Annotated in this window: 42 protein-coding genes; 23 read left to right on the forward strand and 19 right to left on the reverse strand. The window is 73.5% G+C overall.

The annotated features are described in order from the left end of the window. A partial coding sequence (locus tag CRM73_RS07060) for an integrase core domain-containing protein (RefSeq protein WP_229587242.1) occupies window positions 1–339 on the forward strand: 339 nt, incomplete at its 5' end. A gap of 9 nt (window positions 340–348) precedes the next feature. Here CRM73_RS07060 and CRM73_RS07065 read toward each other — a convergent pair. The 7 genes from CRM73_RS07065 to CRM73_RS07095 form a co-directional block, all read right to left on the reverse strand. Further along, window positions 349–1,488 carry an FAD-binding oxidoreductase gene (locus tag CRM73_RS07065; protein WP_109244257.1) on the reverse strand — a complete coding sequence of 380 codons (1,140 nt, stop codon included), beginning with the start codon at window positions 1,486–1,488 and terminating at the stop codon, window positions 349–351. 55 nt (window positions 1,489–1,543) lie between these two features. Continuing rightward, the gene (locus CRM73_RS07070) at window positions 1,544–1,750 is read right to left on the reverse strand and encodes a hypothetical protein (protein ID WP_035925322.1); all 207 of its coding nucleotides are present in this window, start codon (window positions 1,748–1,750) and stop codon (window positions 1,544–1,546) included. Window positions 1,751–1,795: 45 nt separating this feature from the next. Continuing rightward, on the reverse strand, window positions 1,796–2,710 hold the full coding sequence (locus CRM73_RS07075; RefSeq protein ID WP_109244258.1) for a DMT family transporter: 915 nt from the start codon (window positions 2,708–2,710) through the stop codon (window positions 1,796–1,798). A 34-nt stretch (window positions 2,711–2,744) separates the two neighbouring features. Continuing rightward, a complete protein-coding gene (locus CRM73_RS07080; protein WP_109244259.1) occupies window positions 2,745–3,617 on the reverse strand; it encodes an N-acetylglucosamine kinase in 873 nt (290 codons plus the stop codon). Between the two features lie 103 nt (window positions 3,618–3,720). Next, complete coding sequence (locus CRM73_RS07085) at window positions 3,721–3,942, reverse strand: hypothetical protein (protein ID WP_035925329.1); 222 nt, start codon at window positions 3,940–3,942, stop codon at window positions 3,721–3,723. Window positions 3,943–4,213: 271 nt separating this feature from the next. Then, window positions 4,214–4,972 carry a dienelactone hydrolase family protein gene (locus CRM73_RS07090; protein ID WP_109244260.1) on the reverse strand — a complete coding sequence of 253 codons (759 nt, stop codon included), beginning with the start codon at window positions 4,970–4,972 and terminating at the stop codon, window positions 4,214–4,216. Between the two features lie 6 nt (window positions 4,973–4,978). After that, window positions 4,979–6,421, reverse strand: a complete 1,443-nt coding sequence (locus tag CRM73_RS07095; RefSeq protein ID WP_109244261.1) for a sodium/glutamate symporter — start codon at window positions 6,419–6,421, stop codon at window positions 4,979–4,981. 139 nt (window positions 6,422–6,560) lie between these two features. Here CRM73_RS07095 and CRM73_RS07100 point away from each other — a divergent pair, with 139 nt between their 5' ends. From CRM73_RS07100 to CRM73_RS07115, 4 genes are all read left to right on the forward strand, one after another. Beyond that, on the forward strand, window positions 6,561–7,595 hold the full coding sequence (locus tag CRM73_RS07100; protein ID WP_109244262.1) for a DUF368 domain-containing protein: 1,035 nt from the start codon (window positions 6,561–6,563) through the stop codon (window positions 7,593–7,595). A gap of 78 nt (window positions 7,596–7,673) precedes the next feature. Beyond that, complete coding sequence (locus CRM73_RS07105) at window positions 7,674–9,155, forward strand: DUF1538 domain-containing protein (protein ID WP_109244263.1); 1,482 nt, start codon at window positions 7,674–7,676, stop codon at window positions 9,153–9,155. Next, window positions 9,152–9,505, forward strand: coding sequence for a transcriptional regulator (locus tag CRM73_RS07110; RefSeq protein WP_109221845.1), 354 nt, complete (start codon window positions 9,152–9,154; stop codon window positions 9,503–9,505). Before CRM73_RS07105 ends, CRM73_RS07110 begins: the two co-directional genes overlap by 4 nt. Before the next feature lie 73 nt (window positions 9,506–9,578). Further along, window positions 9,579–9,968 (forward strand): CBS domain-containing protein, encoded by a 390-nt coding sequence (locus CRM73_RS07115; RefSeq protein WP_109221844.1) that lies wholly within the window; start codon window positions 9,579–9,581, stop codon window positions 9,966–9,968. 28 nt (window positions 9,969–9,996) lie between these two features. Here the strand turns inward: CRM73_RS07115 and CRM73_RS07120 are convergent, their stop codons facing one another. The 6 genes from CRM73_RS07120 to CRM73_RS07145 all read right to left on the reverse strand — a co-directional run bounded on the left by CRM73_RS07120 (window position 9,997) and on the right by CRM73_RS07145 (window position 15,686). After that, window positions 9,997–11,664 carry an NERD domain-containing protein gene (locus tag CRM73_RS07120; protein ID WP_109244264.1) on the reverse strand — a complete coding sequence of 556 codons (1,668 nt, stop codon included), beginning with the start codon at window positions 11,662–11,664 and terminating at the stop codon, window positions 9,997–9,999. A gap of 294 nt (window positions 11,665–11,958) precedes the next feature. Beyond that, a complete protein-coding gene (locus CRM73_RS07125) occupies window positions 11,959–12,147 on the reverse strand; it encodes a CsbD family protein (protein ID WP_035925348.1) in 189 nt (62 codons plus the stop codon). A 115-nt stretch (window positions 12,148–12,262) separates the two neighbouring features. Next, window positions 12,263–12,766, reverse strand: a complete 504-nt coding sequence (locus CRM73_RS07130; protein WP_229587243.1) for a hypothetical protein — start codon at window positions 12,764–12,766, stop codon at window positions 12,263–12,265. 32 nt (window positions 12,767–12,798) lie between these two features. Then, a complete protein-coding gene (locus CRM73_RS07135; RefSeq protein WP_095649908.1) occupies window positions 12,799–13,851 on the reverse strand; it encodes a zinc-dependent alcohol dehydrogenase family protein in 1,053 nt (350 codons plus the stop codon). A gap of 83 nt (window positions 13,852–13,934) precedes the next feature. Further along, window positions 13,935–14,894, reverse strand: a complete 960-nt coding sequence (locus CRM73_RS07140) for a hypothetical protein (RefSeq protein WP_017834004.1) — start codon at window positions 14,892–14,894, stop codon at window positions 13,935–13,937. A 177-nt stretch (window positions 14,895–15,071) separates the two neighbouring features. After that, window positions 15,072–15,686: a PadR family transcriptional regulator gene (locus CRM73_RS07145; RefSeq protein WP_017834003.1), complete on the reverse strand. Its 615-nt coding sequence runs from the start codon at window positions 15,684–15,686 to the stop codon at window positions 15,072–15,074. 174 nt (window positions 15,687–15,860) lie between these two features. Here CRM73_RS07145 and CRM73_RS07150 point away from each other — a divergent pair, with 174 nt between their 5' ends. The 3 genes from CRM73_RS07150 to CRM73_RS07160 are packed head-to-tail and all read left to right on the forward strand — an operon-like array spanning window position 15,861 to window position 19,407. Further along, on the forward strand, window positions 15,861–16,976 hold the full coding sequence (locus tag CRM73_RS07150; RefSeq protein WP_017834002.1) for an aromatic ring-hydroxylating dioxygenase subunit alpha: 1,116 nt from the start codon (window positions 15,861–15,863) through the stop codon (window positions 16,974–16,976). Window positions 16,977–16,985: 9 nt separating this feature from the next. Then, window positions 16,986–17,990, forward strand: a complete 1,005-nt coding sequence (locus CRM73_RS07155) for a PDR/VanB family oxidoreductase (protein WP_229587244.1) — start codon at window positions 16,986–16,988, stop codon at window positions 17,988–17,990. A gap of 10 nt (window positions 17,991–18,000) precedes the next feature. Beyond that, window positions 18,001–19,407, forward strand: a complete 1,407-nt coding sequence (locus CRM73_RS07160; protein WP_217987512.1) for an MFS transporter — start codon at window positions 18,001–18,003, stop codon at window positions 19,405–19,407. Here CRM73_RS07160 and CRM73_RS07165 read toward each other — a convergent pair. Next, on the reverse strand, window positions 19,376–19,873 hold the full coding sequence (locus CRM73_RS07165) for a DUF427 domain-containing protein (protein WP_095649904.1): 498 nt from the start codon (window positions 19,871–19,873) through the stop codon (window positions 19,376–19,378). The two genes, CRM73_RS07160 and CRM73_RS07165, sit on opposite strands and share 32 nt — an antisense overlap. Window positions 19,874–20,014: 141 nt before the next feature. Here CRM73_RS07165 and CRM73_RS07170 point away from each other — a divergent pair, with 141 nt between their 5' ends. The 3 genes from CRM73_RS07170 (at window position 20,015) to CRM73_RS07180 (ending at window position 22,928) form a co-directional block, all read left to right on the forward strand. After that, on the forward strand, window positions 20,015–21,070 hold the full coding sequence (locus CRM73_RS07170) for a YeeE/YedE family protein (protein WP_017833998.1): 1,056 nt from the start codon (window positions 20,015–20,017) through the stop codon (window positions 21,068–21,070). A 33-nt stretch (window positions 21,071–21,103) separates the two neighbouring features. Further along, the gene (locus CRM73_RS07175; protein WP_017833997.1) at window positions 21,104–21,331 is read left to right on the forward strand and encodes a sulfurtransferase TusA family protein; all 228 of its coding nucleotides are present in this window, start codon (window positions 21,104–21,106) and stop codon (window positions 21,329–21,331) included. Window positions 21,332–21,494: 163 nt separating this feature from the next. Further along, complete coding sequence (locus CRM73_RS07180) at window positions 21,495–22,928, forward strand: aminobutyraldehyde dehydrogenase (RefSeq protein ID WP_109244269.1); 1,434 nt, start codon at window positions 21,495–21,497, stop codon at window positions 22,926–22,928. Window positions 22,929–22,945: 17 nt separating this feature from the next. Here the strand turns inward: CRM73_RS07180 and CRM73_RS07185 are convergent, their stop codons facing one another. Further along, window positions 22,946–23,710 carry a TetR/AcrR family transcriptional regulator gene (locus tag CRM73_RS07185; protein ID WP_229587247.1) on the reverse strand — a complete coding sequence of 255 codons (765 nt, stop codon included), beginning with the start codon at window positions 23,708–23,710 and terminating at the stop codon, window positions 22,946–22,948. Window positions 23,711–23,820: 110 nt separating this feature from the next. Here CRM73_RS07185 and CRM73_RS07190 point away from each other — a divergent pair, with 110 nt between their 5' ends. The 3 genes from CRM73_RS07190 to CRM73_RS07200 are packed head-to-tail and all read left to right on the forward strand — an operon-like array spanning window position 23,821 to window position 27,646. Next, window positions 23,821–25,257 (forward strand): NAD(P)/FAD-dependent oxidoreductase, encoded by a 1,437-nt coding sequence (locus CRM73_RS07190; RefSeq protein WP_172604394.1) that lies wholly within the window; start codon window positions 23,821–23,823, stop codon window positions 25,255–25,257. Further along, window positions 25,254–26,123, forward strand: coding sequence for a universal stress protein (locus CRM73_RS07195; protein ID WP_109244272.1), 870 nt, complete (start codon window positions 25,254–25,256; stop codon window positions 26,121–26,123). The genes CRM73_RS07190 and CRM73_RS07195 overlap by 4 nt, the downstream gene beginning before the upstream one ends. Before the next feature lie 2 nt (window positions 26,124–26,125). Continuing rightward, entirely contained in the window at window positions 26,126–27,646 is a 1,521-nt protein-coding gene (locus CRM73_RS07200; RefSeq protein ID WP_035925380.1) for an APC family permease, read from the forward strand. Window positions 27,647–27,656: 10 nt separating this feature from the next. Here the strand turns inward: CRM73_RS07200 and CRM73_RS07205 are convergent, their stop codons facing one another. Continuing rightward, entirely contained in the window at window positions 27,657–29,636 is a 1,980-nt protein-coding gene (locus CRM73_RS07205; protein ID WP_109243039.1) for a M13 family metallopeptidase, read from the reverse strand. A 148-nt stretch (window positions 29,637–29,784) separates the two neighbouring features. Then, window positions 29,785–30,615, reverse strand: coding sequence for an ABC transporter substrate-binding protein (locus CRM73_RS07210; RefSeq protein WP_109243038.1), 831 nt, complete (start codon window positions 30,613–30,615; stop codon window positions 29,785–29,787). Between the two features lie 291 nt (window positions 30,616–30,906). Between CRM73_RS07210 and CRM73_RS07215 the strand changes: the two genes are divergently transcribed. From CRM73_RS07215 to CRM73_RS07240, 6 genes are all read left to right on the forward strand, one after another. After that, on the forward strand, window positions 30,907–31,284 hold the full coding sequence (locus tag CRM73_RS07215; RefSeq protein WP_109243037.1) for an RNA-binding S4 domain-containing protein: 378 nt from the start codon (window positions 30,907–30,909) through the stop codon (window positions 31,282–31,284). Window positions 31,285–31,411: 127 nt separating this feature from the next. Continuing rightward, complete coding sequence (locus CRM73_RS07220; RefSeq protein ID WP_109243036.1) at window positions 31,412–32,869, forward strand: benzaldehyde dehydrogenase; 1,458 nt, start codon at window positions 31,412–31,414, stop codon at window positions 32,867–32,869. 75 nt (window positions 32,870–32,944) lie between these two features. Then, entirely contained in the window at window positions 32,945–34,360 is a 1,416-nt protein-coding gene (locus CRM73_RS07225) for an MATE family efflux transporter (RefSeq protein ID WP_229587249.1), read from the forward strand. Beyond that, complete coding sequence (locus tag CRM73_RS07230) at window positions 34,350–35,342, forward strand: universal stress protein (protein ID WP_031282733.1); 993 nt, start codon at window positions 34,350–34,352, stop codon at window positions 35,340–35,342. The genes CRM73_RS07225 and CRM73_RS07230 overlap by 11 nt, the downstream gene beginning before the upstream one ends. A 39-nt stretch (window positions 35,343–35,381) precedes the next feature. Continuing rightward, on the forward strand, window positions 35,382–36,275 hold the full coding sequence (locus tag CRM73_RS07235) for a universal stress protein (RefSeq protein WP_109243035.1): 894 nt from the start codon (window positions 35,382–35,384) through the stop codon (window positions 36,273–36,275). 135 nt (window positions 36,276–36,410) lie between these two features. Then, entirely contained in the window at window positions 36,411–37,295 is an 885-nt protein-coding gene (locus CRM73_RS07240; protein ID WP_181372546.1) for a YgcG family protein, read from the forward strand. Window positions 37,296–37,320: 25 nt separating this feature from the next. On the opposite strand, the gene pdxT is transcribed toward CRM73_RS07240, so the two are convergent. Beyond that, window positions 37,321–37,923: a pyridoxal 5'-phosphate synthase glutaminase subunit PdxT gene (gene pdxT / locus CRM73_RS07245; protein ID WP_017832948.1), complete on the reverse strand. Its 603-nt coding sequence runs from the start codon at window positions 37,921–37,923 to the stop codon at window positions 37,321–37,323. Beyond that, window positions 37,920–38,885: a pyridoxal 5'-phosphate synthase lyase subunit PdxS gene (gene pdxS, locus CRM73_RS07250; protein ID WP_017832949.1), complete on the reverse strand. Its 966-nt coding sequence runs from the start codon at window positions 38,883–38,885 to the stop codon at window positions 37,920–37,922. The genes pdxT and pdxS overlap by 4 nt, the downstream gene beginning before the upstream one ends. A 94-nt stretch (window positions 38,886–38,979) precedes the next feature. Between pdxS and CRM73_RS07255 the strand changes: the two genes are divergently transcribed. The 3 genes from CRM73_RS07255 to CRM73_RS07265 all read left to right on the forward strand — a co-directional run. Beyond that, window positions 38,980–39,999 carry a GntR family transcriptional regulator gene (locus tag CRM73_RS07255; protein WP_229587251.1) on the forward strand — a complete coding sequence of 340 codons (1,020 nt, stop codon included), beginning with the start codon at window positions 38,980–38,982 and terminating at the stop codon, window positions 39,997–39,999. A gap of 32 nt (window positions 40,000–40,031) precedes the next feature. Continuing rightward, window positions 40,032–41,156, forward strand: coding sequence for an adenosine deaminase (locus tag CRM73_RS07260; protein WP_017832193.1), 1,125 nt, complete (start codon window positions 40,032–40,034; stop codon window positions 41,154–41,156). Then, window positions 41,153–41,865 (forward strand): MazG family protein (locus CRM73_RS07265; protein WP_229587252.1); only part of this gene is annotated, 713 nt, incomplete at its 3' end. The genes CRM73_RS07260 and CRM73_RS07265, both read left to right, overlap by 4 nt.

The following is a 41,865-nucleotide window of genomic DNA, read 5'->3' on the forward strand; positions in this document are numbered from 1 at the left end:
AGGGCGTGGTTCGCCGACCAGGGCGTCACCGTGGAGCGGGTGCTCTCGGACAACGGGTCCTGCTACCGCTCCCATGCCTGGGCCCAGGCCTGCGCCGAGCTGAGCATCAAGACCAAACGCACCCGCCCCTACCGGCCCCAGACCAACGGCAAGATCGAACGCTTCCACCGCACCCTGGCCGACGGCTGGGCCTACGCCCGGTTCTACCCCTCCACGGCAGAGCGCGACGATGCCCTACCGGGCTGGCTGCACTTCTACAATCATCATCGAGCCCACTCCGCACTTGGAGGCCAGCCACCGGTCACCCGCCTGACCAACCTCCCTGGACATCACAGCTAACGGACCCGCTCAGCCGGCCGAGCGGCCCAGCCGCTCCCCGTGGTGGAGGTGGCCGGGGACCGTGCCGGTCAGCACGGTCCCGGCGAGCGCCTCGCCGAGCGCGGGGGCCTGCTTGAACAGGTTGTGCCCGGCGAGGGCGGTGAGCCCGTCCTCGGACCAGATCCCCACGCCGTCGTCGCCCCAGGGCAGCCGGGTGACCCAGCAGTGCACGTGGTCCACCGGGCGCGGGTCCAGGCCGGGCAGGGCGCGCCGCACGTAGGAGACGGTCCGGTCGGCCAGGGCGGCGAGCGCCGCGGGGTCGGCGAGGCCGCCATCCGGGTGGGCGGGCGTGTCGGCGCTGAGGCCCACCGAGAAGTGGCGGCCGTCCGGATACGGCGCGGCGTACACGCCGGTCTCGCCGAAGGCCCCGCTGCCGTCCTGGAGGGTCGGCAGGCCTCGGGCGGTACCGGAGGGTGCTCCGTCCGGGACCGAACCGTGAAGGGCCGGTCCGTCCGGGGCCAGGGCGAACGTGAGGCGGACGTGGGCGCCCACCTCCACGGGCAGGTCGAGCCCGGCGCCGCGGGCCAGCGGGGCGGTGCCCCGGCCGGCGCACAGCACCACGTGGTCGTAGGTCTCGCAGGTGGTCCCGGTGCGCACCTCCACCGCTCCCGTGCCCGTGCGCCGGGCCGCGAGCACGTGCTCGCGCAGCATCGACTCCTCGAGCCGGCGCGACAGCGCCGCGACGGCGGCGAGGGTGCGGATGGCGCCGCCGCGGACGTCGAGCATCGCCGGGCCGGTCCAGTCGGCCAGCAGCGGCAGCCGCTCGTGCAGCTCCTCGGGCGACAGGCGCCGCACGGGGACGTCCTCGAACGGCTCCAGGGTGCGGAGCTTGTCCTCGACGCCGTCCCCGATCGCCACGGCGCCGTCGGGGGAGACCAGCTCGACGCCGAACTCCTGCTCCCACTCCCGCCACAGGGCCCGGCTGCGGGCGACCAGCGCCACCAGCCGGGGGTCCTCGTGGGCGTGCCGGAAGATCCGGCCCTGCCCGGCGGACTGCCCGCCGCCGGGCGGCCCGGACTCGTACAGGGTCACGTCGGTGCCGCGCGCCCGCAGGGCGTGGGCAGCGGCCAGGCCGACGATGCCCGCGCCGACCACGGCCGTGCGGGTCACCGGAGGACTCCGGGGACGCTCGTCACGCCGGCCGGGCGCGCGGCCGTCCGGGCGCTCAGCTGTCCTGCCCGGGGTCGGTGCTCTCGCCGAGGATGTCGTCGAAGGCCTCCCGCACGGCCTGCCGGGTGGCCAGGCGCACGCTCGCCGCGCCCTGCTTGTCCGCGGTGTCGGCGTTCTCGATGTTGCTGCGCTCCTCGCGCTCCTGCTCCAGGGCGTGGTCCCGGGCGGAGCGGATGCGGTCCATGATCTCGTTGGCTTCCATGGTCTCCATCCCATCACGGCCGTCCGACATTGAACAGGGGGCTGATCAGTTCCTGCGGGCCGCCGGGTCCGCCGCGGCGTCCGCGGCGAGCTCGGGGGAGCTCCCGCCGACCATGACCACGGCGCTCGCGGTCACGACCAGGCCCATGCCCACGAGCTGCAGGCCCGTGAGCGCCTGCCCGAGCACCAGCAGCCCGGCGAGGGCCGCGACCGCGGGCTCCAGGCTCAGCAGGATCCCGAAGACCTTGGGCGGGATGGCCCGCAGCGCGAGCAGCTCGAGGGAGTAGGGGACCACGGAGGAGAGCATCGCGATCCCCACCCCCGCGCCCAGCACGCCCCACGTCAGGGCGGGGACGTGCGCCGTGAGGACACCCACCGGGGTGACCAGGACCGCCGCCACGACCAGGGCCACGGCGAGACCGTCCAGCTGGTCGAAGTGCCGGCCCGCGGACCGGCTGCCCAGGATGTAGGCGGCCCAGCCCGCCCCGGCCAGCGCCGCCCAGGCGATGCCGGCGAGGTCGAGCTCCGCCCACGGCACGGTGAGGGCCTGGGAGATGAGCACGATCCCGCCCAGGGCCGCCGCCACGGCGAGGACGTCCCGGCCGCGGCGGGAGAGCACGGCGGACAGGGCGAGGGGGCCCAGGAACTCGATGGTCACGGCCACGCCCAGCGGGAGGGTGGCCAGGGACTGGTAGAACGCGAAGTTCATGCCCGCCAGGGCCGCCCCGAAGAACAGGCCGGACCGCCACGCCTCCCGGCTCCGGCCGCGCAGCCGCGGCCGGATGACGGCCAGCATGATCGCGGCGCTGATGAGCAGCCGCATGGTCACCGTGGCGGACGCCCCGATCAGGGGCACCAGGACGGCGGCGAGGGCCCCTCCGAACTGGACGGAGACGACGGCGGCCAGCACGTAGAGGGTCGGGCGCAGCCGGGGGCCGCGGGCGGGAGCGAGGGTGGTCACCCGTTCAGGGTAGGGCTCCCCGGCGGCTCTGCCGTCACCGGCGCTCGCCGAGACGCAGGGCGCCGTGCACGGGATCGCGCTCGAGCACCCGCAGCTCCCCGAGACCGCGGGCCGCGGCGGCCTGCTGCAGCCGGTCCCGCAGCAGCGGCTGGTGCCGTGCCAGGCCACCGCCCACCACCACCGGGCCGGTCAGCTCCAGCCGCCGGGACACGGTGGCGGCGAGATCGGCCAGCGCCCCGGCCGCGCGGTCCACCAGCTGCAGGGCGTCGTCGTCGTGCGCCGCGGCCTCGAAGGCGACCCGGGAGAGCCCGGCCCAGAACCCGCGGTCCGCGCCGCTGTGGAAGCGTTCGATGAGCTGACCGGGCTCGGGAAGCCCGCAGTGCGCCAGCACCGCCCGGTCCAGGGCGTCGGGTCGCAGCCCGTCGTCGAGCCGGGCGAGGGCGCGGCGCACGAGCTCCCGGCCGAGCCAGTAGCCGCTGCCCTCGTCGCCCAGCAGGTGCCCCCAGCCGCCGGCCCGGGCCTCCCGGCTGTCCGGGGTGGCGCCCCAGGCGGCGGAGCCGGTGCCGGCGATGACCGCGATGCCGGTGCTGCACCCGCCGGCGGCCAGGACCAGCCGGGTGTCGTGCACGACGACGATCCGCGCCGCCCCCGTGTGCGGGGCGATGAGCGCGCGCAGCGCCTCGGCGTCCGCGGGCGTGTCGACGCCGCCCGCCCCCGCCACGACCACGTCCGCGGCGGAGGCGCCCAGCTCACCGAGGACGCCGGCGAGGGCGCGGGAGGCCTGGGCGGGGCTGACGTTCTGCACGTTGGCGCTGCCGCCGACGGCCTCCTGTACCGGGCGGCCGTCCTCGGCCCGCAGGCCGTGGGTCGTGGTGCCGCCGATGTCCAGGCCGATGAGGATGCTCATGGGTCCATCCTGCCGTGCGCGGCCGGGCGGGCCCAGAGCACGACGACGCCCGACCGGGCGCCGGTGCGAACCGGCCCGATCGGGCGTCGTGGACCGTGTCCGGTCAGGCCGCGAGGGCCAGGGGCGCGGGGCGCAGGCGGCAGTCCTCGAAGGAGAACAGCCGGCGGACGCCGGTGCCGGCCTCGAGGACCCACAGGACGCCCAGGGGGTGCGAGACCTGCCCCACGGTGCCGACGCAGCTCTCGTAGAACTCGTCCCAGATCTCGAGCCGGTCACCGGGCTGGATCTGGCTCAGGTCGGTCATCCACTTCTCAGCAGCGGTCATTCCGCCACCTCCCATCAAGTCTTCGTTCGTGTGTGCTTCCATGGTGCACTGCCCGCGGTGACCTGCGCAGCGACCCCGATTTGACAAACGGCCCGCAGGTCTTGAGCTTGGTCACACCCCCGTCCGGTCGGCAACCTGCAACGGTTGCCCGAGGGGTCCCGAGGGCGGCGTTCTGTGACGGCCGTCCCGGCCGGGCGCGTGAACAACAACACGTCACGAATTCGTCGTCGCACACCGTCATCCGTGTCGTGCGCGCCCTCGCGCCGGGTGCTCAGCCCTCGGAGTCCTGCGCTCCGTCCGGACCGGCCGGCTCCCGCAGGTGCCGGTCGAAGAACGCGACGATCCGGCGCCGGGCGTCCTGGGTGGCCGGGTCGTCGTAGGCCGTGCGGCTGAACCGGCCGAGCACCCGCAGCATCGGCGAGAGGTCCTCGGGGTCGTGGTCGTTCATGAAGCCGTGGCCCACCCCGGGGTAGATCCTGATGTCGTGCGCCACCTCGGTCTCGGTGAGGATGCCCTCCAGGCGGCGGCCGGCGTCGGCGCCCAGGGGAGTGGTGTCCGCCCCGCCGTAGCTGCCCACGATGGGGCAGGCGTCCGGGAGCCACTGCTCGGCGCCCTCGGGGCATCCGCCGTAGTTCGTGCTCGCGGCCGAGAACCCGTGCTCCACGGCGAGGGCGAGCGCGTAGCCGCCGCCCATGCAGAAGCCGACGACCCCGATCCGGCCCGTGCAGTCGGGGCGCGCGGCGAGCCAGGACCGCGCCGCCTCGACGTCGTCGAACGTGCGTCCCCGGCGGGCGCCGATGTCCTTCATGATCGTGCGCAGGCAGCGGAGCCGGCCGCCCCAGTGGAAGAGATCCGGGGCCACGGCGAGGAACCCCTCGCCCGCCAGCCAGTCCGCCTGGTGGCGCAGGTCCTGGCTCATCCCGGTGAAGTCGTGCACGAGCACCACCCCGGGCCAGGGCCCCGGGCCGTCGGGCACCGCCACGTGGACGGGCATCTGCCCGTGACCGGTGGCCACGAGGACGTCGCTCATGGCCCGTCAGGCCTGCCGGGCGTGCACGGCGTCGGCGGAGCCGGCCGCCACGAGCCGGCGGCGGTAGGCCATGCCGCCGACCAGCGCCACCACGAACAGCACCGACATCACGACGAGCAGCGGCCACGGGCCGAACTGGTAGATCAGCGGCACCGAGGCGGCGGTGATCAGCCCGCCGCCGAAGAACGGCTCGAAGAACAGCTGCTTGTAGCCGAAGGCCTCCATCGCCGGGCTCTCGTCGTGCGGGTCGGCGATGCGCATCAGGATGAGGCCGGTGGCGGTGACGCCCATGGACTGGCCGAAGTCCGCGATGCCGCGCTCGAGCCAGTAGTCGGGGATGACCTTGGGCACGAAGAGGAGCAGGAAGCCGGTGCAGAAGACGACGCCGGCGACGGACAGGACCAGGAAGACCTCCCAGTTCGCGGCGATCGCGGTGAGGGACAGGGTCGCGATCGCGGCGAGGATCAGGAAGTCGAGGGCGAGCCCCTGGATGCGCAGCATCATCTGGTGGTCCAGCAGGTGGCCGATGCCCCGCCAGTCCATCACCAGCTGCACCACCACGCCGCCCAGCATGGCGAGCGGGAACAGGGGCACGAACGCGAGCAGCTCCACGGTGTCCGCCCAGAGGGCCTGCTCGACCCACTGCAGGGCCGTGAGGATGAGGTAGCCGATGAGGATCGCGATGCCCACCACGGCCACGTGCAGGGTCAGCGGCTCGATCGAGGCCGGCCGGGAGGTCATCATGGCCGCGGGGATGTTCTCGTCCCGGCGGTAGAGGCCCTTCTGCTCCTCGACGGACTGCTCCACGTTGCCCTTGAGCACCTTGGTGCGGCCGGTGCGCACACCCCAGTTGATGACGGCGATCCCGATGACGATGCCGCCCACCAGACCGATCGTGGCCATGCCCAGGGCCAGGTCCGCGCCCTCCTCGAAGCCGAGCTCCTCCATCACGGGGCGCATCCCGGCCGCGGTGCCGTGGCCGCCCTCGAAGCCGATCTCGATGAGGGCCCCGGCCATGGGGGAGATCCCGAACAGGGGACCGAGGACCGCGATCACCAGCAGCAGGCCGACGACGTACTGGCCGGAGCCGAAGGCGAGACCCACCGACAGCTGCGGGCCGGCGAGCCGGGCGACGCGCCGCGGACCGGGGATGGACGCCCCGAGGAAGAGCGTCGCGAAGACCACGCTGATGAGCAGGCTGGGCAGGGCGGCCCAGACCTCGAGGATCTCCGGGGTGAACACGCCCCCGTCCGCGAGCCAGCCGACCCCGGCGGCCTCCCCGACCCGGCCCAGGACCTGGGGCCCGGCGAGCAGGGCGAGGAAGCCCGCGATGATGGAGCTGGGCAGGAAGATCTTCTGGATCCACCGCACCCGGACCCGCAACCACTTCCCCACGAGGAACAGCGCTGCCAGCAGGATCAGGGCGAAACCGACGTGGTTGGGGCTCATGGCGGGCTCCTGGGTCGAAGGCTCGTGCGGTCGGGCCAGTCTACGCACGCGTGTCCGGCGGCACACCCGGGGCCGCCGGGGCGGGCGCCCGCCCCGGTACCCTGGCAGGCGTCCCCTCTTCCCCTGCCCAGGAGCACCTGTGACGCCCTCGTCGCCCCCGGACCGTCCCTCGACACCGCCGGCCACCACGACCACCGCCACGACCACCCCCGGCGGGGAGGTCCGCCGCAGCATCCCGGGCAACGTGGTGCGCGGCGCGCTCATCGGCGTGGTCGAGACCGTCCCCGGGGTCAGCGGCGGCACCGTGGCCCTCGTGGTCGGCATCTACGACGAGCTCATCAACTCCGCCGGGCACGTGGTCTCCGCCGGCAGGCGGGCGCTGCTCGGGCCCGACCGCGCCGCCGGGGTGCGCCACCACCTGGCCCGGGTCCACTGGCGGATCGTGGTGCCCGTGGTGATCGGCATGGTCGCGGCCCTGCTCACCGTGGCCGGGCCCATGAGCCACCTCGTCGAGGAGTACCCCGTCACCATGCGGGCGCTGTTCTTCGGCATGGTCCTGGCCTCCATCGGAGTGCCCCTCCGTCTGGCGGGCGGGGCCCTGCGGGCCCGGGACGCCGCCGTCGTGGCGCTCGCGGCCGTGCTCGCGTTCGTGCTCGTGTCCGTGCCGCCCACCACGGTGGCCCCCGCGCCGCTGCTCATCGTGCTCGCGGCCATGGTCGCGGTGTCCGCGCTGCTGCTCCCCGGGCTCTCCGGCTCCTTCCTGCTTCTGACGATCGGGCTCTACCAGCCGACGCTGCGGGCCGTCGACGAGCTCGACCTCGGCTATCTGTCCCTGTTCTTCCTCGGGGCGGCCCTGGGCATGGTGGTCATCGTCAAGGGCCTGCAGTGGCTCCTCGACCACCACCACCGCGTCACCATGCTGGCGCTCACCGGGCTCATGCTCGGCGCCCTGCGCACGCTGTGGCCCTGGCAGCTCGAGGACCGCACGCTGCTCTCCCCCGAGGGGGACTGGTGGATCCAGCTGCTCGCGGCGGCGGCCGGCTGCGTCGTCGTCCTCGCCCTGCTGGCCGTCGACGCCCGCACCCGGGCGCGCACCGGGCACGGCTCCCAGGAGGAGCTCGCCGGCGTCGAGTCCGGCGACGACGCCGACGAGGCCACCGACAGCACCCGATAGACGGCCCCGGGCCGGCCGCGACAGACTGGCGGGAGACACCCCGCCCGCGGCTCCCCCGGAGGAGGTCCGGCAGCGCCCATGGAGCACCTCACGCACTTCTCCCGGGAGTTCCTGAAGGCCCTGCGGAGTCTGCTGCCCATCGTGGTGGTGGTCGTGGTGTTCCAGCTGGCCGTGTTCCGGGAGGTCCCGGAGCAGCCCCTGCGGCTCGTCGCCGGGCTGCTGGTCGTGGGCGTCGGCATCGCCCTGTTCCTGCAGGGCCTCGACCTCAGCGTGTTCCCGGTCGGCAAGAACCTGGCCAACCAGTTCGCCCGCCGCGGCGCCCTGGGGCTGCTGCTCCCGTTCGGCTTCGCCATCGGCTTCGCCGCCGTGGTCGCCGAGCCCGCGCTGATCGCCGTGGCCGAGCAGGCCGAGCTCGTCAGCGAGGGACGGATCAGCGCCCTCGTGCTGCGCCTCGTCATCGCCGTGTCCGTGGGCGCGGTGCTCGTCCTCGGCATCCTGCGCATCCTGCGGGGCTGGGCGGTGCAGAGGCTGCTGCTGCCCGGCTACGTGCTCGTCCTGGTCGCCACGTACGTCGCCCCGCCGGAGATCGTGGGCCTCGCCTACGACTCCGGCGGCGTCACCACGAACATCGTCACCGTGCCGCTGATCGCCGCCATCGGGATCGGTCTCGCCAACTCGATCCGGGGCCGCAGCGCGCTCTCGGACGGCTTCGGCCTCGTGGCCCTGTGCGTCATGGTGCCGATGATCGGCGTGCAGCTGTACGGGATCTGGGTCTACACGTTCGGCGACGCCGAGGCCGTCGGCGCCGCCGGGTCCGGGGGCGCCCCGGTGCACTGGGCCCTCGAGCACGTGCTGGGGCTCGCGGAGATGGTCCGGGACGTGTTGCCCATGGTGCTCGTGGTCCTGTTCTTCCAGTACGTGGTGCTGCGGCACGGGGTGGCCCACCCGCTGCGCGTGGCCGTGGGCTTCGTGATGGTCCTCGTGGGGCTGTACGCGTTCGTCGTCGGCCTCAAGATGGGGCTCTTCCCCATCGGGACGATCATGGCGGAGCAGCTGATCGAGCGCGGAGCGCCCGCCCTCATCCTGCTCTTCGCCCTGCTCATCGGCTTCGCCACGACCATGGCCGAGCCGGCCCTGGTGGCCATCGGCGAGCAGGCCGAGGCGGCCTCGCCGGGCCGGATCAGTGGTTCCGCCATCCGGCTCGTCGTGGCCGTCGGCGTGGCGGTCGGCATCACCCTGGGCGTGTACCGCATCCTCGTGGGAGCACCGCTGCACTACGTGATCATGGCCGCCTACGCCGTGGTCATCGTCCTGGTCCTGCTGGCGCCGAAGCACATCGTGGCCCTCGCCTTCGACCTCGGCGGCGTCACCACCTCGGAGGTCACCGTGCCCCTCGTGACCGCCCTCGGCATCGGGCTCGCGGGCGCGATCGAGGGGCGGGACGTGCTGATCGACGGCTTCGGCCTGATCGCCTTCGCGTCCATCTTCCCGATCATCTCGGTGCTCGGGTACGCCATGATCCTGGAGAGGATCCCCCGCCTGCAGAAGGAGCCGACATGAAGTTCACCGCCGTGGTGGTCATCGCCCCCGACGAGCTCGAGGACACCGTCATCGAGCGGGCCCAGCGCGCCGGGGCCACGGGGGTGACCATCCTCCCGGGCAAGGGCATCGGGGGCGAGACCAAGCGCACCTTCTTCGGCCTGACGTTCGAGGGCGCCCAGACCGTGCTCCTGATGGTCGTGGGCACGCACCTGGCCACGCCCATCCTCAAGGTGATGCACGACCTGCTCGTCGACGGCGGCGGCGGCTCCCGCGGCATCGCCTTCAGCATCCCCATCGACCACCTCACGGGCATCGACATGCAGCAGGTCGCCCGGTTCGAGGAGCACATGCGCCGCGAGGGCGCCTGACCCGACGCCCGTTCGAACCCCGATCGAGCTCCGTCCGAGTTTCCCACCGTCCGAGATTCCCAGGAGGAACCCCGTGCTGACCGTCAAGGACGTCATGGTGCGCGACGTCATCACCATCTCCCCCTACAGCACCCTGCGGGAGGCGCTGTCGACCATGAGCACCCGCCAGGTCAAGAGCCTGGTGGTGGAGCCGCAGCACCCCCACGACGGCTACGGGCTGCTCAGCTACAGCGAGCTGCTGCAGGCCATCGTGGCGGAGGAGGGGGACGTGGATCTCCTCAACGTCTACGACGCCGCGGTCAAGCCGGTGGTCACGGTCGGCGAGGACCTGTCCGTGAACCAGGCCGCGGCGCTGATGACCCGCTTCCGGCTCAACCGCCTGGTGGTGGTCCAGGGCAACGAGCTCATCGGGCTGCTGGCGATGAACGACATCCTGGCGCGGCTGATCAGCGACCTGACCTGACCGGCCCGCCGGCAGGGGCGGCTCCGGGTCAGCCCGCGGGCGGGCGCCATGCCTCGCCCGCGTCGAGCGCGGCCATCAGACGCGGGCCGGCGGCCTCCTCCACGACCTCCCGGGGTCCGACGACGACGAGCAGGGACCTCGCGCGGGACATGCCCACGTAGACCATGTGCTGGGCCCGGACCATGTCCTGGAAGCCGTTGACCGCCAGGACCACGGCCGAGCGCTCGAGGCCCTTGAAGCCCAGGACGTGCCCGTAGAAGACGTCCTCCTCCGCGAAGTGCCCGTCCCAGTAGGCTCCGAAGCCTTCCGTGTCCACGATCTCCCGCTGCACCGGGTGGCGCCTGCCGGTGGTCAGCAGCGCGATGCGGCCCGGGTCCCACCCCTCGTCCTGGAGGGCGACCACGGCGTCGTCGGCAAGCTCCAGGACGGCCCCCGGCTCGACGTCGACGAACCGCACCGCCGGGCCCTCCCCGTTCCGGCACCGCTGCGGCTCCCGGGCGAGCGGGGCGAAGGCCCGGGCAATGGTGGCCGTGTTGCGCAGGTTGTCGTCCAGCGGGAACGGGTTGAGGTCGATGGGGGCGTGCCCGTCCCGGTCGAAGATGCGCTGGTGCTCGTCGGTGAACACGAACAGCACGCCCCGGTCCGGGTCCCCGAGGCACTGGACCAGCGCCTCCCACCACAGCTCCCCGAAGTCCTGTCCCTCGTCCACGACGATCGCGTCGAACCGGTCCCCGTCCGGACGGGCGGCGGCCAGCTCCCGCAGCCGCTGGGGGAGCCGGTGCTCCCAGTAGTCGGGGTCGTCGTCCTCGCCGGGCTCCGCGCCCCATTCGACGGGCAGCCGGTGGAACAGGCCGATGTACGCCGGGCGCTCCTCCTCCGGCCACGCCCGGGACATCAGCTCGAAGTACCGTGCGAGTCCCCGGGAGTAGCACACGAGCGCCGTGCGGTGCCCGTCGCGGGTCAGCCGGCGGGCCTTGAGCATGGCCAGGTGGGTCTTGCCGGAACCGGCGCCTCCGGTGATCTGCGCGCGGTGCTGCCACCGCAGCAGGGACAGGGTGCGCTCCTGCTCCCGGGTGAGCTGGTTGCCGGAGTCCTCGAGCTCCCGGGCGAGGTCCTGCACGTTGCACAGGGACAGGTGGGTGCGGCGCAGGTTCTTGACGATCAGCTCCACGGTGGACGCGTCCGGTGGGCGGTAGGCCTGTGTGCTGCGGCGCAGCACCTGGTTCAGCCGTCCGGCGATGCCGTCCAGGTCGGTGCGGTCGAACAGCCGGTCCCGCGGGGCGTCGGGGACGTCCCAGTCCCCGGGCAGGCGCGTGTAGGGCAGGGCCGCGAAGAACGTGGTCCGCCCGCCCCCGCGGGACAGCCGCGGCGCCAGGTAGTCCAGGAGGGCGTGCATCCCGGACCGGGCCTGCTCCAGCGGCGACCGCTTCAGCCGGTGCGCCCCACCCCGGCCGGACTGGTGCCACTGCCCGTTCCGGACCGAGATGTCCCCGCCCTTCACCTCGATCACCGCGTTGCCCACACCCGGCCACAGCACCAGGAGATCCAGTTCCGCCTCGACCTCGTCCCCGGTGATGCGCTGCCCCGAGATCAGCACCGCGTCCTCGGGGAGCTGCGCCCGCAACGCCTCCCAGACGCACTGCTCCGCTTCGAAGCCGGGCGGGAACTCCGGGGACTCCGGGAAGGTCTGCGGCATGGCCCCAGGCTACCCAGGATGTGCCATCGCAACCGGGAGGCGGTGCGCCGTCGCGTGACGAGGCGCGATCCGCGACCCCCTCGTGCCGGCGGGTCGTGTTCTGCCGGTACGAGCGGCGCAATCCGACAGGACGCGACCCCTCGCGGTGGCAGGAGGCGGAACGCGACCCCTCGCGGCGGCAGGAGACGGAACGCGACCCCTCGCGGCGGCGGGGAAGGCGGAGCACGGCGAAGGGCCCCGGTGTCGACTGCGACACCGGGGCCCTCCGGCTGGTTCGACGGCTGAACCGTGCTGCTACATTCCGTCCTTGAAGTTCTTGCCCGCGTCCTTGACGTTCTCGCCGGCCTGCTTGGCGCTGCCGGACAGCTTGTCCGCCTGGCCCTCGGCCTGGAGGTCGCGGTTGTCGGTGGCGTCGCCGACCTTTTCCTTCGCGGTGCCGCTCGCCTTCTCCGCGGCGTTGCTGATCTTGTCTCCGAGTCCCATGGGCTCTCCCTCCGGTCGGTGAACAGGTGCTACCAGCGTAGACCCCTCAGCATGCTGAGGGAACAGGCGGGGCGCCCCGGAAGGGGTCATTCCCCCCAGGGCGAACAGCGCCCGCTCAGCGCTCCGGGACGTCGAGGCCGGCCGCGGCCAGGCGCTCCCGCAGCCAGGCCGGGATCCTGTGGTCCATCCTCCGGTAGCGCCCGAGGTGCCGGCGCCAGTCCTCCGCGGCGACCGGGTGCGGGGCGTGCGCCGGGAGGGCGGGGTCGTCGTCGTAGTTGAGCACGAGCTCCACGCCGGGGCGCTGCCAGCGCCGCCCGGCCACGGTGACGATCAGCGTGGCGGACAGCCACGACCCGTCCACGAGGTCGGCGTAGTCCTCCTGGAGGGCCCGGGCCAGCCGGCGCGGGGTGCTGCGCAGGCCCTCGGCGTCCACGGGGCGGCAGGTCGTGCGGTCGCCGCGGACCTCTCGCACCTGCAGGCGCAGGTCCCGGCCCACGCTCAGGACGTCCAGCACGAGCGCGTCCCATCCGGGCTCGGTCCCGTGGGCGCGGACGAGCCACCGGGCCAGCCGGTCGATGGTCCTGCGCTGCCGGGGGCTCTGGAGTCTGTCGGTCCGCACGGGCACACGCTAGCAAGCGCCGGGCCGGCGGCTCAGTCCGCCGTGATGACCACCTTCACCGCGCGGTGCTGCGCGGCGTTGCCGAACAGCTCGTAGGCCTCCTCCATCTGGGACATGGTGAAGCGGTGGGTGGCCATCGCCTTCGCGTCCAGCCGGCCGGACCGGACCATGTTGAGCAGGCTGCCCACGGTGCGGCAGTCCACGAGCCCCATGTTGATGCGGACGTTGGAGATCCACATCCGGTCCAGGGGCAGCTCCACCGGCTTGCCGTGCACGCCGGCGTTGGCCACCGTGCCGTAGGGCCGGACCACGTCCAGGCAGGTCCGGAAGGTCTGGGGCACGCCCACGGCCTCGATGGCCACGTCCACGCCGAGGCCGTCCGGGGACAGCGCCCTGATCCGCTCGACGGCGTCCGGGTCCCCGGCGTTGACCTTGTCCGTGGCCCCGAGCTCGAGGGCCTTGTCCATCCGGTTCTCGTCGAGGTCCACGGTGATGACGCGCCCGGCGCCGCAGAGGTTCGCCGTCATGACCGCGCCCAGGCCCACCGGCCCCGCGCCCACGATCGCGACCGTGTCGCCGGGCTTCGTGTTGCCGTTGAGGATGCCGATCTCGAAGCCCGTGGGCAGGGCGTCGGTCAGGAACAGGACGTCCTCGTCGTCGAGACCCTCCGGGACCTTGTGCACGGAGGTCTCCGCGAACGGCACGCGCACGTACTCGGCCTGCGTGCCGTCGATGAGGTGCCCGAACACCCATCCCACGCCGCCCAGGGTCTGGCAGTGGGAGGGCTGGTTGTTCCTGCAGTAGGAGCACTTCCCGCAGTTGGTGACCGCGGGGATGATGATCCGGTCGCCGGGCTCCAGCCCGGTCACGGCGTCCCCGACCTCGGTGATCGTGCCGACCGCCTCGTGGCCGAGGACCCGGCCGTCGACGACGGCGGGGACGTCGCCCTTGAGGATGTGCAGGTCGGTGCCGCAGATGGTGGTCGTGTCGACCTTCGCGATGACGTCGGTGGGGTCCTGGAGGGTCGGGTCCGGGACCTCCTCCCAGGCCTTGCGGCCCGGTCCGTGGTAGACGAGTGCCTTCATGGGGTCCTCCTCGGTCGCCGGTCCGGCGGGCTGCCGGGCCGCCCGTCCTCATCGTAGGCGCGAGGATCCCGGGCCGGCAGGGCTCACTGGTAGGAGACGAACCATGGCTGCGGCTCGATCGCGGACGTCTCCTCCGGCGTGAAGGTGGGCGTGTCCTCGTCGTAGAAGTTCTTCCACGCCATCCGGATCCCCTCCGGCAGGCCCTGCTGCAGCCGCTCCCACGTGCCCGTCTTCAGCTCCGGGGTGCCGTGGCCGTCGGCGTGCAGGACCAGCGCGAGCTCCGGGCGGGAGGCGTCCACGAGGTGGCGGTTCGTGATCATCGACTCCGCGAACTGGTGCAGGACCACCACCTTCTGCGGCAGGTCGTGGTCCCGGGTCAGGCCGGCGAGCCACGCCGTGGTCGCGTTGATCTCCGCGGCGTCCACCGAGCCGATCTGCACCATGTGCACCTGGTCCGGCCCCAGCCGCCACTCCGGGTCCAGGGCCAGGCCCACGTTGGGGAGCTCGAGCAGCTCCTGGTACTGCTGCGCCTGGCTCAGGAAGTCCTGCCGGCCGGGCTGGAGGTCCAGCACCACGTAGACGCCGTGCTCCGCCGCGGCCTCCACGTACGGGCGCAGCTCCTCGACCGGGAGCTCCTCGGAGTAGTCCCCGTCCTCGCCGGGGCCCGCGGAGGCCGTGGTCGCGATGATCTCGAAGGCGGGGACCACGGGCACGTCGCTGAAGGGCTCGTACTGGGCGGCGAGCTCCTTCGCCCGGACGGCCGACTCCTCGGGGCCCTGCTCCCCGAGCACGCCCAGCGCCGGCGTCCCGGGGCGGCCGTAGAGGGCGACCATCCGCCGGTCGGGGAACACCTCGGTGCCCCCGCCGATCAGCTCCGCGGGCTCCGCGGGCACGGGGGTCGGGGAGGGGGCGGCCGACGACGGCGACGCGTCCGCCGCCGGTGTCGCCGCCGAGCCGCTGCCGGCGCCCTGGGCGCAGCCGGTCAGGAGGAGCGCGGCGCACAGGGCCAGGGCGAGGGGGCGGGGCAGCGGCGAGCGGGTCATGGTCTGTCCTGGGGCCGAGGGGCAGGGGGGTCCGTCCAGCCTACGCACCGGCCGGTGCGCCGGGCGGGAACAGGACCCGGAACGGTGCCGGCCGCGGCGCGGTTGCGTCACGCGGCGACCCGGGCGGTCCGGGACCCCGCGACCGGGGCGGCCCGGGACCCGGCGGCCCGCCGGACCTCAGGCGGTGCCGGGCTCCCCGGACCCGCCCAGCTCGCCCAGCTCCTCGAGCAGCCGCAGGCCGCGCTCGGCCCAGGCGATCTCCTGGTCGGCGCGGGCCACCTGCCCCTCGTAGGCGAAGACCTTGAACCGGGTGATCCGCTCCCACTGCTCCTCGGGGTTGGCCGCCAGCCGGCGCGCCAGCGTGGGGCTCGTGCGGTCCTGGAGCGCCCTGATCTGCTGGAGGGCCTGCGCGCGCTGGTCCCGGTAGTGCTCGATGTGGGCGTGCAGCTGCGCGGCCGCGGCGCCGGGGGAGGCCCACTCGAAGTAGGCGGCCCGCAGGTGGGCGGGGTCCCGCTCCCGGACGTAGCCGAGCGGCTGGTCCTGCCACTGCCGCAGGGCGCGCTCGCCCTCGGGCGTGATCGAGTACTCCGTCTTGGTGGCCCCGCGCGATCCCCAGGGGACGGGCCGGCTCGTGAGCAGCCCCTCCGCGTGCATCTTGCGCAGCTCCGGGTAGATCTGCGAGTCGGGGGCGTGCCACACGTGGCCCACGGAGGAGCTGAACTGCTTGACCACGTCGTAGCCGGTCAGCGGCCCCGAGGAGAGCAGTGCCAGCAGGGCCGAGCGGAGGCTCACGGGCGGTTCCTTCCGTCGCAGCAGGGGTCGTCCTGCTGAGCCTAGCCGGGAGCCGGCCCCGTGACCCTTGTCACTCACTATGGACATAGATATTGTGTGTCCTGCGCCACGACTATCTATCGAGATAGTGAGTGGATCGTGCTCGCCCCGGACCGCCCAGCAGAGGACCGCACCATGACCGTCGCCGCCACGAGGACCACCTCCACCGCCAAGCTCCTGTCCCACCCGCTCGACGCCTGGTACGTGGCCGGGTGGGACCACGAGATCACCGCCAAGGGCATCCTCTCCCGCACCGTGGCGGGACGCCCGCTGGCCCTGTACCGCACCGAGGACGGCCGTCCCGTGGCCCTGGCGGACGCCTGCTGGCACCGGCTCGCCCCGCTCTCCCAGGGCCGGCTCGTGGGCCGCGACGAGATCCAGTGCCCGTACCACGGGCTGCGCTACAACGCCGCGGGGCGGTGCACCTCGATGCCCGCCCAGGAGACGCTGAACCCCTCCGCCACCGTGCCGTCCTACCCGGTGCTCGAGCGCCACCGCTACGTGTGGGTGTGGCTGGGCGACCCCACGCGGGCGGACCCCGCCCTGTTGCCCGACATGCACCAGATGGACAGCCCCGAGTGGGCCGGCGACGGCGAGACCATCCACGCCCCCTGCAACTACCAGCTGGTCCTCGACAACCTCATGGACCTCACGCACGAGGAGTTCGTGCACTCCTCCAGCATCGGCCAGGAGGAGCTGTCCGAGTCGGAGTTCGAGACCACCCACGACGAGCGCTCCGTGACCGTGACCCGCTGGATGCGCAACATCGACCCCCCGCCCTTCTGGCTCAAGAACATGCGGGACCGGTTCCCGGGCTTCGAGGGCAAGGTGGACCGCTGGCAGATCATCCACTACACCTTCCCCTCCACCATCTGCATCGACGTCGGCGTCGCCGAGGCCGGCACCGGGGCGCCCGAGGGGGACCGCTCCCGCGGGGTCAACGGCTACGTGATGAACACGATCACCCCGGAGACGGACCGCTCCTGCCACTACTTCTGGGCCTTCATGCGCAACTACCGCCTGGAGAGCCAGCTCATCACCACCCAGCTGCGCAACGGCGTGCACGGGGTGTTCGGGGAGGACGAGGCCATGCTGCAGGCCCAGCAGGCGGCCATCGACGCCAACCCCGAGCACGAGTTCTACAACCTCAACATCGACATGGGCGGGATGTGGGTGCGCCGGCTCCTCGAGCGCGCGCTCGAGGCCGAGGGCCGCCCCGCCGCCGCCCCGGCCGCTCCCGCCGGGGCCTGAGGAGGGGCCGTGGCCGATTCCCAGCACGAGGTCTGGCAGCGCGCCGCCGTCGTCGCCGTCGAGGACGTCGCCGCCGGCATCCGGCGCGTCGTCCTGCGCCCCGACCGGCCCTGCCCGGTGCGGCCGGGCGAGCACGTGGACGTCCGCGTCCTCGTCCACGGCGAGCAGCAGGTGCGCTCCTACTCCGTGGTCGACGCCGACGACGACGGCGCGCAGCTCGCCGTCAGCGTCTTCCGCACCCCCACCTCCCGCGGCGGCTCGATCTTCATGCACGGTCTCGAGCCCGGGCAGGTCCTCGAGATCACCCAGCCGCTGCAGAACTTCCCGCTGCGCGTGGGGGCCCCGACCTACGTCCTGCTGGCCGGCGGCATCGGCATCACCGCGATCGCCGGGATGGCGGCGCTGCTGCGCCGGCTCGGCGCGGACTACCGCCTCGTCTACGTCGCCCGCTCTCGCGCCGCCATGGCCTACCTCGACGACCTGCGCGCCCTGCACGGGGACCGGCTCGAGGCGCACGTCGACGACGAGGGCGGCTCGCTCGACGTCCCGGCCCTCGTGGCCGGCGTGCCGGAGGGCGCCGAGCTCTACATGTGCGGCCCCATCCGGCTCATGGACGCGGTGCGCCGCGCCTGGGCCGAGCGGGGGCTGGACCCGACCGGCCTGCGCTACGAGACCTTCGGCAACAGCGGCTGGTTCGAGGCCGAGCCGTTCGTGGTCCGCGTCCCTCGGCTGGGCGCCGAGGCCGTCGTCGGCCCCGACGAGTCCCTGCTCGAGGCCCTCGAGCGGGAGGGGCTCGACATGATGTCCGACTGCCGCAAGGGCGAGTGCGGGCTCTGCCAGGTCAAGGTCCTCGGCCTGGCCGGGCGGATCGACCACCGCGACGTGTTCTACTCGGACCGGCAGAAGCAGACCGGCACGTCCATGTGCTGCTGCGTCTCGCGGGTGGTCTCCGCCGCGCCGGCGGCCGATCCCGGCGAGCGCCCGGCCGCCGTCCTCACCATCGACGTCCCCTGAGAGGCTCCCCATGGACATCCGACACCAGATCGACGCATCCAGGATGTCGTCGTACCAGTGGCTCATCATCGCGGTGACCACGTTCCTCAACGCTCTCGACGGCTACGACGTGCTCGCCATGGCGTTCACGGCCACCTCCGTGACCGAGGAGTTCGGGCTCTCCGGCTCCCAGCTGGGCTGGCTGCTCAGCGCCGGGCTCATCGGCATGGCCGTGGGCTCCCTCGTCCTCGGGCCCTTCGCGGACCGGTACGGCCGGCGGAGGATCCTCGTGCTGGCGCTCGCCGTCAACGCCCTCGGCCTGTTCCTGTCCACCACGGCCGGGTCCGTGCTCGAGCTCGGGCTGTGGCGCGTCGTCACCGGCCTGGGCGTGGGCGGCATCCTCGCCTCCGCCACGGTGATCACCAGTGAGTACGCCAGCGCCCGCCACCGCGGCATGGCCGTGAGCATCTTCACCGCGGGCTACGGCGTGGGCGCCACCCTCGGCGGCATGGGCGCGACCCAGCTGATCCCCGCCTTCGGCTGGCGCTCCGTGTTCCTCACCGGCGGCCTGCTCACCCTCGTGGCGATCGCGCTCGTGCTGGCAGTGCTGCCCGAGTCCGTGGACTACCTCCGCACCCGGCGGCCCGCGGGCGCCGTGCAGAAGCTCGACCGCATCGCCCGTCGCCTGCGCCTCGAGGGGGAGGTCGAGCTCGGCCCCGTCCCGGCGGGCGCCGGCGAGCGGCGGAGCAGCGTGGGCCTGCTGCTCAGCGGCCGCTACCGCACCGCGACCCTCCTGCTGTGGGCGGCCTTCTTCGTCATCATGTTCGGCTTCTACTTCGCCAACTCCTGGACGCCCCGGCTCCTCGTGGAGACCGGGATGACCGAGCAGCAGGGCATCGTCGGCGGGCTCATGCTCACGATGGGCGGCACTTTCGGGTCCCTGCTCTACGGCGCGCTGACCACCAGGTGGGACGAACGGCTGACCCTGATGGCCTTCACGGTGCTCTCCGCGGTGACCCTCGTGCTGTTCATCACCACCACGTCCGTGCCCCTGCTGGCGTTCTCCTCCGGCGTGGTGGTCGGCATGCTCATCAACGGCTGCATCGCCGGGCTCTACACCGTGGCGCCCATGACCTACGAGCCCGGCATCCGGACCACCGGCGTGGGCTGGGGCATCGGGGTCGGCCGGGCCGGGGCGATCCTCGCCCCCATCGCGGTCGGCGCGCTGCTGGACACCGGCTGGACCCCCACGCAGCTCTACGTCGGCGTGGCGGTCGTCGTCGCCCTCGCGGCCCTGGCCCTTGTCCGGCTGCGCCCCTACGAGGAGACCGCCGAGGAGACCGCCGAGGAGTCCGCCGCCGCGTCCGCCGCGGGCGCGGCCGGACCGGCCGGTGAGCGACCGGGGCTCACCAGCCCCGGGTCCCCGGAGCGCCCTTGAACGGACCGACCACCCGCGAGGTGATCCAGCCCCCGTAGAAACCGCCCTCCTGCGGGAGCACCTGCTCCCCGGCGACGAGGCACCGGTCCATCATCCCGGGCATCAGCGCCACGTGCCCGCGCAGGGACTCGAAGCCCGGCGCGGGGGAGGGGTAGGTCCAGGCCGCCCGCGGCGCGGTGCGGGCCCCGCCCCGGAGGTCGAAGTACGCCGCCGCGCCCTTCCACTCGCACCACGAGCTGCCCTCGCACGGGACCAGGGCGCCCTCGGCGAAGGCCTCGCGGGGCAGGTAGTAGGTGGGCGGGTGGCTGGTCTCGAGCACCCGCAGCGCGGCCGTGGTGGAGGCGATGCGCGCACCGCCCAGCCACACCTCCACGTGCTCCCGGGTGGGCTCGGTCCGGGGCGGTCTCGGGTAGTCCCACACGGACTCCTGGCCGGGGCCGGGGGTCTCGGGCCGGGGTCGTCTCATCTGCGCTCCGTCCGGACGCCCGCCCGTCCGCGCCGGCCGGCGCGGTCTTCGGGCGTCACACAGTGGTGAGTGCTGCATCACTATGCTACGGCGCATGACGACACCCTGGAGTGCTTGCCGTGGAATGGATAACGTGCGGGGATGCTCATCTCAGGCCTTCTCATCGGCGCCGCCCTCGGGTTCGTCCTCCAGCGCGGCCGCTTCTGCGTCACCGGCGCGTTCCGCGACGTCTGGATCGCGAAGAACACGTGGTGGCTGTCCGCCTTCTTCGTGGCCATCGCCGTCCAGGCGGTCGGCATCTGGGTGCTGAACGCCCTCGGCGTCATCACCCTCGAGGCCTCGGCCTTCCCGTGGCTGGCCACGATCGTGGGCGGCTTCGTCTTCGGCTTCGGCATCGTCCTCGCCGGCGGCTGCGCTACCGGCACCTACTACCGCGCCTCCGAGGGACTCGTCGGCTCCTGGTTCGCGCTCATCTTCTACGCGCTGTTCGCGACCATCTCCAAGTACGGCCCGCTGGCCGGGACCACCGAGGCCATGCGCGGCGTGACGGTCGGCACCCAGGGCTCGATCCACGAGACCCTCGGCGTCTCCCCGTGGGTGCTCGTGCTGGCCCTCGTCGCCGTCACCGGCCTGTGGGCCCGCCACCACCTCACCAAGCCGCGGATGAAGATGGCCACGCTCCCGCCGGAGCGGACCGGCCTGAACCACCTGCTGTTCGAGAAGGCCTGGAACCCGTTCGCCACCGCCGTGGTCATCGGCATCATCGCGATCATCGCCTGGCCCGCCAGCTGGGCCACCGGCCGCGAGTCGGGCCTCGGCATCACCACCCCATCCGCGAACATCGCCGGCTACCTGACCACGGGCGACGTCGAGCTCGTCGACTGGGGCGTGTTCCTGGTCCTGGGCATCCTGATCGGCTCGTTCATCGCGGCCAAGGGCTCGGGCGAGTTCAAGCTCCGCGTCCCCGACGCGCAGACCATCGTCCGCTCCATCGGCGGCGGCGCCCTCATGGGCGTCGGCGCGGCGTGGGCCGGGGGCTGCACCATCGGCAACGCCCTGGTCGCCACCGCCGCCTTCGAGTGGCAGGGCTGGGTCAGCTTCGCCGTCATGATCCTCGGCACCGGCGCGGCCGCCAAGCTCTTCATCGCCCCCCGCAAGACGTCCGCCGCCCCGGGCCGCGTCCCGGCCGGCGTCTGACCCACCGACCCCCAGTCCCAGGAGGCACCACCCATGGCACAGCACATCCTCGAGACCGACGGTCTCGTCTGCCCGTTCCCCGTGGTCGAGGCGAAGGCCGCGATGGCCGAGATGCCCGCCGGCGACGAGCTCGTCATCAACTTCGACTGCACCCAGGGCACCGAGGCCATCCCGCGCTGGGCGGCCGAGAACGGCTACCCCGTCACGCAGTTCAGCAAGCGCGGTGCGGCCGAGTGGTCGATCACCGTGCAGAAGGCCTGATCCCCCGGGACCCCCACGTAGCGGCGGACCCCTGCGACCGAGCATCCTCGGGCGCGGGGGTCCGTCGTCGTCGGTGGGCCCGGTCACACCGGACCCTACTAAAATGAACACCGATCATTTAGAGTGGCAGGCACCGCGTTCTCGCCCGCAGAGAGGAACCACCATGAGCGACGTCCTGCAGAACTACGTCGACGGCGCCTTCGTCGACGCCCACGGCACCGGCCGGATCGACGTGGTCGACCCCACCACCGGCACCACGGTCACCGTCTCCCCGGTCTCCGACGCCACGGACGTGGACCGGGCCTTCGCCGCCGCCCGCGCGGCGTTCCGGAGCTGGAAGCGCACCACGCCGAGCGAGCGGCAGCTCCTGCTGCTCCGGCTCGCGGACGCGCTCGAGGCGCACAGCGACGAGCTCGTCGAGGCCCAGCACCGCAACACCGGCCAGCCGCGGCAGATGATCGCCGACGAGGAGGTCGCCGCCGGCGCCGACAACCTGCGCTTCTTCGCCGGCGCCGCCCGGACCCTCGAGGGCAAGGCCGCGGCGGAGTACCTGGGCGGGCACACCTCCTACGTGCGGCGCGAGCCGGTCGGCGTCGTGGCGCAGGTGACGCCGTGGAACTACCCGCTGCTGATGGCGATCTGGAAGCTCGGCCCCGCGCTGGCCGCCGGCAACACGGTGGTCCTCAAGCCCTCGGACACCACCCCCGGGTCCACCCTCGTCCTGGCCCGGCTCATCGACGGGATCTTCCCGGCCGGCGTGGTCAACGTGCTGCTCGGGGACGGCTCCACGGGCGCGCTCATGACCGGGCACCGGACCCCGGCCATGGTCTCGATCACCGGGTCCGTCCGTGCCGGCCGTGCCGTGGCCCTCGCCGCAGCGCAGAACCTGACGCGCGGGCACCTGGAGCTCGGCGGCAAGGCGCCGGCGGTCGTCTTCGCGGACGCCGACCTGCCCGCCGCGGCCAAGGCGCTCGTGGAGTTCGGCACCTTCAACGCCGGCCAGGACTGCACCGCGGTGACGCGCATCCTGGTCCAGGACAGCGCCCACGACGAGTTCGTGCGCCTGCTCGCCGCGGCCGCCCGGGGCATCGTGACGGGCGACCCGGACGAGTCCAAGAACTTCTACGGCCCGCTCAACAACGCCCGCCACTTCGAGGACGTGTGCCGCAAGCTCGCCGAGCTGCCCGAGCACGCGAGCGTGGTCACCGGCGGGAAGCCGGTGGCGGGCTCCCCCGGCTACTTCTTCGAGCCCACCGTGGTGTCCGGGGTGCGCCAGGACGACGCCCTCGTCCAGGAGGAGACCTTCGGCCCCGTCCTCACCGTGCAGCCCTTCGCCACGGAGGATGAGGCGCTCGAGCTGGCCAACGACGTCGACTACGCCCTCGCCTCGAGCGTGTGGACCACCGACCACGGCACGGCCATGCGGGTCTCCCGCGAGCTCGAGTTCGGGTGCGTCTGGGTCAACACCCACGTCATGCTGGTCTCCGAGATGCCGCACGGCGGGTTCAAGGACTCCGGCTACGGCAAGGACCTCTCGCTCTACTCGGTCGAGGAGTACACCCAGGTCAAGCACGTGATGCACGCCCTGGACGCCTGAGCCGGCGCGGCCGGGGCTCAGTCCTGGCCGGCGGATCCGTCCTGACCGGCGGATCCGTCCTGACCGGCGGATCCGTCCTGCCGGCCGGCCCGGTCCCGGGCGGCCGCCAGGCGCAGCCGGAAGCCCTCCAGCATGGCGGTGAGGGCCGCGTCGAAGGCCGCGTCCGCCGCGGCGGTGGCGTCCGCCGGCCGTGCCTGCACGGCGGCGGCGAACACCGGGGCGAGGTCCGCGCGCTCCCCGGGGTCGAAGATGTCGGCGGGCGCCGTCGCGTCGTACGCGGCGCCGAAGACGAGCGACTCGATCGAGACGATCACGTCCACGATGCTGGCGCGCTCCCAGCCCGCGTCCGCGAGCCCGGAGGCCACGGTCTCGTACATCTGCAGGGTGTGCGGGGAGTCGGCGACCGGCTGGACGGCCATGATCGGGATCATGGCCGTGTGCTGGGCGTAGCAGTCCCGGTAGGACCGCGCCCAGCTCTCGAGGGCCCGGTCCCACGGGACGGTGCCGAAGGCGGAGCAGTCGATGCCCTGGTTGATCGCGTCCTGGACCCGGATCAGCACCTCGCGCTTCGACGGCGTGTGGTTGTACAGGGCCGAGGTGGAGACCTTCAGCTCCCGCGCGAGCTCGGTCATCGTCAGGTGCCGGTAGCCCCGGGTGGCCACGATCTTGATCGCGGCCTTCGTGATCCGCTCCTCGGAGAGCACCGGATGGCGCGGGCGACCGCGACGCCGAGGGGCGGGGCCGGCGGGAGCCATGAGCAGATCCTCCTGCGGTCGGGGCATGTGGCGCTTCCTCCTGAGTCTAGGTGCAACGACTTGGTGACGGCTCTTGACGAGCACGGGCCGGAACCCATTTAATGAACCTAATTCATTTTAGTGTGAAGGAGAGCACAGTGACCGATCAACGCACCCTGGGCAGCGAGACCGCGATCGAGCGCGACGTCGTCGTCGTGGGGGCCGGCCCCGCCGGGCTCATGGCCGCCCGCACGCTCGTGGCCGCCGGGCGGACCGTGGCGGTCCTCGAGGCCCGTGACCGCGTGGGTGGGCGCACCTGGTCGAAGACCGTGGACGGCGCGTTCCTGGAGATCGGCGGGCAGTGGATCTCCCCCGACCAGACCGAGCTGCTGGCGCTGGTCGACGAGCTCGGCCTGGAGACCTACCAGCGCTACCGCGAGGGCGAGTCCGTCTACCTGGCGCCGGACGGGACCCGCCACACCTACACCGGCTCGATGTTCCCGGCGGGGGAGTCCACGATCGCCGAGATGGAGAAGCTCATCGCGCTCCTGGACGGGCTCGTGGCCGAGATCGGCGCCACCGAGCCGTGGGCGCACCCGGCGGCCCGGGAGCTGGACACCATCTCCTTCCACCACTGGCTGCGGCAGCACTCCGACGACGAGGCCGCCTGCAGCAACATCGGGATCTTCGTGGCCGGCGGGATGCTCACCAAGCCCGCGCACGCGTTCTCCGTGCTGCAGGCCGTGCTCATGGCCGCCTCCGCCGGGTCCTTCTCGAACCTCGTGGACGAGGACTTCATCCTCGACCGGCGCGTGGTCGGCGGCATGCAGTCCGTCTCGGAGACCATGGCGGCAGAGCTGGGCGAGGACGTCGTCTTCCTTGACACCCCGGTGCGCACGATCCGCTGGGCCGGCGCGGACGGGACCTACGCCGAGCACGTCCCGGGCACCCCGGTGACCGTGTGGTCCGACCGGCTCACAGTGCGGGCGAAGGACGTGGTCGTGGCCGTCCCGCCCAACCTCTACTCCCGGATCTCCTTCGAGCCGCCCCTGCCGCGGCTGCAGCACCAGATGCACCAGCACCAGTCGCTGGGCCTCGTGATCAAGGTGCACGCCGTCTACGAGACGCCCTTCTGGCGGGACAAGGGCCTCTCCGGCACCGGCTTCGGCGCCCACGAGCTCTCCCAGGAGGTCTACGACAACACCAACCACGGGGACCCGCGCGGCACCCTGGTCGGCTTCGTCTCGGACGAGCGGGCCGACGAGCTCTTCGGCCTGCCCGCCGAGGAGCGCCGCCGACTGATCCTCGAGTCCCTCTCCCACTACCTGGGGGAGGAGGCCCTGCACCCGGTGGTCTACTACGAGTCCGACTTCGGCTCCGAGGAGTGGACCCGCGGCGCCTACGCCGCCAGCTACGACCTCGGCGGCCTGCACCGCTACGGCGCCCACCAGCGCACCCCGGTGGGCCCGATCCGCTGGGCCTGCTCCGACCTCGCGGCCGAGGGCTACCAGCACGTCGACGGCGCCCTGCGGCAGGGCCGGCTCGCCGCGGCCGAGGTCCTCGGCGCCGGCTCGCTGACGGGCGCGGAGCGATGACCACCGCCGGGGTGCCGCGCTACGTGGTCGGCTACAGCGGCGACCGGCGCAGCCGGGACGCCGTGCGGCTGGGCGTCGCGCTCGCGCGCGACGTGGGCGCCGAGCTCGAGATCGTCCTCGTGCTGCGCGCGGACGACCCGTACCAGCAGGTCTACCCGCCGGTGGGGGACATCTCGCCCGTGCTCCGCCGGCAGGCCCACCAGTGGCTGCGCGAGGCCGCCGCCCTGGTGCCCGAGGGGATCACGGCCCGCACCCACGTGCGGGAGGCGCGGTCCGTGCCCACCGGCCTGGTCGAGGCCGCCACCGAGCTGGGGGCCGCGATGATCGTGGTCGGCGCCGGGACGGGCGGCGGCCGCTTCACCCTGGGCTCGGTGGTGAACGCGCTGCTGCACAGCTCGCCGGTCCCCGTGGCGCTCGCCCCGCGCCGGTATCCCGGGGACGAGCCGCTGACCCGGGTCTACGCCGCCGTGGGCACCCGCCCCGGGGCGCACCAGGTCATCCGGGAGGCCGCCGAGGCGGTCGAGCGCTCCGGCCTGGAGCTGGAGCTCCTCTCGTTCCTCGAGGGCGAGGCCGCGGACCCGGGCGCCACCGAGCAGGCCCGCCGGCGCGTCGAGGAGCACCTGGAGGCCGCAGCGGCCGAGGCCCGCCGGACCGGGCCCGTGACCGTGCGGGTCGCCTCCGGGCGGACCCTCAAGAAGGCCGCGCAGGACGTCGACTGGGCTCCCGGCGGCCTCCTGCTCATCGGCTCGTCCCGCCTCGCCCAGGGGCGGCAGACCTTCCTGGGCACCACCGCAGCACGGCTGCTCAAGCACGTCCCGGTCCCGATGGTCGTGGTCCCACGACCGGCCCGCACGGAGGAGAACTGATCATGAGCGCTTCCGACATCGAGGCGCCGGCACGCTCCGGCACCGACAAGGGCCTGAGCAAGGGCGCCGTGGGGCTGCTCGGCTCCGTGGTCATCGGCGTCTCCTGCATCGCCCCGGCCTACACCCTCTCCGCCGCCCTGGGCCCCACCGCCGCGGAGGTCGGCACCTCCCTGCCGGCGATCTTCCTGGTGGGCTTCATCCCCATGCTGCTCGTGGCCTTCGGCTACCAGCAGCTCAACCGGGCCATGCCGGACTCGGGCACCACCTTCACCTGGGGCTCCAAGGCCTTCGGGCCGTGGCTGGGCTGGATGGGCGGCTGGGGGCTGCTGGCCGCCACCATCCTGGTGCTCTCCAACCTCGCCGGCGTGGCCGTGGACTTCCTCTACCTCGCCCTCGCCCAGATCACCGGCAACGACGCCATCGCCGAGCTCACGCGCAACGTGCCCGTCAACGTGGCCACGTGCCTCGTGTTCGTGGCCCTGGCCGCCTGGATCTCGTACCGCGGGATGGAGACCACCAAGGCGTTCCAGTACGTGCTCGTGGCGTTCCAGGCGGTCGTGCTCCTGTGGTTCTCGATCGCGGCCTTCGGCCACGTGGCCGCCGGCACCGCCTACGAGGGGCTCACCGTGCGCGCCGAGTGGTTCAACCCGTTCGGCGTCGAGTCCTTCTCCGCGTTCGCGGCGGGCGTGTCCCTGTCCGTGTTCATCTACTGGGGCTGGGACGTGGTGCTCACCATCAACGAGGAGACCAAGGGCTCGGCGACCACCCCGGGCAGGGCCGCCCTGACCACCATCTTCGTGATCGTGGCCCTCTACATGACCATCGCCCTCGCGGTGCTCACGTTCTCCGGGGTCTCCGACCAGGGGCTGGGCATGGGCAACGAGGAGATCCAGGAGAACATCTTCGCGGCCCTTGCGGGGCCCGTGATGGGCCCCTTCGCGATCCTGATGTCCCTCGCGGTGCTGTCCTCCTCGGCGGCCTCCCTGCAGTCCACGTTCGTCTCCCCGGCCCGCACGATGCTGGCCATGGGCTACTACGGCGCGCTGCCGGGGAAGTTCGCCCGGGTCACCCCGCGGTTCCAGACCCCGGGCTACGCGACGGTCGCGGCGGCCGTGATCTCCGCGGGCTTCTACGCCGTGATGCGCGTGGTCTCCGAGAACGTCCTCTGGGACACCATCACCACCCTCGGCATGATGGTCTGCTTCTACTACGGGGTCACCGCCCTGGCCTGCGTCTGGTACTTCCGCCGCGAGGCGTTCCGGGGGCCGAAGAACGCGTTCACCAAGTTCCTCGCACCGCTGCTCGGGGGGATCCTGCTGCTCGTGTTCTTCGGGCAGACGGCCTACGACTCGATGGACCCGGACTACGGCTCCGGGTCGCAGATCGGCGGCGTGGGCCTCGTGTTCCTCCTGGGGGTGGGCATCCTGCTGCTAGGCGTCGCGATGATGCTCGTCCAGTACCGGCGCAACCCGGCCTTCTTCCGGGAGCGCTTCGAGACCACCGAGCTGCCGGTCCTGGACTAGCCGTACCGACTCACCAGATGTTGACGCGCTCCTCCGGGGGCAGCCACAGGCCGTCGCCGGGGTGGGTGCCGAAGGTGTCGTGGAACGCGAACATGTTCTGCACCACCCGGTTGCAGCGGAACTCGTCCGGGGCGTGCGGGTCGGTGGCCAGCCGGTTGACCAGCTCCTGCTCCCGGGCGGTCGAGCGCCACAGCGCCGCGTAGGCGTAGAAGAAGCGCTCCGCGCCGGTCAGGCCGTCGAGCACCGGCGCGCTGTCCTGGTCCAGGCCCCGCTCGGCCAGGGACATCCGGTAGGCCACCAGAGCGATCTCCAGCCCGCCCAGGTCCCCGATGTTCTCGCCCACCGTGAAGGCCCCGCTGACGCGGTGCCGGGCCGGGTCCAGCCCGCGCGGCGTGCAGCCGTCGTACTGGGCGACGAGCGCGGCGGTGCGCCGGGCGAACTCCGCCCGGTCCTCGTCCGTCCACCAGTTCTCCAGGTGGCCCAGGGCGTCGTACTTGGCGCCCTGGTCGTCGAAGCCGTGGCCGATCTCGTGGCCGATCACGGAGCCGATCGCGCCGTAGCACACGGCGTCGTCGGCCTCGATGTCGAAGAACGGCGGCTGCAGGATCCCGGCGGGGAAGACCACCTCGTTGAGCACGGGGTGGAAGTAGGCGTTGACCCAGTGGGGGTAGAGGAACCACTCGCCGCGGTCCACGGGGGTGCCCATCTTCCCGACGGTGCGGTCGTGCTCCAGCGCCAGCCCCGCCCGGACGTTGCCGAGCAGGTCCTCGGGGTCCGGCTCCAGGGAGGAGTAGTCCCGCCAGGTCTCCGGGTAGCCGACCTTGACCGTGAACGTGGACAGCTTCTCCAGGGCGCGGGCCCGGGTGGCCTCCGACATCCACTCGAGCCGCGAGATCCGCTCCCGGTACGCGGCGAACAGGTGCGCCACGAGCTGCTCCACCCGGGCCTTGTGCGCCGGCGGGAACCAGCGGGCCACGTACTCGCGCGCCACGTCGTCGCCGAGGATCCGGGTGACCAGGAACTCGGCCCGCTTCCAGCGCTCGCGGGGGCGGGTGATCCCGGACAGGGCGGTGCTGTAGAAGCGGAAGTTCTCCTCGACGAACGGCCGGGACAGGAACGGGGCGCGCTTGGACACGATCCGCCACGACTGCCAGATCCGGATCTGCTCCTCGGACCACTCCTGCCACAGCCGGCCCAGCTGCGCCACGAAGGAGGGCTGGCGCACGATGACCCGGTCGAAGATCCCCGCGCCGCGCCCCGGGGCGGTGCCCTCGAGCCAAGCCGTCCACGGGAAGCCGGGCGCCATGGCCTCCAGACCGGCCACGTCCACGGGGTTGTACATCTCCTCGACGTCCCGTGCGGAGACGGTGTCCCAGTGGGCGGCGGCGAGCTGCGTCTCCATGGCGAGCACGGTCGCCGCGGCGTCCCCGGCGGGCACGCCCCAGCGGGCCGGCAGGCCCGCGAGCTCGAGCATCGCCGCGACGTGGGCGGTGAACGCCGTGCGCAGCCGCTCGTGCTGCGGGTCCGTGTAGTAGCTGTCCGTGGGCAGGGACAGCCCGTCCTGGCGCAGGAAGAAGGAGTAGCGGGAGGAGTCCCGGGAGTCGTTCTCCACGAAGAAGGACAGCGGCCCGTCCACGCCGGTGCGGTGCAGGGCGGCCGAGGCGCGGGCGAGCCCCTCCCGGCCCCGGGCGGCGTCGAGCACCGCGAGGTCCGGGGCCAGGGCGGCCAGGCCGCGGCGCTCGATCTGCTCCTCGTCGAGGAAGGACCGGTACAGCGCCCCCATCCGCGACCCGGCGGGCGCCTCCTGCACGATCTCGTGCACCCGCTGCGTGTTCCGGTCGGTGAGGATCGCGGAGGCGCCGTCGAACGCACGGTCGTCCGGCAGCTCGTGCGCCTCGATCCAGCCGCCGTTGACGTGGCGGTACAGGTCGTCCTGCGGCCGGACGCCGGGATGGACGTGCTGCAGCTCGAGGCCGGAGTCGGTGGTCACGGGAGCTTCCCCTGTCGTCGTGGCGGAGCGGAGGGCGCGGGGGCGTCCGCCCGGCTCCAGCCTGCGGACGACGGCGCCGCGGCCCGCTTCGCGCGGGCCACGGCGTCCGTGCTGCTCGTCACCCCCGTGGACCGGGGGCGACGACGGGTCAGCTCGCGGCCGGCTCCGGGCTCGCGGACCCTGCCGCCTCGTCGGCGCCCAGCCACTCGGCCTCGAGCTCCTCGAGGGAGCCGTCCTCCTGCATGGCCGCCAGCGTCTCGTTGACCTGGTCCAGCAGGGCCGTGTTGCCGGTCTTGACGGCCAGGCCCAGCTGCTCCCCGGTCTCGATCTCCTCGACCAGCTGCAGCTCGGGGTTGTCCTCGATCGCGGGGCCGGTCACGGAGATGTTGCCGAGCGCGGCCTCGACGTCGTCGGTGTTGAGCCCCTGGATCATCAGCGAGGAGGTCTCGTACTGGACCACGTCCGCCCCGTTGTCCTGGGCGTAGGCCTCCCCGGTGGTGGCCTGCTGCACGCCGATGCGCTTGCCCGCGATGTCCGCCACGGAGCGGATGTCCGAGCCGGGCGCGACCAGGAGGGCGAGGTTGTCGTCGAGGTACGGCTCGGAGAAGTCCATCACCGACTCGCGCTCCTCGGTGATCGTCATGCCGGACGCGGCGAGGTCGCACTGGTCGGTGTCCAGCGCGGAGCCCGTCTCGATGGCCTCGAAGGGCGTGGTGATGACGTTCGACTCCACGCCGAGGTCCTGTGCGATCCGGTCGACCAGGTCGATGTCGAAGCCCACGGTCTCGCCGTTCTCGACGTACTCGAACGGGGCGTAGGGGATGTCCGAGCAGACCGTGAGGGTGCCGGAGCTGATCAGGCTCAGCTCGCCCTCGCCGGCGGCCTCCTCGCCCCCTCCGGTGCTCGTGCACGCGCTCAGGGCCAGCGCGGAGACGGCCAGCACGGACAGGGTCGCTGCCCCGTGGAACCTGCTCTTCATGGATCTGTCCTTCCCTCGGGAGGTGGCGGGCCGCCGCCGGCTGCACGGCGTCGTGCCCGGTGCGCGGCCCGCCGGTGAATGTGCCTCAGTGTAGGTGTTCGCGCGTTGCCGGGATGTTGCACACCACTGGTCGGTAGTCAATTCATTGTCCCCACTCCGGGCGACACCCCCGGGGCGGCGCGCCCGGGCGGCCGCGGCGGAGCCGTCCGGCGTCGGCCGTGCTCGGCGGATTCGGCACAATGGCCCCATGACCCGCACCGAGGACCAGCGCCGCAGCGACCGGGGCGCGCGATGACCGCGCCGCAGGCCCCCGCGAGCGTGCGCGTGGACGTGTGGCTGTGGGCGGTGCGCGTGTTCAAGACCCGCTCCGCCGCCACGGCCGCGTGCCGCGCCGGCCACGTGAAGATCGACGGCACCTCGGTCAAGGCCGCCCAGCCGGTGCGGCCCGGCCAGCGGGTGACCGTGCGCCGTCCCGGTCACGAACAGGTCCTGGAGGTGGTGCAGCTGCTGACCAAGCGCGTCGGGGCGCCCGTCGCCGCGAAGGCCTACGTGGACCACAGCCCGCCCCCGCCCCCGGCGCTGCACGCCGCGGTCCCGCGGCGGGACCGGGGCGCCGGGCGGCCCACCAAGAAGGACCGCCGGGAGATGGGCCGCCTCCGGGGGCTGTGACGGCGTCCGCGCGGCGTTCCGTGCGCGCTCCCAGGAAGGCGCAGAATAATCCGCACTGCACGTGTGCCGTGGGTCACCCCGCCGTCCGGCGGTCCGACCCGCGGCCGGAACCCGAGGAGTTCGACCCATGGCACTGCTGGACACATCGGTGTGGACCGGAAAGATCTACGTCAACGGATGGCGCGACGGCCGCGGCGGCACCGAGGACGTCACGAACCCGTCGACGGACGAGACGCTGGGGCAGATCGGCTTCGCCTCCCCCGAGGACGTGTACGAGGCGGCCGAGAAGGCCGCAGCGGCCCAGAAGGAGTGGGCGGCGCTGAAGCCCTCCGAGCGCGCCTCGGTGCTGCGCCGCGCCGGCCTGCTGTTCGAGGAGTACGCCGAGGAGGTCATGGACTGGGTGGTCCGGGAGACCGGGGCGATCCAGCCCAAGGCCGGGCTGGAGGCCTCGGTCGCGGCCGCGGAGTGCTACGAGTCCTCGGCGCTGCCGACCCACCCGCACGGGGAGTACCTGCCCTCCGACGCCCCGCACTGGTCGCTGTCCCGCCGGGTGCCGGTCGGGGTGGTCTCCGTGATCTCGCCGTTCAACTTCCCGCTGATCCTCTCGATCCGCTCCGTGGCCCCCGCCCTGGCCCTGGGCAACGCGGTGCTGCTCAAGCCGGACCCCCGCACCTCGGTCACCGGCGGCGCGCTCATCATGCGCGTCTTCGAGGAGGCCGGGCTGCCGCCCGGCGTCCTGCAGCTGCTGCCCGGCGGCGGTGACGTCGGGGCCGCCACGGTCGAGGCCCCGCACGTGAACGTCGTGTCCTTCACCGGGTCCACGGCCGCCGGCCGGCACGTGGGCGCCGCGGCGGCGCAGCACCTCAAGCGTGCCCACCTCGAGCTGGGCGGCAACAACGTGGTCATCGTCCTGCCCGGCGCGGACGTGGACCTGGCCGCGGGGGTCGGGGCGATGGGCTCCTTCTTCCACCAGGGACAGATCTGCATGACCACCGGGCGCCACCTGGTGCACGAGGACCTGCACGACGAGTACGTGGACAAGCTCGCGGCGAAGGCGGAGGCCCTGGTGGTCGGGGACCCCTCCGGCGGACCCGTGCACCTCGGCCCGATCATCGACGAGCGCCAGCTCAAGGCCATCGACGCGATCGTGCAGGAGACCGCCATCGCCGGCGCCCGGGTGGTGGCCGGGGGGTCCCACGAGGGCCTGTTCTACCGGCCCACGGTGCTCTCCGAGCTGACCCACGAGATGACGGCCTGGAAGGACGAGATCTTCGGGCCGGTGGCGCCCGTGATGAAGGTGTCCAGTGCGGAGGAGGCGGTGGAGTTCGCCAACGCCTCCGAGTACGGGCTCTCGGTGTCCATCGTCGGGGACGTCGGCGAGGCCATGAAGATCGCCGACAGGATCCGCTCCGGCAAGATCCACATCAACGAGATGACGGTCGCCGACGAGGCCAACGCCCCCTTCGGCGGCATGGGCGCCTCCGGCACCGGCTCCCGGTTCGGCGGGCCGACCGCCAACATCGACGCGTTCACCGAGACGCAGTGGATCACGATCAGCCCGGACGTCCCGCACTACCCCTTCTGAGCACCGCCGCTCCCGGGCCGCGTCCCGTCCGGGGGTGTGCCGCGGGGGGCGGGAGGTCGTCGGTAGCCTGGACCGGTGACGACGACCTCCCGCCCCCGCGGCCTCAACCGGCAGATCCTGGCCCTGGCCGTCCCCGCCTTCGGGGCGCTCGTGGCCGAGCCGCTGTTCCTGCTGGCGGACTCCGCGATCGTCGGCCACCTCGGCACCCCCCAGCTCGCCGGCGTGGGCGTGGCCGCGGCCGTCCTGCAGACGGTCGTGGGGCTCATGGTCTTCCTCGCCTACAGCACCACCCCTGCGGTGGCCCGGCACCTCGGGGCGGGCCGGCTCCAGGAGGCCGTGGCGGTGGGCCGGGACGGGCTGTGGGTGGCCGCGGGGTTCGGCCTGCTCCTGTCCGCGGCGGGCTGGGCGCTGGGCCGGCCGCTGCTGGCGCTGATGGGCGCGCGCGGCGAGGTCCTGGAGCACGCCGTCGTCTACCTGCACTGGTCCCTGCCCGGACTGACCGCCATGCTCCTGGTGCTCGCGGCCACCGGTGTGCTCCGCGGCCTCCAGGACACCAGGACCCCGCTGCTCATCGCCGGGGTCGGGGCCGCGGCCAACGCGGGGCTCAACCTCCTGCTCGTGCACGGGGCGGGCCTGGGGGTGGCCGGCGCGGCGATCGGCACGAGCGCCGTGCAGTGGGCCATGGCGCTGGCGTACCTGCGGATCCTCCGCCGGCTCGCCCGCGAGCACGGCGTGGGGCCCGCGACCACGTGGCCCCGGCTGCGCTCGCACCTCACGGTGGGCTCCTGGCTCATGCTGCGCACCGTCTCCCTGCGGGTCGCGATCCTCGCGACCGTCCTGGTGGTCACGGGACAGGGCGCCCAGAACCTCGCCGCGCACCAGCTCGTGATGACGTTCTTCAACTTCCTGGCCTACGCCCTCGACGCCCTCGCCATCGCGGCGCAGGCGCTGCTGGGCCGGGACATGGGGGCGCGGGACGTGACCGACCCCGTGCAGCGGCGGGCGGTCCGGGCTCTCATGAACCGGCTGGTCCTGTGGGGGCTCGGCTTCGGCGTGGTCACGGGCCTCCTGGTGGCCCTGGTCGGCACCCGGCTGGGGTTCCTGCTCAGCCCCGATCCCGCGGTGCAGGCCCTGTTCGCGGCGGCCCTGCTGGTGGTGGCGGTCGGCCAGCCGCTGGCCGCGTACGTCTTCGTCCTGGACGGGGTGCTCATCGGGGCCGGGGACGCCCGCTACCTCGCGGTGGCCGGAGTGCTCAACCTGGCGGTCTACGCCCCGCTGCTGCTGCTCGTGGCGCACTCCGCCGGGACGGGGACCGGAGGGTTCGTGTGGCTGTGGACCGCCTACGCCGGCGGCTACCTGGGGGCCCGGGCCCTGACCCTGGGGCTGCGGGCCCGCGGCGACTCCTGGCTCTGCTCCGGAACGCACGGTAACAACCCGGAGCGTACCCGGTGTTGTGGGGCGGATCACCTACGATGCAGACATGAACAGTGATCCTCGCGCAGAGAACCAGCCCACCGCCGACTCCGGGCACAACGTCGTGCTCGTCGGCATCGACGGATCCGACCAGGCCCGCCACGCGCTCGAGCGCGCCCTCGAGGAGGCCCGCGCCCAGGACCTGACCGTGCGCCTGCTCGGCGCCTATCCGGTCATCGGGGTCGGGGACCCCGGCCTCGAGATGCGGTTCACCGAGGCCGTGATGAAGGAGAACGCCGGCCACCTGGCCGAGGCCCGGCAGACCGTGGAGCAGGCGGGGCTGCCCGTCGAGGTCGTGGAGGCGGGCGGGGACGCCGCCAAGGCCGTCGTGGAGCAGTCGGGCGAGGCCGCGCTCGTGGTCATGGGCAAGCGCGGCCGCGGCGGCGCGCTGCGCGGCCGGCTGGGCTCGGTGTCCGCGGCGGTCGCCGCGCACGCGAAGTGCCCGGTGATCATCGTCCCCGAGGCCGCCGAGAGCCGGAGCCCCGAACGGCACCCCGAGCGGCGCGGCGGCAGCGCGGGCGACTTCGCGCTCGAGGCCGACGGGCCGGTCAAGGCCGACCAGATCGACTTCACCGGCCGGGTGGTCGTGGGCCTGGACGCCCTCGGCTCCCGCAGCCCGGCGCTGGGCAAGGCCGTGGCCTACGCCCAGGAGCACGGCAAGGCCCTGGCGCTGGTCTCCGTGAACGGGGCCCTGTCCGGCACGCCCTCCTGGTTCCAGGACGAGTTCAACCAGGCCCGGTACTTCCACGAGGCGGACCAGAAGCTCACCCAGATCTCCGACGAGATCGCCGCGCAGCACCCCGAGCTGACGGTCGAGCACCACATCTTCGTGGGCCGGCCCGCCCGCATCCTGATGAACGCCACGCACTCCGCGGACATGGTCGTGGTGGGCTCCCGCGGCATCGGCGGCTTCCGGGGGCTGCTGCTCGGCTCGGTCTCCCAGGCGGTGCTGGAGAACGCCACCGGCCCGGTCATGGTGGTGCCCGCGCACCGCCCCTGAGCACCCCACCCCCACGGCGAGACCAGGAGGCGGCACCCCATGCCGGAACAGATCGTCGTCGGCTACGACGGCTCCGAGAACAGCGAACGGGCCCTGGACTGGGCGATCCAGGAGGCCGGTACCCTCGCCGGCGAGCTCAGGGTGGTGGTCTCCATGGGCCGGCCCGTCGCCGTGGACCCCAGTCTCTACGGGCCGTTCCTGGAGGCGATCGAGGAGGAGGCGGACAAGGTCGCCGCCGCCGCCGTCACCCGGGCCCGGGACGCCGGCGTCACCGCGGTCGCGGTCGTCGAGCGCGGTGACGCGGCCGGGGTGCTGGTGCACGAGTCGGAGGACGCCGCGTCCCTGGTGCTCGGCCGCCGGGGCCGGCGCGGGGTGCGGGGCCGCCTCGGATCGGTCACGGCCGCGGCGGCGGCGCACGCGAAGTGCCCCGTGATCGTCCTCCCGGACCGCTGGGACCCGCGGGCACGGGACGCCCGCGGGGCGACCGGCCCCTTCGCGGGCCGCGTGGTGGTCGGCGTGGACCGGCTCGGCCGGGACAACCCGGCCGTCCTGGCGGCCGGGCGGTACGCCGCACGGCACGGCGCGGGCCTGGCGCTGGTCACCGTGGTGCCGGAGGCCATGAGCATGCCGACGGGCTCCGCGGACCTGGACCGGGCCGTGCGCGAGCAGCTCACCGAGCCCGCCCAGTCCCTCGTGGACCAGGTGGCGGAGTCGGTCCGGGAGGACCACCCGGAGCTGGACGTCGAGACGTTCGTCTTCTCCGGCCAGCCGGCGGACCAGCTCGTGGAGGCCGGGCGGTCGGCGGAGCTCGTGGTGGTCGGCAGCCGCGGCTACGGCGGGTTCCGCGGGCTGCTCATGGGCTCCGTCTCCCAGGCCGTGCTGCAGGAGGGCGAGGGTCCCGTGATGGTGGTCCCGGCCCGCCGGAAGAGCTGACCCGTCCGCCCGCAGGAGGAGCCCCCGCCCGTCCAGGACCGGGGGCTCCTCCTGCGGGCGGATCCGCCGAGCGGTGCCGGCGGGCCATCCTGGGGACGAGCCCGCGGAGCGCCCGCGGACGGACGGGAGCACACCGTGGACCGCAGAGCACTCGCCGCGACCGCCCTGGCCCTCGCCGCGCTCACCGGGTGCTCGGGCGGGGCGGCGGACCCGGTGGAGGTCCCCGCCCGGCCGGCCGGGTCCAACGTCCTGGACTCCGCCGGCGTCCTGACGGACGCGCAGGAGCAGCAGCTCGACGCCCTGATCGAGGACCGCGGGGCCGGCACGGACGCGGCACGCGTCGCCGTGCTCACGGTGGAGGAGGCGACCGGGTCGATCGAGGACTACGCCCGCGAGGTCGCCACCGCCTGGGAGGTGGGCGACGCCGGGGCGGACAACGGCGTGCTCGTGGTCGCCGCCACCGGGGACCGGGAGCTGCGGATCGAGACCGCGGACGGGGTGCGCGAGCGGTTCTCGGACGACGAGGCGGAACGCGTGGTGGAGGACGTGCTGGCGCCGGCCTTCGCGGACGAGCGCTACGCGCAGGGCCTCGGCGAGGCCGTCGAGCAGATCCACGTCTACGCGCAGGGCGGGGAGCCGCCGCGGGAGCCCTTCGACTGGGCCCTGCTCGGCTGGGTCGCGGGCGGCTTCGGCCTGGTCGGCGTGCTGGTGGCGTGGTGGATCGCCGCGGACCTCCACCGCCGGCGCCGGATCGCCGACGAGGAGCTGCGGGCGGCCCGGCAGCGCGACCCGGAGCTGCGGCTCACCGAGGAGCAGCACGCGGCGTACCGGACGTACCGCTACCACCACCGCAAGCCGGACGCCGTCACGAACCCGGCCGTGTGGCTCCCGCTCTACCTGGCCAACCCGGGGCTGTACTCCGGCGGCTCGGGCGGAGGCACGAGCGGGGACGGGCAGGGCGGCTCCTCGTTCGGCGGGGGCGGCGGATTCACCGGCGGCGGGGCGTCCGGCAGCTACTGAGCCGCCCCGCACGGGGCGGGGCGGCTCAGGCGGGGAGTCCGCGCCGGGCGGCCACGAGGGAGAGCAGGTGCCGGTGCACCGTGGTCTCCCCGGTCAGCTCGGGGTGGAACGAGATGCCGACGACGGCGCCGCTCGCCACCGCGACCACCTCGCCCCGGTGCCGGGCGAGGACCTCGACGCCCTCGCCGACGCGGGTCACCGCGGGGGCGCGGATGAAGGCCGCGCGCACCACGTCCCCGCCGCGGCCCCACGCGAGCACGACCTCCTCGGAGGCCGTCTGGGGTCCGAACGCGTTGCGGGCCACGGTGACGTCCAGGACCTCGAGGGTCTGCTGGCCGGGGGCTGGGTCCTCGATGCCGGACGCGAGCAGGATGAGGCCGGCGCACGTGCCCAGCGTGGGCAGGCCGCCGAGCACGGCGTCCCGCAGCGGCTCCCGCAGCCCGAACAGGCGCAGCAGCCGGTCCACGGTGGAGGACTCCCCGCCGGGCAGGACGATCGCGTCCAGCCCGGCGAGCTGCTCGGCCGTCTTCACGAGCACGGGCTCGGCGCCCAGCTCCCGCAGCATCGCGGCGTGCTCGGCGACCCCGCCCTGGAGGGCGAGGACGCCCACGCGGGGCGCGGAACTCACCAGCCGCGCTCCGCGAGCCGGTGCGGGGCGGGGAGGTCGCCCACGTTGATGCCGACCATCGCCTCGCCGAGCCCGCGGGAGGCCTCGGCGATCTTCTCGGGGTCGTCGAAGTAGGCGGTGGCCTTCACGATGGCCTGCGCCCGGGCCGCGGGGTTGCCGGACTTGAAGATCCCGGAGCCCACGAACACGCCGTCGGCACCGAGCTGCATCATCATGGCGGCGTCTGCGGGGGTGGCCACGCCGCCGGCGGTGAACAGCACGACCGGCAGCTTCCCGGTGCGGGCGACCTCGAGGACGATGTCGTAGGAGGCCGCGAGCTCCTTCGCCTTCACGTAGAGGGCGTCGGGGGAGATCCGGTAGAGGGCCTGCAGCTCGGCGATCTGCCCGCGGATGGTGCGGATGTGCTTGGTGGCCTCGGAGACGTCGCCGGTGCCGGCCTCGCCCTTGGAGCGGATCATCGCGGCGCCCTCGGCGAGCCGGCGCAGGGCCTCGCCCAGGTTGGTGGCCCCGCACACGAACGGGACGGTGAAGCGCTGCTTGTCGATGTGGTTGACGTAGTCGGCGGGGGAGAGGACCTCGGACTCGTCGATGTAGTCGACCTTCAGGTGCTCGAGCACCTGCGCCTCCACGAAGTGGCCGATGCGCACCTTCGCCATGACGGGGATGGAGACGGCGGCCTGGATGCCCTCGATCAGGTCGGGGTCGGACATGCGGGCCACGCCGCCCTGGGCGCGGATGTCGGCAGGCACGCGCTCGAGGGCCATCACGGCCACGGCGCCGGCGTCCTCGGCGATGCGGGCCTGCTCGGCGGTGACGACGTCCATGATGACGCCGCCCTTGAGCATGTCGGCGAGGCCGCGCTTGACGAGCGGGGAGCCGGTCAGCGGGGTCGCGTCCGAGGCGGTGGGGCGGGTGGTGCCGCCGGCGGGGTTCTGGGCATGGGCAGTCTGCAGATCGGTCATGGAGTCCATCCTGCGGCCGGAAGTGGTCCACCGACAGGTCCACCATCGATAGAATCTGTTGGACCACAGGAGTTCCGAGGGAGAGGAGCGGACCGTGCGGCACCCCCACGACGTCGAGCTGCCCGTGCGCGTGGACCGGGCCGATCCCGCGCCGCTGCCCGCCCAGCTCGTCCAGCAGCTGCGGGAGCTGGTGGTCTCCGGGACCCTGCGCCCGGGGGACGCGCTGCCCTCCACCCGCGGGCTCGCCGCCCGGCTGGGGATCTCGCGCGGCTCCGTGGTCACCGCCTACGACCAGCTCCACGGCGAGGGCTATCTGCACGCGACCAACGGCGCCACCGTGGTCCACCCCGACCTGGCCCGCTCCCGCACGGAGCCCCCGGCGGCCCGGCCCGGCCCCCGCCCGGCCGCGGCGCCGCGGCGCTGGACCCGGGAGCGGCCCATGATCGACCTCACGCCCGGCCGGCCCGACACCGGACGGCTGGCCACCCCGCAGTGGCGCGCCGCGTGGCGGGACGCCGCGGCCGCCGCCGGCACCGCCGCCGGGGACGACCACGACTCCTCCGCCCCGGAGACCGCGGTCTCCACCGACGTCTCCCCGTCCTACCGGGCCCCGGCGGGGGCCCAGGACCGGCCCTCCCAGGACAAGCTGGCCGAGGGCAACCTCGTGCTCAAGGAGGTCGACGTCCTGCGCCGGCTCGCGGACGCCCAGCGGCGCCTGTTCGGCGAGGACGGCACGGCGATGGACGTCTCCACCGTGCTCGTGCGGGTGCGGGCCCTGGGCACCTACTACGACGCCCTGACCCACGTGCGGAAGAACGGCTTCTGGGACCAGCGCCGCACCTTCGACCTCGTCCCCGAGGAGCTGCTGCACGTGCAGGAGCTCAAGGACGAGTCCTACGTGGAGGGCAACGGGGCCCCGCTGGCGATGATGTTCCGCTTCCGGCCGGGCATCCCCCCGGAGGTGTCCTTCGACTACGCGGACGAGGAGGCCTTCGTGCGCTACGAGGACCGGCTGCCCGCGCAGAACTACCTCGAGGAGCTGCGCATGTACCCCCGCACCGGGGCGCACATCCCGCAGCACATGAACGAGGCCCTGCAGGACTGGAACTACTGAGACCGACCGAGACAGGGGCCGTCCCGACCGTGATGCTGACCTCCGCCGAACAGCACCCGGGCCGCGTGCCGGACCGGGTCCTGCGCGACCTGCCCAAGGTGTGCCTGCACGACCACCTCGACGGCGCCCTGCGCCCGGCCACGGTGGTCGAGCTGGCCGCCGCCGCCGGGCACCGGCTGCCGGCCGAGGAGCCCGAGGCGCTGGGCCGGTGGGTGCGGGAGAGCGCCGACTCCGGCTCGCTGCTGCGCTACCTGGCGACCTTCGAGCACACGGTCGCCGTGATGCAGACCCCCGAGGCGCTCGTGCGCTGCGCCCGGGAGTACGTCGAGGACCTCGTGGCGGACGGGGTGGTCCACGCCGAGGTGCGCTGGGCCCCGGAGCAGCACACCGCCGGCGGCCTGTCGATGGCGGAGGCCGTCGAGGCCGTCCGGCTCGGGCTCTCGGAGGGAGTGCTGGCCGCGGAGGACGCGGGCCACATCGTGTCCGTCACCCAGATCCTCTGCGCCATGCGCCACGCCGAGCGCTCCCTCGAGGTCGCCCGCCTCGTGGTGGACAACCGGGACCGCGGCGTGGTGGCCTTCGACCTCGCGGGACCCGAGGACGGCTACCCGCCCGCCCGCCACCGGGCCGCCCTCGAGCTGCTCGCGGACGAGCTGGTGCCCGTCACCCTCCACGCCGGGGAGGCCGCCGGCATCGAGTCGATCCGGGACGCGCTGGCCACGGGCCGCGCCCTGCGCCTGGGCCACGGGGTGCGCATCGCGGAGGACATCGACATCGACTACCTGGAGGACGTCGCCGTCGTCGACCTCGGCCGCACGGCCGAGTGGGTCCGGGACCGGGGCATCGCCCTCGAGGTGTGCCCCACGTCCAATCTCCAGACCGGGGCCGTGGCGGCGTTCGGCGGCGGTCCCGAGCGGCACCCGGTGGACATGCTCTACCGGACCGGCTTCACGGTGACCATCTCCCCGGACAACCGGCTGATGAGCGGGACCACGGTCACGGACGAGCTGGCCCTGCTCGTGAAGCACTTCGGCTACGGGCTCGAGGACCTGGAGCGGCTGCAGCGCAACGCCGCGGCCGCCGCCTTCCTCCCGCTCGAGGACCGCACCGCCCTGGACGGGATGATCACCGACGGCTTCGAGGGGATGCACGCATGAGCCAGGGGCACGGCACCGACGACGTCGCGGCGGGGCTCGGCGTCCCGGAGCGGACCGGGCAGCGCTTCGCGGAGCTCGTGGCGGTCATGGACCGGCTGCGCTCCCCGGGCGGGTGCGCGTGGGACGGGCAGCAGACCCACGAGTCCCTCGTGCGCTACCTCGTGGAGGAGGCCTACGAGGTCGTCGAGGCCGTGGAGGCCGAGGGCGGGCCGGCGGCCCACGCCGGGCTGCTCGTCGAGGAGCTCGGGGACGTCCTGCTGCAGGTGGTCTTCCACTCCCGGGTCGCCCAGGAGCGCCCGCGCGCCGAGGGCGGCTTCGACGTGGCCGACGTGCTCGAGGCCATCACCGCCAAGCTGGTCCGCCGCCACCCCCACGTCTTCGGCGCCGGCGCCACCGGGGACGTCGCGGGGGAGCAGACCCTCGAGCAGCTGCACTCCCGCTGGGAGGACCTCAAGCGGGCCGAGAAGCCCGAGCGGACCGGGCCCTTCGACGGCATCCCGCCGCACCTGCCGGCCCTGGCCCTCGCGGAGAAGACCCTCGCGCGGGCCCGCAAGCACGACCTCGAGCCCGCGGTCCCCGCCGCGGAGGAGCCCGGCGGCCCGCGCACCGAGGAGGAGCTGGGCGAGGCGCTGTTCGCGCTCGTGCGCTCCGCCTCCGCCCGCGGGCTCGACGCCGAGCGGGCCCTGCGCGGGGCCGCCCGCGCGTACGC

Origin of the sequence: Kocuria sp. CCUG 69068 (assembly GCF_020833785.1) — a bacterium.
Taxonomy (GTDB): domain Bacteria; phylum Actinomycetota; class Actinomycetes; order Actinomycetales; family Micrococcaceae; genus Kocuria; species Kocuria rosea.

What these genes read in the sequence shown, in the direction of transcription:
- CRM73_RS07070 (WP_035925322.1), bottom strand. Translation starts at nt 1,750, where the DNA reads ATGGAAGCCAACGAGATCATGGACCGCATCCGCTCCGCCCGGGACCAC.
- CRM73_RS07080 (WP_109244259.1), bottom strand. Translation starts at nt 3,617, where the DNA reads ATGAGCATCCTCATCGGCCTGGACATCGGCGGCACCACGACCCACGGC.
- CRM73_RS07085 (WP_035925329.1), bottom strand. Translation starts at nt 3,942, where the DNA reads ATGACCGCTGCTGAGAAGTGGATGACCGACCTGAGCCAGATCCAGCCC.
- CRM73_RS07090 (WP_109244260.1), bottom strand. Translation starts at nt 4,972, where the DNA reads ATGAGCGACGTCCTCGTGGCCACCGGTCACGGGCAGATGCCCGTCCAC.
- CRM73_RS07095 (WP_109244261.1), bottom strand. Translation starts at nt 6,421, where the DNA reads ATGAGCCCCAACCACGTCGGTTTCGCCCTGATCCTGCTGGCAGCGCTG.
- CRM73_RS07105 (WP_109244263.1), top strand. Translation starts at nt 7,674, where the DNA reads ATGGAGCACCTCACGCACTTCTCCCGGGAGTTCCTGAAGGCCCTGCGG.
- CRM73_RS07110 (WP_109221845.1), top strand. Translation starts at nt 9,152, where the DNA reads ATGAAGTTCACCGCCGTGGTGGTCATCGCCCCCGACGAGCTCGAGGAC.
- CRM73_RS07120 (WP_109244264.1), bottom strand. Translation starts at nt 11,664, where the DNA reads ATGCCGCAGACCTTCCCGGAGTCCCCGGAGTTCCCGCCCGGCTTCGAA.
- CRM73_RS07125 (WP_035925348.1), bottom strand. Translation starts at nt 12,147, where the DNA reads ATGGGACTCGGAGACAAGATCAGCAACGCCGCGGAGAAGGCGAGCGGC.
- CRM73_RS07135 (WP_095649908.1), bottom strand. Translation starts at nt 13,851, where the DNA reads ATGAAGGCACTCGTCTACCACGGACCGGGCCGCAAGGCCTGGGAGGAG.
- CRM73_RS07140 (WP_017834004.1), bottom strand. Translation starts at nt 14,894, where the DNA reads ATGACCCGCTCGCCGCTGCCCCGCCCCCTCGCCCTGGCCCTGTGCGCC.
- CRM73_RS07150 (WP_017834002.1), top strand. Translation starts at nt 15,861, where the DNA reads ATGACCGTCGCCGCCACGAGGACCACCTCCACCGCCAAGCTCCTGTCC.
- CRM73_RS07160 (WP_217987512.1), top strand. Translation starts at nt 18,001, where the DNA reads ATGGACATCCGACACCAGATCGACGCATCCAGGATGTCGTCGTACCAG.
- CRM73_RS07165 (WP_095649904.1), bottom strand. Translation starts at nt 19,873, where the DNA reads ATGAGACGACCCCGGCCCGAGACCCCCGGCCCCGGCCAGGAGTCCGTG.
- CRM73_RS07170 (WP_017833998.1), top strand. Translation starts at nt 20,015, where the DNA reads ATGCTCATCTCAGGCCTTCTCATCGGCGCCGCCCTCGGGTTCGTCCTC.
- CRM73_RS07175 (WP_017833997.1), top strand. Translation starts at nt 21,104, where the DNA reads ATGGCACAGCACATCCTCGAGACCGACGGTCTCGTCTGCCCGTTCCCC.
- CRM73_RS07180 (WP_109244269.1), top strand. Translation starts at nt 21,495, where the DNA reads ATGAGCGACGTCCTGCAGAACTACGTCGACGGCGCCTTCGTCGACGCC.
- CRM73_RS07185 (WP_229587247.1), bottom strand. Translation starts at nt 23,710, where the DNA reads ATGCCCCGACCGCAGGAGGATCTGCTCATGGCTCCCGCCGGCCCCGCC.
- CRM73_RS07195 (WP_109244272.1), top strand. Translation starts at nt 25,254, where the DNA reads ATGACCACCGCCGGGGTGCCGCGCTACGTGGTCGGCTACAGCGGCGAC.
- CRM73_RS07200 (WP_035925380.1), top strand. Translation starts at nt 26,126, where the DNA reads ATGAGCGCTTCCGACATCGAGGCGCCGGCACGCTCCGGCACCGACAAG.
- CRM73_RS07210 (WP_109243038.1), bottom strand. Translation starts at nt 30,615, where the DNA reads ATGAAGAGCAGGTTCCACGGGGCAGCGACCCTGTCCGTGCTGGCCGTC.
- CRM73_RS07215 (WP_109243037.1), top strand. Translation starts at nt 30,907, where the DNA reads ATGACCGCGCCGCAGGCCCCCGCGAGCGTGCGCGTGGACGTGTGGCTG.
- CRM73_RS07220 (WP_109243036.1), top strand. Translation starts at nt 31,412, where the DNA reads ATGGCACTGCTGGACACATCGGTGTGGACCGGAAAGATCTACGTCAAC.
- CRM73_RS07230 (WP_031282733.1), top strand. Translation starts at nt 34,350, where the DNA reads ATGAACAGTGATCCTCGCGCAGAGAACCAGCCCACCGCCGACTCCGGG.
- CRM73_RS07235 (WP_109243035.1), top strand. Translation starts at nt 35,382, where the DNA reads ATGCCGGAACAGATCGTCGTCGGCTACGACGGCTCCGAGAACAGCGAA.
- pdxS (WP_017832949.1), bottom strand. Translation starts at nt 38,885, where the DNA reads ATGACCGATCTGCAGACTGCCCATGCCCAGAACCCCGCCGGCGGCACC.
- CRM73_RS07260 (WP_017832193.1), top strand. Translation starts at nt 40,032, where the DNA reads ATGCTGACCTCCGCCGAACAGCACCCGGGCCGCGTGCCGGACCGGGTC.